Raw genomic sequence first — 53,530 nt, 5'->3', positions numbered from 1 at the left:
ACATGCGAATACCTCCTTCATAGCATTGCACAACTTTTGCAAGTCGTGCAACTCGTCAATAAATAGAGATATCATCGCAGAAATATGGTACCCTGAAAAGGTACCGGTGATTGAGGACTTACATATGTATCTTGGTTACCTTGTTGATGTACCGGATAAAAAGGGGAAAATCACTTTCCGACAAAAGGGGAATGCGAAGTATGTGTATTATGAATACGATCGCGTCTATGATCCGGAACGCAAGTATACGATTGTGAAAAGATCGACGATCGGAAAACTGTCAGAGGAAGATCCGGATAAGATGCGCCCGAATGAGAACTTTCGAAAGTTCTTTCCGGAGGTGGAAGCACCCGGAGAACGCGAGGATGCCGGCCGGAGCAGCGCGCTGAAAGCCGGCACATATATGGTGATCCATCAGGTAGTGAATGATCTGGGGCTGGGCGAAAAACTGGAGGCTGCTTTTGGTGCCAGAAACAGCGGACTGATTCTGGATCTGGCAGCGTACTCTGTCATTACGGAGAATAATGCGGCACAGTACTATCCGGATTATGCGTATAATCATCCACTCTTCACACCAAATATGAGGATCTACAGTGATTCAACGATTTCTGATTTCCTGCGGGATCTCAGTGAAGACCAGCGGCAGAACTTTCTGAATCTTTGGAATGAGGAACGGAATAAGCGTGAACGGGTCTATATCTCCTACGATTCTACAAACAAGAATTGTGAAGCCGGTGACATCAGCATGATTGAGTATGGCGCAGCGAAGATCGATGCCGGCCTGCCGATCTTTAATTATGCGATCGGATACGACGTAAACAATCGTGAGCCACTGATGTATGAAAAATATCCGGGAAGTATCAATGATGTTTCACAGCTGCAATACATGATCGCAAAGGCGAAAGGGTATGGCTATCACAACATTGGTTTCATTTTGGACCGGGGCTACTTCAGCAAGGAAAACCTGAAGTTCATGGATGAGAACGGATTTGCATTTATTATCATGGTGAAAGGCATCAAGAACTTTATTCATGATCAGATCCGTCAGCAGAAAGGCTCCTTCGAGAACGACTGGTGCAATCAGATCGCGGAATTCGGCGTGTATGGGAAGACGGTTCACACTTTTGTGTATGCATCCAAACGTTGGTGCCAGGCACCGTTAAGAAAATAATTAAAATATTACGAAATTATTACAAACAGACAAAGCTTGGCAGAATGGGCAGGAAGGAAGGTCACCACTGCTCTTGACCAAAAACACCATCATCCTCATTGAGAATGAGCTGGTACTCTGTTATAATGACCATGGTTTTAATGACCTCTGGTCTCAGAGTACACGGCTTCTCAAGGGTGGGTGCTCTGGGACCTCTTTCTTTTCGTAGGATAATGACAGTATATCGGTCAATCCAGAGACAAACAAGTAGAGCAGAAATTTGTTATTTTACGAGGTCAGCAACACTTTACTCTCCGCGTGTAGTGAAATGAACATATAAACAATATGGTTAACAACTTTTTATATTAATGCGTAGGTAGTACCATCAGTATGAACCATATAGACAATTATCCCAATTTCAAGAGCATCCTGGAAGGACGCGATCAGATTGTTTATCTTTTTGGTACAGGGATATCTGCGGCCTTAACAGGGGAAAGATACAGCTGGTGGAAGTGGATTAATGACGGAATCGCTTTATTAAAGAGCAATCCTTCGACAGAAACTGCAGGCACGGCACTTGAAAGTCAGCTTAATGCATCTTCATCAGCTGCAAATATGATCGCCGTGGCTGGTGATGTGATCAAAGCGATAAAGTCTGCAGGGCTGTACGACAACTGGATGCATAGCTCTTTCGAGTCAAATTCAATTACCAATAAAGAACTGAGTAAAACTCTTCACCAACTTACCATTCCTAATGACTTGATTGCCACCACGGATTACGATGATTTGCTGGAGCAGTCCACTGGACTAAATTGTCTTACATATGCCGATCCTGCTGAAGCTTTCACCATGTTGGAAGCAGGAAATAATAACAGCGTTCTGCATATCCATGGTGCCTATGACTCTAGTATAGGTCTGGATAACATTATTGCCGGCCAAGAGCAGTATGACGGAATACTCTCTGACAAAGGGGCTCAATTCATTCAGAATATACTCGCAACGAAGAGCATCATTTTTGTTGGCTGCGGTAAGACATCTGAAGATGCGAACATCGCCCAGTTTATGCAATTTGCTAAGAGATGTTTAAAGCTTGATCGTCCATATTTCTTTGTGTGTCGAGATGGAGAAGATCCTGATGGACTTCCGGCGAATACTGCTGTGATTACATACGGCAGTGATTATTCAGATCTTACGCCTTTCCTTAAAGAGATAGCTGATACAAGGCTCACAGCGTTCCTGTTAAATAATCCAATTATCGGGCGAAATGCATATATTAGTGAGCCGTCGTATCATTATGGCCTTGCAGAATATCACTTCATGCAGGAGAATATTCCTTTCTGTGGACGAGAAAATGAACTCAAGGCTTTAAAACAATTCCTCAATAATAAGGAACAAAATCTTTGGTGGATCATCGACGGACAGGCGGGTTCTGGAAAGAGCAGACTTGCCCTTGAGTTACTGAAGGAGTTCAATAATTCAGATTGGTTTGGATTTTTCCTTAATAAGCAAGCGACTTCAGAAGATATTAACAGTTTTCGTCCTTTCAAAAACACGCTGATCATTATTGATTATGTTGCAGGTCGAGAGCAGCAGATTGCAGCTGCTATAATTGGTCTGTATCACGTATTCGACAAGCATAAGGATTTTAAACTTCGAATTCTATTTATTGAGCGGGAAGAAAAGGTTGGACTAGATTCGTGGATAGATGCAGTCGAAGAGGGATTGGACAAATCGGATGCTGCGAAATTCTCTGACAATGAATATATCAGTTCTTCTGGATCAAGAGAGCCTCTGTATCTATTGGATATGGATGATGCATCTGTTGAAAAGCTGATCGGGTGCGTATGCCTTAAACATGGGCTTCCAGGTGATGTGCTGCGAAATAAGGATCTCAGAGATGATTATCATGCAAAATTTGAAATGCTTCATTACAGACCATTGTTTGTGGAGCTGTATGTTGAAGCATGGATTGATAATGATTGCGTAAATCCAAGATACGACACATTCAAAGATCTTCTCAAAGTCGTTCTTAAGCGAGAGCAAGAGCGATGGCTTCAGTTATGTAATAGTGATTTTAACGTTTGTAATGCATGGATAGAACTTGTTGTTCTGGCGTCCTGCATTGGGTCGGTAAATGTTAAGGATTTGGAAGGGGAGTATAGGAGTGACTGGGAGACTATCCAGACATTTATAAAATCACATACATTTCCAGGTGATCAAAGAAAAGAATCTCTGCAAGCCTTAATTGTTTCGATGTGTCAAAGTGTGGATGGCAGCTCAGACACTGATGTTATCACACCGCTATATCCGGACATCTTAAAAGAATTTATGCTGCTGTACTATATGGATAGTACACAGAGAATTGCTTTAGCATATTATTTGTGGGGTAGACATCCGCAAAATTTTTCCATCTTCATCAGAAGAGCAATATCTGATTTCCCATATGATCAAAGATTATTCGAAGTTGTAGATAAATGCGAACAGAGGACAACTGATCCTTATGTCCTGATCACAAGAAGTCAGTTCCTGACAAACAGGGTTCTCAATGTCGGTGCAGGGGACACTCCGGAGAAGATACTGGACTTTGTTGAGAAAGAAGACAAATTCTGGCACGATCTGTCCTGTGATGAAGACGATGAATCAAAGAGAATAGAGCTGGGCTTAGCCAAGTATAATGGTCTGATTCTTGTTGCTGAACAATATGGTGCTTGGAGCAATATTCCTAAGTTCATGTCAGTCGCAAAGGATGCGTTAAATATTACTGGGGATGACGTACTTAAGGCTGTTCAGATAACACGGACAATGGATCTTGTCAGAAATCTCGAAGAGCATGGATTCCATAGGGAAGCTCAGGATCTTGTTGCAGAAATCAATAAGCGAGTACGGGAAGTCGATGACTCGGATTTTGAAGATACGTACGGGAGCGAGATAAAGCTTATACAAATGAATAATGATTTCATGGACTATATGCTTTCTGGGAAGCTCTATGATGGTTATGAGTATCTCAAGAAAATGCGGAAGGTTTTTACCGATGATAAGGTAGAAGCATGCGTGCATTTTTCTCATTCTTGTAGATCCCTTGGAGACTTCGGTTTTAGGCTTGAGAAAAAGAAATATATTGACAGGGCAAGAGATATACTCAAACCAATTTATGAGCGTTATATTTCCAACAGCCATATAGCAGCTAATTATATTTGTATTGAGGTGCAGGAGCTTCAATATGAGTATTTCTTTGATTCATTGAAAGCTAGGAGTGACGACGAATTCGTCTCTAATCTGGACGCGTTAAGCGAAGAGTTGGATCGGCTTGAATACTCTGAAGAAGCCGGAATGGCTTGGACGGCAATTAACACGTTCAGAGTAAATTTTATTAAAAATGATCAGACTGCTTTGGAAAAGCTTGCACATGATGCAGATGCTTATATAAGCGAGCATGAAGACGCTGATGCTGTTCCGCAGGTCTATATTAGTGCGACAAGAGCTTTGCATATTACTGCAGGAGATAAGGTTTCTAAAGAAGAAGTCGATAAGTCCTATAACTACTTGCTTAGATTCTCCGAATCTGAAAATCTTAGGAGTGAATTCTTCCAGCTGCTGGACGAATCTACAGAGACAGGCAATCGGAACCATTATATCAATAAAAGAATCGCTTCAGAGATGACCAATGATTTCTTATACAATCCTATGTATATACCTGAAATGGATGGGATTGATAGTGGTTTTGATAATCTGCTTGATTATGGTACTGTTTCTGAACCTTACAGACGTAATAAAAAGAAGATAGGCCGCAATGATCCATGTCCGTGCGGAAGTGGTAAAAAATTCAAGAAATGTTGTATGGGGAAAGGCATATATGATTGATAATAAGTACAGATAACGCCGAGCCAAGCCTGTGATAAAAATTTCTACAGGAAGGTGTAACGACTGGACACGGAGCATCAAGAATCCTTTAGATGAAGGCACAGTCTGAACTTGCTGGTGACAGCAAAAACCACACAGAAATGATGTGGTCATTACAGGATGAACATTCCGGTGTGGCGGAGCCACGTGACACCGCTACAACCGGAATATGTGCATATAAAAAACTAATCCACGACAGGCCTGATAAAGACTTCGTAGATCAGTTTTTCTATCCCGCTTCCAATACGCATTCAGTCTACCTGATTATCTGATTGTAATGATTTTATTGCTGTCCAATCAATTAGATCGTAAATCGATGCCTCGGTCTTTAATTGCCTATGCAGTTGATGATATTTCTGAATACCATTGATGAGATCTTCCGGATTATGAAAATAATTTTTTACAAATGAAGGCTGTTTCACATTTTTCATTTTCAAAACGATTTTGCAGTATTCACTAGGTTTTTTTAAGTCAGAATGGCTAAAAGATTCAAGCTTATTTTCACTTGCAATAATCAACATTTCAATTTCCGGAGCAGTGATTACATTAATTAAATCCACCTGACACTGATAAGCCTTACTTAGGTTAAATTTTTCGGATCTTGAATCAATAACTCTAAGAATTACTATCTTCTGGCCATAAGCTACTCTTAAATAACGTTTCTCGAAATCTTTTGCTGAAATCCTTGGGATCAATCTTTCTTCAAGCAATTGTTCTCTCTTAAAAATCAGCAACCTGTTATCAAGCAGAATATCCATAATTGCTATTTCCGCGCCGCCCTCACACATACATGCTATCAGACTGTTTTCGGGAATAGATACTTTCATCGATTCAGTCCTCCAGTTCCCTAATAATGCTTTTCTGTAACGCACGAAGTGCCTGGTATTTTGGCGCAGTTCCTTCCAGGAAATTGCTTTGATATATTTCGCTCTTCTTCATATCATTTCGCGATAATAGTTGATTCAGATTATCTATTCGAAGTCCCTTATTATTTCTGGTAATAAATACGGCATCATTTCTGTCGATTTCGTCCAGGAGTTCTGGATAATGTGTTGAAAAGATAATAACAGCACCTTTAGGATTGGTTTTTTTGTCCATAAATAGTCTGAGCAATGCTGCAACTAGTTCGTGATTAAAATGATTTTCAATCTCGTCAACAATTAAGTATCCGCCAGTTTTAAGAACTTTTACTGCATCCGAAAACACCCGGACTCCTTTTACAGTTCCTGATGACAGATAATAGTTCAGCTCGCCTGGATTATGTAAAACTATTTCCGGCCTGTCGTAGAATTTCAGCTTAATAATTGATTTCCCATCAACATTATCTACAGTAATATATTCGATTGTTGGATCTAATAATGTGATTATTTCAGTAGGAATGGAGCCCCTGTTCACCGGTAGAAACAGATTGATGTTTGTGAGGCCTACAAGATTGACAAATATATTTTTCTCCTGAAGCTGCTTATTAACTGCAATCATAATGCTGACATCATCCGGAAGATACTCTGCCGAATTATTACGGATTCTTTGTGGAGCTATGCCTTCAAAATTTAGCAGGTTCGTTTTGTTCACTCTGCTTGTTGTCGCTTTTACCCAAAGCTGTTCTTTGTTTATTTTAACAGAATAGCTTCCGTCATCTCTTCCTGTTCTTACAATTTCACTTCTTAAATGATAAAGTTTTCCTTTTGCATAAAAATCTATATCGAATGTTGCCGGCTGATCGTTTTCTAAAATCTGTGGAACATAGGCGGCATTTAACGGTGTAGCCTCCAGAAGCATTCTTGTAAAAGAAATAACCTGTAATGCTGTTGTCTTTCCGGAAGCGTTAATTCCAATAATAGCTTCCACTGTATTTACATAAATATTGCCGAACAAATGCTGCAATGCATCTAAATGACTATTATGTACTCTCTGAACTGCATAAAACCGAATATCAAATGTTGTGCTGTATAGAGGTAAGCCTTCAACCCTGATTCTTAATATTTTCATTTTGATGCTCCTATAAAACGTAATCTGTGTTTATAAGGTACCAGCTAGATTATTATACACGATAATTTGACACATTACAACATCATTATCGTTTTATTCGTGCATAAATTGCTGATTAACTGACTCAGTTTTGATCGAAATCGTGGCTCCGCTACACCGGAATATTCAATATTTGGACTCAGATAGGAATGATCATTGACATTCATATCTTTTGATTGTAAAATTCATTTAAATGAATGATTAAATTCAAAAAACAGGAATCGGAAAGGAGGAGCCGCTCAAATTTACAGAATCACATTTGAGTGACGGATGCCAATGCCTTACGGAAAGACCATAGAACTGTTTCTTGTAAACGGAACAGCAGACAGTATCATTACGGCTGAGCTTTCAAACTGGAATGGAAAGGCAATCAAGATTCCACGCATAGAGCTGCAGTCATGCACGCGGGAGGACATAACTCAGGCGGGTGTATATTTTCTCTTCTGCAGGGAAGAGGATGATTCGGATTCGGTTTATATTGGAGAATCCGAAAATGTGAAGGAGAGACTTCTTCAGCACATCAGAGATTATCAGGCGGATAAGGAAAAGTATTATTGGACAACGACAGTGATCTTTACAGGCCGCAACCTGAATAAGACGCGGATTCGGTACCTTGAGAACCGTCTGGTTGAGATCGCAAAGTCCTGCAGGAGATACAGGATCCTTACGAAGAACACGTATGCAAATACCGTCATCAAGGAATCTGAACGCGCGGTGATGGAAGAGTTTATTGATGATCTTAAGATCGTCATGAATGCTCTTGGCTACAAGGTTTTGGAACCGCTGATTCAGAAGAGGAGAACAAACTCCCTTGATTCAGACAATCTTCTATATCTTTCCAAAGGTTCGGCAGATGCAGAAGCCATAACAACAACGGAAGGATTTGTTGTTCTGCAGGGGGCCAGAATCAATGAAAATATGAACGCAAAGTCGCTGAACGCAGGAATCGTGCAACAGAGAGAGCGATATCTGACTGACGGAAAAATAAAGGACTGGACCACGACAGAGGATCTTTTGTTCTCCAGTTCATCCGCTGCGGCAGCTTTTATCCTCGGATACAATGTCAGCGGTCCGCAGGCCTGGAAAGACAGTGAAGGAAAAACGCTGAAAGAAATCGAAACAGAGAAGAATGAGTAGGCAAGGGTACAAACATATGACAGTAAGTGAACGAATCTTTGCACGGCTGGAAGAGCTGTCTATGAGCCAGAAGGAGTTTTCGGAAAGAACAGGCATACAGCAGAGTACAATCAGCGAGTGGAAAAAGAAGAAGACCAATCCTTTGTCGGAAAAAATCATGCCGATCTGTAAGGCATTGGGAGTGACTCCGGAATGGCTGCTTTTAGGAGAGGATTCCAGTGAAGCAGGAAAAGCAGATTATTATATGATTCAGAAAAAAACGGAGGCCGGGAGATTGATCGAATCTTATGAAAGGTTAAGCCCGAAATTTCGTGAACGTGTCCTTGGCTATGCAGAGGCGTTTGCGAGCATGGATTCAGCTTCGGATAAGTCTTCTTTGAATCAGGGCAGGAACGGAAAGGAACAGTGATTGCCGAGACCTAAAAGAGAATGGTATCCGGGAGCGGTTTATCATGTCATGAGCCGCGGCAACAGAAGACTGGCTCTTTTTAAGGATCGGGAGGATTACCTGATCTTCCTTGAGGGAGTATGGAAAGCCAGGGAAAAATATCATTTTAAGATCCATTCGCTCTGCCTGATGTCCAATCATTTTCATATGGTGATCGAAACGGGCGATGAGGAATTATGGAAAATCATGCAGAGAATCCTCCACCCTTATTCGATTAATTTCAACAGAAAATATCATTATTCGGGGCATCTGTTTGAAAAACGCTATACAGCCCGTCTGATTGAAGATGAGCGCTATTTTCTGGAGGTCAGCCGTTACATTCACCTGAATCCGGTGAAGGCAAAGATGGTAAGAGAACCGCTGGCTTATGAGTACAGCAGTTACCTCTGGTTCGTAAATGATGAAAAGAGTCTGAAAGGAGAGGGAAAAAATAATAAGTGTATGGACCTGATCCGCGGATTGGTAGAAACGAACCGTGTGCTTGGTTCGTTTGGAAATAATGCCAGGGATCAGTACCGGATGTTTGTCGAGGGGAAGATCTCACATGCGGAACAGGAACTTCTGATTCAGAAGGATATGCAGGAAGACGATCTGTGGCTCCCCTGGTAAAAGAACAAGGCAGAAGACAGATCTATTCGGGGAGTAAAGAAAGAGATGGGGTTATTGAAATATGGCGATTACAGTAAAAAGCATGGCTACATCAGGGGTAGATGGATTTATGGTGGAGATCGAGGCATCCACCATACGGGGTCAGCAGCAGTGTATGTCTATTATTGGTCTGCCAGATCAGGCAATTAAAGAGGCCGGGGAGCGGATCCAGGCGGCGATTGAATCCTGTGGTTACGACTTCCCGAAAGATAAGTCTATTATCAGTCTTGCACCGGGGGATAAGAAGAAACGAGGATCTCATTTTGACCTGGGGATGATCATCGCACTCCTTTTTCAGACAGATCAGATCTCACCGAAGAATCTTTCGGATTATGCTTTTATTGGCGAGCTGTCACTGGATGGAAGGATCCGCCCCTGCAACGGAGTCTTGTCTATGGTGACAGAGGCCAGAAAATGCGGAGTGAAAGCAGTTGTCGTTCCGTCCGAAAACCGGCAGGAGGCTGAGTCAGTATCCGGAATTCAGATCTGCCCGGTTCATACCTTAAAGGATACGATTGACTTTCTCGAAGGGAAAATCGATCTGCCGAAGTTAAGAACAATTGATATGGTTGATCCACAGGAAGAATTCAAATTTTATGGTGATGAATTATCGCTGGAAATGGAAGACCGGGAGAAATCAGGCAGCAGCGATATCGATTTTTCGGATGTGAGAGGTCAGGAAGATCTGATTGAAGCAATTGTATTAGGTGCCGCCGGCGGCCATAATATCCTGATGATTGGAGAACCGGGCTGTGGCAAGACCATGATTGCACAGCGCATTCCGACCATTCTTCCCCGCATGACAGAAAAGGAATCACTGGAAGTTACGAAGATTCACAGCATCGCAGGCCATTTGGATGCCGGAGCCGGATTGATCCAGAAGCGGCCTTTTCGGGCTCCGCACCATAACATCTCCTTAAATGCCCTGATCGGCGGCGGAAGCTATGCACAGCCGGGAGAAATTTCCATGGCACATAATGGTGTCCTCTTTCTGGATGAGCTGCCGGAGTTTTCAAGAAGTACTCTGGAAGCCCTGCGTCAGCCCATGGAAGACAAGAGAGTAACCATATCAAGAGTCAATGGGACAAATTCTTATCCAGCCAATTTCATGTTTGTTGCAGCAATGAATCCCTGTCCCTGCGGTTTTTTCCCATCCAAGAAATGTCACTGCACGGATTATGAGATTATTCATTATCGAGGAAAAATTTCCGGGCCGATAATGGAGCGGATAGATATCCAGAAGTTCGTAGCCCATGTGGATTATTTCGACCTGGATGAAAAGAAGAAGAGCGTCAGCTCCGCCGAACTTAGAGAACGGGTGGAGAAAGCAAGGAAAATCCAGCAGGAAAGATTTAAAAATGATAAGGGAATCAGTTGTAATGCTCAGATGACGACAGCTATGATTCAGAAATATTGCAAACTGGATGAAGAATGTACAAGGATTCTAAAGGATTCCAGCGAGAAATACGGTTACAGTGTAAGAGTTATTCATAAGCTTTTGCGCCTAGCAAGAACATCGGCAGATCTGGACGGTGTAGAGAACATCCGAAGAGAGGACATTATCCGGGTATTGAACTGTCGGGATCTGGATGTCTCAAGCAGCCAGATGTATGCAATTACCTAGGTGCAGCCTATGAAAAATGATTACGAACTCCTCAAGTACCTGGCTCTGACGCGGATGAAGGGTCTGGGCCCGATTACTCAGAATTCATTGGTCTATTGCTGTGGTGGAATCGATCCATGCTTTGAGGCAGATCTTTCGGATCTTTTGTACCTGGACGAAATCAAACTGCCCAAGGGCAGTCGGATAGGAAGACGGCGAATCCAGTCTTTCTTTACACAGAGGGAAGAGAAAAGTATCTGGAAAGAGGCAGAGAAAATCTTGAAACAATCTGAATCCTCCGGCATCCAGGTGATTTGTGCTGAAGACAATGAATTTCCGGAGAGGTTTTCCAATCTAAGGGATCTGCCAGTTGTTCTGTATTTAAAAGGGTACCTTAGAATCAATGATTTTTGTGAATCCGTTGGCATTGTCGGAGCAAGACGGTGTACAGCGGAAGGGAAAAGACGGGCGATTGATCGGGCAATGAAAGCAGTATTGCGGAATGAAGCAGTCATCAGCGGCATGGCGAAGGGGATTGATTCCTATGCCCACACGGCAGCAATTAAAGCGAGCGGATATACGATCGCAGTGCTGGGCAGCGGGGTGGATATCTGTTATCCGAAAGAGCACGAAAGATTGTATGAAGAGATTGCAATACATGGCTGTGTCCTGTCCGAATATCCTCCGGGTACACCGCCCATGGAATACAACTTCCCGAGACGGAATCGTCTGATCGCAGGGCTTTCCGACAGACTTTATGTCATTGATGCCGGACGAAACAGCGGGACATCATCCACTGTGGAATACAGCAGAAAATATGGCAGGGAGATCATTGCAGACTGAAATTCCTTTACATTAACTTTACATGATTTGCTATAATAAAGATTACAATTCAAAGGTTGGTGAATTGTGAACGGTAAACAAATTGAATTAATGTAAGGGATTAAGTGGTATGAAGGGGAAGAGGCATCTCGGCTTTAAGATCACGTCCATGGTTTTATTCGGGCTTGGTCTTCCGTGCCTTGCTGCCGACCCACGTTGGTGTCAGGCACTGTTAAGGAAACGTTCAATATTACGAAAATATTACGCAGGGATCATTAAGGACGAAATTATAAAGGATAATTTCAAGTCCGGAAGGTTACTTTCCAGTCCAACAGACAGTTAATTTTTTATTTCATAATATCCATTATCGAAAGATTATTTTCAGATCATTGTCTTCAAGGATGCTGTCTGAATCATTTATTGCTTTTGAAGTGAGCGGAGCAGAAGACAAGGCGGGCTTGATTTTTTTGCCATTTTGTGTAAACTTAAGTTAAAGAAGTCTGTAAAGAGAAAGGAGGACTGCACTATGGCAACAAGTACATTTGATCGTAAAATCGTAATCAATGACGACGAGTCTGCGGATAATTTAATTAAAATTCTTACTGCCGATGAGCCGAAGAAGCCTTCATCCAGACATCCTTTTTCTTATGAAGATAGGAAAAGGAGTGAAGAACTATTAAGACATTATCTTTCCCACTCAAAACGTTAATTGATGACGAGAACTTTTCCGAAGACAGGGTTTCAGAAATCCTGTCTTCTTTTGTATGCAAGGAGGATGAGGATATCGAAAACTTCCTGCACAATCGCGCCATTGAATTTGAAAAAATATCAAAAGCAAGAACCTATCTTATTGTTGATGCAGATGAGTTGATGGCTGAAGACAGCAAATTTGTGATTTGTGGGTATATTTCACTTGCATTAAAAATCCTGACGATTTCAGAGCATGAGTCAAACAGAATACGGAAGAAGTTGGACGGGTTCAATGCAAAGATGCATGGAATTCCAATTCAAGAATTCCCGGTTTATCTCATCGGACAGCTTGCGAGAGATTCACGGTATACCAATTCCAATCTTTCTGGAAGTGAATTGCTACAGTATGCTATTGATGTAATCGCGAGTGCTGTGAGTGCTGTAGGCGGTAGATATGCAATGATCGAATGCCACAATGAGCCAAAGCTAATCACTTTTTATGAGAACAATGGATTTAAGACTTTGACAAAAGCCCCGGATCAGGATATGCCAATGGTTCAGATGATCAAGGGTGTGTACTGAAATGCTATTTATCTAAGGAAGATCCCTTCTGTGGGGGCCGTTTTTTTTGTCCTTTTCGAATGAGTTTCTTCCTCATATCCACACGTTGGTGACAGGCACCAACGTGGTATACCTAGCGTCAACCGAGAGCACTTGAAAGTTTGATAATTTCAGTTGCTCCTATTTTTTTGAAGGAAATGACAGCCGGAGCCAGGCAAATGCTATTTTTTAGACATGACGAATAAGCTGTCAAGAGTTGAGACAGCTTGAACTATTTGATAGTATCAGTTGTGAAGGTGCGCGGTATTTATAAAACGAATTTGCGATTATTAAAGTGCTTCCGGTCGCGGGCGTCTGCTTTCTTTTTTCGGGGATCGCGTCTGCCGGGTTGAATCTGCGATCGGTTAGCACACGCACCTTCAAATATATTGTCCAATAGGGAAAGGCTGCAGGTACTTGCAAGGAACCTGGCAATAAACATTTTTCTACGTCCTATGATATAGGCCCTGTTTGCCTGGTAGCGGTATCTGTTCTTTTCCTTTTTATGAGATTCAATTTTCTGATCTGCTGCACATTTGACCAAGGCAGACAGATTTGAGAGCAGCAGATTAATATAAAACTCCTGCTCAATTGATGTGCTGGTAGCGCCTGAAAATTCTTCCAATAGGAACTGATTTTTCAGCTCTTCGTACTTTGACTCGATTGGCCAGCGCTTAAAATAGAGTTCCTTGAAATCATCAGATGTCAGGCTTTCATCAAAGATCGTAGTTGCAAGATATTCCGTCTCACCGCCATCGAGGGGAACTGAGATCACGCGGATTGGGATATCCTCAGTTCCCTTTTTCTTGTTTCCGGGCAGCGTAAGGATACAGTCGCCGGTACATTTTTTGGAGATCTTGAGACGTTCCCGGATCCGCATCACGCAGAGATAGCCTTTAGATGAGAAATAGCGGAACATGTCTTCTGAATAGTAACCTCGGTCAAAGATGATCACGGCATCCTGGAAGAGACCGAGAGCCTCAAGTTCGGAACAGTGCTGCATGGCTGCAGCTCGTTCAGAGCCTAGATAACGCTTAAGTAAACCATGAACAATAACGTCATTGCAGACGTCATAAATGGTCGATCCGAGAGCCATGGACCATTTGCGGTTTGGATTCATAAGGGAGAACATCTCTCCATAGTTCTTAAAGTTTGACTTTGAAACTGGTAAGTTGATCCGGGATCCATCGACAGCAAAGATATGGTAGAGTCCTCTCCATTTCTTGCGATGATCGATCGAATTGTAGTAGGTGTCTACAGAGATATCGAATAGTTCTTTGAAAAGAGAGGGAAGGATGCCCTGCCTAGCCTTTGAGACAGCTTGTTTCGTCACCTTGGGAAACTTCAGCTCAGGGAGCTCGAGTTGGATATTGCTCAGGTTGATGCTCATAGACTGCTTAGAAGTATAAAGAAGATAGACAATGATATGAGTCATTGTGAGAAGCCCCTTCCGAATGAATCGATTTTTCACTCGATGAGATTCGAGGAAACTTTCGGAATGGATTAGCTCGGAAATTTTTTGCAGGATTTCCCTGCAGATCGATAGAGAATTCATACAGCACCTCCAAATGATAAAAGATTCGTCCCGTCCCTGCGACGGAACACACTTCTTTAATCAATGGGCCGCTTTCACTACCTCTTTAAACATCAGTAGTGAAAGCGGCTGCACATTTGGAGATGCCTGTCAACTGTTTTATTGTATTTTTGCGGGAATTTTAGACATGAGAAAAGGCCGGAAACCCGCATGGTTACTGGGCTTCCGGCTTAGGTTGACCACGTTGGTGACAGGCACTGTTAATTGCCTTTTCATTTGGACGCATTACCAGTATAATCGTATCAAAGTATGAGATAAGAGATGAGATGGGTTATCTGTTATGCATAAGGAAAGACTCGATTTCAAACAAAAAATCCTGGTTCTATTGGTTTTCCTGGCTATGGGATGTATCGTGGCCTGGCAGGCGCGGACTGCCTATCAGGCGGACATCAGTCAGCTGAAAGAACGGGCCAGGCTGAATGCCAGGATCTATGCGGAGGGACTTCGGATCGATTTTGAAACTGGCAAGAATATTACAGATGCCTTGGACGATACTGTTGTTGCTGCGGATGGTCGGGTGAATAATTTTGACCGGATTGCAGCACATGAGATGGAGGACTACATTTCCAGCATCCAGCTGGCACCGGATGCCAAGGTACAGTATATCTATCCCCTTCAGGGTAATGAAGCTGGAATGATTGACCTTCTGGCGGATGACAAGCGAAGAGATGTGGCACGATACGGTATCCGAAACCGGGAAACTGTCATGCAGGGTCCTTTTGCTTTAAAACAGGGAGGATTTGGAATTGCCATTCGAAATCCGATTTATACATCCGGAGAGGATGGAGAGAGCACCTTCTGGGGATTTGCCATTGCAATTATTAAGGTGCCGGATATTTTCGAGAGGACACTCGATGCCCTGGAGGAAATTGGTTATGATTATAGCCTGACTGCGACGGAATCTCCGCTTTCATCGAAGCGCGTCACAGTAGCCTCTTCCAGGAAGGGACAGGAGGTTCGTCTGTCGCATCCTGCCCAGGCAAGCTTTGAAGCGGGCGGCTGTACCTGGACCCTCAATGTGGAGAAGAAAGATGTCTGGAAGTCCGTAAGAATGCCTATGGTCCTGCTGTTGGGTGTGATCTACCAAATTTTCGCTACGGTCGTCATTTATCTCCTGCTCCGCACGAGACAACAGCATAAGGAGCTGGTTCGAAAGGCAATCACAGATGAGTTGACGGGGCTTCTCAGCCGGCGTGGACTCATGGAGGCGCTGGCGAAGTTTACGGCAAACAATCCGGATGGCCGGATGACGCTTGCTTTTATTGATCTCGATGATTTCAAGCAGATCAATGATCTCTATGGGCATATTATCGGGGATGCGGCACTGAAGAATCTGGCGGTGAATCTTAGGGCGTCTTTTCCGGAGTCATCGATCGTCGCGCGAAGCGGCGGGGATGAGTTCTGCGCTGTGATTTTCGGCAAGAGTCCGAGGGAGTGTGAGGAGCTGATCCGGGCTGCGGTGGAGAGGGATCAGTCTTTTGAATATGAGAACAAGCACTACCGGTTTACGATCTCGGCCGGCTACGCGGATTATCCTGCCCAGGCGGGGGGAAATAAATACCCTTCTTAACTATGCAGATGAAGCGCTTTACGCTGCGAAGATCGCAGGCAAGCATCGCTGTATGCATTTCTTACCGGCTATGGTGGATGTGAAGCGGACGCAGCTTGGGTTCTCTCTCAAGGATGTCGTGAATGGTATGCCGGGAGCTTTTATGATCTACAGTGCGGCAGGAGATGAGGAGATCCTTTTTGCCAATCAGGATCTGATCCGGATGACAGGCTGCAAGGATTTTGAGGAGTTTCTGGATTGGTCGAAGCATAGTTTCCGGGGGTTTGTGCATCCGGAGGATCTGGACCGGGTGGAGGAGTCGATCCAAAGACAGATCGAGGAAAAGGATGGTTCGATGACGGAAGGAAGCTTTCCGGGGGATCAAAAGGTCAAGCTTTGGAACGGTGATCAGAGAGCAGACGGATCGGCATCCGAAGGCAGCTACCGGGAAGATTATGTGGAATACCGTATCATTAAGAAGGATGGAGGCATCCTTCCGGTTGTGGATATCGGAAGGCTGATTGATAGTGAGAATCACGGGGAGGTCTTCTTCGTATTTATCCGGCCGAAGGATGAATTTCAGAAGAACTTTTGAGTGGGCTATATTTCTAAGAGGGAGGCCATCATGTTTCAAAAGAAGTATTTGAATCGTTACCGGAGCTTTCGGAGCAGTTTGGCTTCGCTGCAGAAAGCCAGGCAGAGAGATTTGACGGATGATTTTGTGATCAGTGGAACGGTACAGAAGTTTTGCCTGACTTTTGATATCGCCTGGAAGGTCATGAAGGATGTTATTGTCGGCTATCATAAAGTTGTCAGTTTTGCTAGTGGATCTCCTAGAGAAACATTGCGTATGGCTGGGCAGCTTGGAATGATTTCCGGGGATGTCTGGATGAAAATGCTTCTGGATCGGAATGAGTTGACGCACGACTATGATGGTAGTCTGGCGAGGAATTCAGTCAGAAGAATTATCGACATTTATTTACCGTTGCTGGAGCAGTTTTCTGCAACGGCTTCTGAGTATATGAAGAAGATGGAAGAGGATGACGACTTATAAAACGCGAAGGAAGAGAGTGACCGTCAATGACAAATTCAGAGCTGCAAGAGAAAATTCATGCATATGATCTGAGTCTGAATGAGATTTTGAATCAGGTGGTTCGGATTTGCCTTGCTCATCATGTGGAGCATGTTTATCTCTTCGGGTCGTATGCTGTCAGCACGGCACGTCCGACCAGTGATATCGATATTGTGATCAAGGGCGGGGAGGATATCGAACGGCTGAGGGATGAAATCGACCGGATCCCTACGCTTAAGAGAATTGATTTGTTTCTCTATGACGAGATACGGAATCCTTATCTCCTGGATGATATTCATAGATATGCTATTGAACTGCCGATCAAGGGAAATTAGACACAATAGCATGCATTTATCTCAATTAGTATGGAATTAAGAATAAGCAGTTCAAACATCGATCATGCATGCAGATCAATGGAACTTTCGATGCCTTTGAGATCCCTGTCTGAAGGACTTGTCATTAACTTGATCCCTGCAGAAATGTGGGAAGAGGAATCGGAATGCAAAAAAGCAGTACTTCCGATGCCATGTTCTACACGTTTCACCTTGCGCGCTTTTTCTGTATCTTCAACAGCATCGACGGATTTGTTGTCGGCTGCTTCATTACTTTGATTTTTTGAGAGGGGCTGACTTGGGAGATTGCCTTCCCTTTTTGCCTGACTTTTGGAAGAATCAGAGACCTTTTTCTCCTCGGTATCTTGTTTTTCGGTCAGATCAGAGACCTTTTTCTCCTCGGCATCTTGGCTTTCAGTCGGATCTGTAGTATTCCTTTCTTTCTTGTCCCTTAAGAGCTCTGCTTCCTCGGCCTTCTTCTTCTCTGCTTCCACTTCGAGTTTTTCTTCTTCGGTCGGGAGACGGTCATAGGCTCCGGATGCGACGAAACGGCGGAAGATCTCCTGCCCCTGGTTCACAGAACGGTTTGCTTCCTGGTAGATGGTCAGCTTGTCGGCAATGGAGATATGAGGATTGTTCTCGACACTTTTTACCTTCATCAGTGCAGAATTTTCTCGCTCAATCATGAGCTGCTTGGCTTCGTCCTTCGTTTTCGCCTGGGAAAGTCTCTTCGCAAAGGCTTCGTTTTGGGCCTGCTCGGCCTTCAACTTGGTATAAAGCTGTGGATCCTTATCCTTTAGATATTCGAGCTCATCGTCGTTGAGCGAAGCGCCATAGGCAAGCTTATCGTGGATCTCCTGCAGCCGGGTGTCGGTATTCTTCTGTTCTTCCTGCATTTCGGTAAGCAGTTGATAGTCGGCCTGTTTCTTCCGTGCCATGTTTTTCCCGGCTTCGGTGATGTAGTTGTCTTCATTGTAGCGGACCACCATCTGGCCGGATGCCTTCCGTTGTTTCCATTGCTTGGTCATGGTGAGATTCTTGGTATAAGTTCGAAGATTGCCTATAGAACTAAGCCGACTGAACGGATCGAGATTCGACATAGGGACCGCCTTTCTTTTTGGATTCCTTCTATAGGCTTATCGACAGGATTAAAATCTTCTATAATGAAATAGTGGAAAAAGAATTTAGGATGCTAAGCGGGCGTTGAAGTCGCTGGAGTAGAGGAGTGAGGATTATTATTCCATTTTGGGGTTTGGTTTTATTTGTGTGATTCAAAAAAACGGGTATAATATATTTATCTATCGATTTTGCGCCGTAGAAACTTATAAATTCAAGGGAGGGTTTGTACAGATTTCATCGTGTCACTAGTAATTGGAAGGATTTGATTTTTGTTTGTATGTAGAGGGAGGAAAGAATGTTTTGTAAAAAATGTGGAGCAGAGCTCCAACCGAATATGACTTTTTGTCCGAACTGCGGAACACCTGTCAGTCAGTCCGATGGGGAAACTTCGAAACAGGAGGCAGAGGGCCGGTCTAATGAAGCAATCCCGGCGCAGGAAGAGCTGAACCAGGGTCATGCGACAAACCAGGCGCAGGAACAGGCCAATCAAGATCAGCAGGCAAATCAGAATCAGCAGGCATATCAGAGTCAGCAGGTCAATCAAAATCAGCAGGCATACCAGAACCAGCAGGCAACCCCGGCTCAGCCGAATCAGGTAAGCGTCTATTTCAAAAACTTATTTAATACATGGAAGATATTTATGCAGAATCCTGCAGATATTGGAAAGAAGTTTGTGGAATATAAAGACGTAAAATTGGCGTGTGGATTTATTGTGATTCAGGCAATTCTTTCCGCTCTTTTTGGAATGCTTTTCGAGGGACAAACACTGGCAAAGCTGGCAGGTTTCTTCGGCGAATCCGATGCCTTGAAACCGGTCTATGGAAAAATTTTCTTTGGCACGTTGGCATATAGTATCCTGTTTCAACTGATTCTTGCCGGATGTATTTTCCTGGTCATGATGATCGTGAAGAATCCTCTGGATTTCAAACAGGCGATTGCCCTGGTCTCTCTTCGGAGCATGACCCTTGTGCCGGTGATCCTGTTCTCATTTATTGTCTTACTGATCAATCCGATTGCAGGATGCTTTGTCTTCTTTGCAGGAAGCATCTGGGGCCTGATCTTGATCGCAGTAGATCTGCCGATTGCAGACCAGGGGAAAAATGGTTTGATTTATTTTCTGCTATTTGCAGCGATCTTCTTGACTTTGGCTGTCAAGGTATTTCTCATGGTAAAGACGGGAGCATCCTTCTATCTGCCAGCTTCGGACATTGAAGATCTGAAATCTCTGTTGAGCGGGGATTTCTTCTAATAGTTCATAGGCGGGGGATTTCTTCGAAGCATCTGTGCATGTGTTTCATAGTATTTACTGCAAATGATCACAGTGTCAAAAGCTACTTTTGTCACACATATCATAGATTGGGCATAGGAGTTATATAATTTAAAGGGAGGATTATTATGTTGATTTGCAAGAAATGTGGTGCAGAGAACCCGGAAGATGCGGTTTTCTGCCAGAATTGTGGTGCCAAACTGGGCGAGCCCCAGAACCAAGCCGACCCGGCTCAGAGCCAGCCGAACCCGGCACAGGCCAACCAGGCAAATGGCCAACCGGACCAATCTCAGTCCAACCAGGCCAAGGACCAGCCACTGCCGTTCGGAAACCAGGGCCAGAGCCAGCCTTCTGGAACTGGAGTGAAATTACCGAAGAATAAGAAACCTTATATTATCGGAGGTTGTGTGGCCGCACTTGCCTTCGTCTGTCTTCTTCTCTTTCTTTTTTTACCGAGGACGATCGATCTGAATAAATACGTCAAGGTCAAGACCAAGGGCTACGACGGATATGGAACTGCAAGCGTAGAACTGGATACAGACAAACTGGAGAAAGATTTTGCCGGAAAGATCAAGCTTACTTCCGACGGTAAGAGGGAGATCAAGAAATACCAAGGCCTGATGGATCTTGCGGATCTGTTTGGCAGCAGCTCGAAAATCAAGGGTAATAAGGAAGAAAAACTTGCCTTGGCTCTGGTAGAGGAATATCTCGATAGCGATACCCCTGTCAAACTGAGTAAGACAGAAAATCTTTCCAATGGACAGAGTGTTCGCTGTAAATTCTCAAAGGAACTGGATTCCAAAGAGATCGGAAAGTACTGTCGCGTTCGCCTTAAATTTAAAGACTTCGACTATAAAGTCAGTGGCCTGAAGAAAGTGACGAAAAAGGATCTGAAATTTGATTTATCCTTTCAGGGAATGAATGGGGAAGGTTCTCTCGATTGGGATAGTATGCCAGAAGAGGCTTCCTACTTTGATGTTAGCAGCGAGAATCAGCTTTCGAATGGCGATGAGGTGACTCTGACCTTGAAAAAGGGCATGGAGAGTGACTTTATTCGGAATTATGGCTATCTGCCCAAGCAGAAGAAGTATACTGTTAAGGTGACCGGACTGGAGAGCTATCTTGAGAAGCTGTCGGATCTTAAGGATGATCGGCTGGCAGATCTGCAGAAGCAGGCCCAGGATGAGATCACAGCATTTTATGCAAGATATTCTGATGCCTCGGTTTCCGATGTTAAGTATGCAGGTATGTACCTTCTGATCAATAAAGATCCGGATGACGATTGGGATTCTCATAACCTTCTCTTTGTCGTTTGTTCGGCAACGGTCAATTCTTCGGATGGATCCTTCAACCCGACACCGGTTTATATCCCGGTTTGCTTCAAGGGTGTGACGGATGGAGGTGATGTGCCGAGTGGAGATCTCTACGGAGAAAGCCATATTGACACGGCAGATGGCTGGGGCACCTATATCAACGGCTATACGGATGGCGCTGCCATGTATCGGGAAATTATCTCTGAGAACGTGGACGATTGGAATCATGAAGTGTCGGATGGACTGAAAAGCTTTGGAGAGTAAATTATGTATTGTAGAAAATGTGGTACAAAGCTGTCGGACGGCGCAAAGTTCTGCTGGCATTGTGGAGCGCAAGTAGTCACCATAAATATAGACCAAGCCGGCAACAAGGCAGCTAAGCCGGAACAACCTGGGTCAGAGGAAAAACCGATCGCACCTGAGCTGGTTCATACAGAGGAAACCGAAGCTGTCCAGGCGAGTGAAGTCCAGTCAGAGGAGCAGGTAACTGCTCCCCTGATTCTCGAGACAAAGACGGAAGAGACAGTTCAGACAGAACAGCCGGTGGTTGATTTTAAGCAGAAAGATTCCTCCAATCTCTGGAAGAAACTGTTTGTGATTCTTGTTATCGTCTTGGCGGCGGTTCTGATTCTTGGCTTCTGCTATATCAAGTTCTTCCAGAAGAATTCGAACTCTGCTCCTTCTCAGAAGACAGAAGAGGAGCTGGTAGAGAAGGCTGGAAAAGCCGAAAAGGGGAAATCTGCGAAGTCGGACTCTGGCTCAGAAAAAAAGGAGAAAGATCAGAAAGAAGGGAAAAAACCGGAGCCGGAGCCGAGCCAGCTGCCCGCAACTCAGGCAGGGGACCAGACCCTGGACCAGGCAATGGCAGATCCGAATGGTTTCCTCCTTCCGAACGCTGCAACGACCGCTTTGACAGATGCGGATCTGGAAAAGTTTACACCTCAGCAGCTGACCTATGCCAGAAATGAGATCTATGCAAGGCATGGGGCTATATTTCAGTCGTCGGAACTGAATCAGTATTTTCAGACGAAGTCCTGGTATCAGGGGACCACGCCGGCTGCCAATGTGACATTATCAGGGATGGAATTGCAGAATGCATCCATGATCCTGGACTATCAGAAAACGCATAACAGCACCTATTCACCTAAAAACTGAAGGCTTCACGGCTTTTCGGACCATTGCCGCTTCGATAGCAGTTTTGGTCCGGAGAAGCCGTGAGGCTTTTTTGCTGTCACAGGTACTCGCCTTGAAGAAAAGGGGGCTTCTCCTGCTGTCACAGGTACTCGTCTTGAAGAAAAGGGGGTTTTTCCAGCTGTCACAGGTACTCGCCTTGAAGGAGAGTCAGAGCATTGTTGCAGAAAATGTCATTTGCATAATCTTCGCCAAATTTCTTGGCGACCAGCCGATAGGCGTCCATGACATGCGGCGCCCGTTGCTTTGGATCATGGCAGTCGGTTGCCATGAGATGGATCTGCCGGTCCTTATACATGGTCTTTAAGAATTTCTTGATTTTCCGGCTTTCCGGGTGCAGAGTTGCACCGGTGTTGGATTGAATGTAGACCCCCATCTCCGTAAGTTCATATACCCGGTCGGGCTTTTCAACGAGGCATGCATATCGTTCAAAATGTGCCAAGATCGGATCGAATCCGGCCTGCAAAAGCTCCTGCACCCCGCCCCGGATTCGTGTCCAGTCATCGGACGGGAGGAATTCCACCAGGACAAAGCTGGTTTGATTCATCGGCCGGATGCGGTCTTTATGATTTTCCAGGACATGGCCTGAGTACATAAATTCCGAACCGAGGTAGAGGGACAGATCAGGAAACTCCCGTCCTGCCATTTCCCTAACCGCATGAAAAGCGTTCTCTGTATCTTCCGATGAAATCTGATGCATCCACGGGTCTCTCAAATGCGGCGTAAATACGATTTGCCGGACCCCTTCCTCGATTTCCAGACGAAGAAGTTCTCTTGTCATGTCCATGGACTTGGAACCGTCATCCAAGCCGGGAAGAATGTGACAATGAATATCTATAAAGCCAGACTGCATAATGAACTCACTTTCTAAATTCGGATCCTTTTTTTCTAAATTCTGATCCCTCTTTCGGATACTTTAAATCAGGATTCTCAACAAAGGATACTTAGATTAGAATACTCAAAATCGGATATTTAGATTAGAATATCCACAATCGTATACTTAGATTAGCATACTCAAAAAAGGAAGGAATGTCTACTGGGGTATCGCCAATTATATTTTATAAAATATTTCTTAAATTTCTCCAGATAAATTGACGAATCGTCTCTGAAAGCGCAAACTTAAGGAAGTAAATCATAGTAGGTTACTAGGTTAAGTTATGGAGGCAGGAATGAGTCAGTCTCAAACAATAAATGAAAATCGAAAAGCAGATTGTAATAGTGATTCAAAGGCCAGTATGGATGCTAATCTGAATGTTGACAGCGCTAATCAGGCAAATGGTACAAAATCCCCCATCCGTTTCAATCCCGTGAAACGGATGAATGAAGAGATTCGCCAGGAGTCCCTCTCCGGCGAGCGGGCCCTCTACCGGGGCGAGAACCTGAAAATTTACGATACTGTTTTCCACGACGGCGAGAGCCCTTTGAAGGAGAGCAGGCAGATTGAACTCTACAATTGTGAGTTTCAATGGAAATACCCCCTCTGGTATTCCGAAGATGTGAAGGTCAAGGACTGCGTCTGGCAGGAAATGGGCCGCTCCGGCGTCTGGTACACCAAGCATCTGCTGGTTGAGGACTCCATGATTGGAGCACCAAAGAACTTCCGTCGATGTTTCGACGTGACCCTTCGAAATACCTCGCTGTCAAACGCAGCGGAGACCTTCTGGAATTGCGACGGTGTCCGCCTCGAACATGTCGTGGCGCGCGGCGACTATTTTGGCATGAATTCGAGCCACATCTATGCAGACGGCCTCGAGCTCTACGGAAACTACGCCTTCGACGGCGGCCGCGATATCGAGATCCATCATTCCAAGTTGCTGACCAAGGACTGCTTCTGGAATTGCGAAAACATCACCGTCTACGATTCCTACATTTCCGGCGAGTATCTGGCTTGGAATTCGAGAAATATAACCCTGATCAATTGCACGATCGAGTCCACCCAGGGCCTGGATTATATCGAAGGCTTGAAACTTGTGAACTGCAAACTGGTAAACACAAGCTATGCTTTTGAATACGCTTATGATATGGATTGTGAAGTGACGACCAAGGTGGATTCCATCCTGAACCCGGGTTCCGGTGTCATCCGTGTGAAAGGTCTGGACGAGAAGATCATCGAGCCGGACAATTGCAGGGAAGAGCAGACGAAGGTGATCATCAGCGATTAGAACAGAGACGCGACGATAGCAGGCGACGATAGCAGGCAACGAAAGCAGGCGACGATAGCTGCAGTCGAAAATATCAATCAGGTTGCTGACAATGTTGACGAATCCTTAGAGCAAGGGCGTAACAAGGCATGCAGTTGCAATACCAATCAGACCACCGACGATGACTTGAGGTAGGGTGTGCCCCAGTTCTTCTTTCAGAGGTTTGTCGAAGAGAGGGGTGGAATGTGAAGTGAAATTTTCCTCGTATACCGGGTCATTTTCAGAATCCTGATTTGACAACACATGTTTTTTCGCTGACTTATCATCAGGGATCTGATGGGAGAGCACTTTCGTCTCCTCTTTTTTCGCTGACTTATCATCAGGGATCTGATGGGGGAGCGCTTTCATCTCATCCAACTCCCTCTCACGAAGGCGGTTTAAGATTTTGGCATGTTTTCCCGCCTCCGCCCGAACAGACAAAGCGTCTGCAATCACAACAATGGCAAGGATCAGGGCGATCGCAAACTCGGTCGAGTTGAAACCTTCGACAATGCCACAGGATACGGCCAGGCTTGTTACGGTAGCTGTGTGAGAACTAGGCATACCGCCGGCTCCGGTCAGACGTTGGATTTTAAAATCTCCCTTGACAATTTCTATGACCATCTTGGAACCCTGGGCAAGCAGCCAGGCTATGGCGACGGTCATAAGAACCGGGTTAGATATTATTTTTTCAATCAATGAAGTGGGAGTCATGTTGGCCTCCTGACAGATGAACTATTGTGATGCAGAACACAAAGCTCAGAACACAAGAATCATAACACAAGGATCGTAACACAAGGATCAGAACACAAAGCTCATAACATAAGGATTAGAACAAAAGATCTATTCTGCACTTTGGTCTATATTTAAGAACTACTCTTATTATAACCCATGTGGGTGAGAAAACCCACGGTTTTAACCGTGAGGATGATAGCCAACTTCTTTACTTTTCACGACTTGCATGGCATGTAACGATGTATTAGGCTTAGTGTTAAGAAGATCGGATAAGGTCTTGTATGCAGGAGGTCGATCAAGGAGGCATGCCGGGGAATACACTTTTTGTGGAAATGAAGAATGAATTCTGAGAGAATAATCGATATATGAAATCTTTTTCAAATGATGCGCTTTTTTCGGTAAAATAAAGCAGCTTTGGGATTGAAAATTCGATATATGAAATCTTTTTAAAACGATGCGCTTTTTTCGGTAAAATAAGGCAGTTTTGGGACTGAAAATTCGATATATGAAATCTTTTTAAAATGATGCGTATATTTCCACTAAAAAACACGCATCAATTTCAAAACTTTTTCTATATCGAATTTTTCCCTTACAGAATAGCTTATTTTGGCGCCAAAACACGCATGAAATGAAAAAGATTTCATATATCGAATATTCACCTCAAAAAGGATCTATAGAAGAACTTTTTTAACGCCAAACCACGCATGAGATGAAAAAGATTTCATATATCGAATATTTCGCCTCCAAAAGGTTCTACAGAAGAATTGTAAGGTTCTAAAAAAGCTCTTTTTGGATAATGAACACGCGACAAGGGACACGTATTACTTAACAAATTTCATATATCCAAACAAATTTTATATATCAAATCAGGTAACAACTACCGGGAAAAAGAAAGAAGGTAACTCATGGCTGCAATTGCAAAGGAAATCAGAAACGGACATTTGTTCTGGGATGGCTGCGATACCGTGGAGCTGGCGGAGAAGTTCGGTACACCGGTCTACATTTTATCTGCCAGCGATATCGAGGCACGGTTTCAGGAATTGAAGCGGGATTTTGTGGACAAGTACCCGGGAAACCGCGTGGCCTATGCTTCCAAGGCTTTTTGTGCGACCGGCATGCTGAAGCTGGTTGAAAAGCAGGGCGCATCCATCGACGTCGTCTCCGGCGGCGAGCTTTACACCGCGGAAAAGGCGGGCTTCCCGGCTGAGCGGATCGAGTTCAACGGAAACAACAAGCAACCGGCGGAGATTGATGAAGCCGTGCGTTACGGCGTCGGCCGGATCATCCTCGACGGCTTTCAGGAAGTGCCTCTGATCGAAGAAGCCTGCCGGAAATACAATAAGAAGATGCAGATCATGGTCCGGATCACCCCGGGCGTTGCCGCATCGACCCACGACTATATCGTCACCGGAAAGAAAGATTCCAAGTTCGGCATCCCTCTGGAAGAGGATGTCTTCTTCCCGGTCATCCAGTCCATCCTGGATTCTGACTGGCTGGAGCTCAAGGGTCTGCACATGCACATCGGCTCCCAGCTTTTTGAGAATGACGCTTACATCAAGGCCCTCGACGTACTTATGGACTGGGCCGGAAAGATCAAGGACCGTTTCGGTGCCGTCATCAGCGAAGTGAATTTCGGCGGCGGCTTCGGCGTCACCTATACAAATGAAGAGCGGAAGCCTTATTCCTTCTTCCTTGACCCTCTGATGGACGAGCTGAAGAAGAGAAGCGAAGAGCTCGGCATTCCGCTTCCTGCAGCGGTCATTGAGCCGGGACGTTCGATCGTTGCCGAGGCTGGCATTACCCTCTATAAGGTAGGCCAGATCAAGGATATCCCCGGCCTTCGGAAATATGTTTCCATCGATGGCGGCATGGGCGACAATATCCGGGTTGCCCTTTATCAGGCGAACTATGATGCCGTTCTTGCCAACAAGGCCGATGCCGAGCGAACGGAGAAGGTCACGGTTTGCGGCAAGTACTGCGAGTCAGGCGACATCCTCTTAAAGGATTATTCCTTACCGAAAGCTGAGGCAGGCGACATCCTGGCTATGTTTTCAACCGGTGCCTATGGCTATTCCATGGCAATGAACTATAACTCCAATCCGACACCGGGCGTCCTTCTTGTGAAGAATGGCAGGGCCGAGTGGATGGTCAAGCCACAAACCTACGAAGAAATGACGGCTGCCATGGTTATGCCGGAGATGCTGAAGTAATTGAAGGAATAGATCTATGGAAATGCTGAAGGAATAGATCTATGAAACTGCTGAGGTAATAGATGCATGAAAATGTTGAAGGCATAGATCTATGAACATGCTGAAGTAGCAGATTCCTGGCGATGCCAAAGGAATAGATATTTGGAGAAAACGATATGAAATTCAGTGATATGCCCTACGAACGGGTGGATTTTGACCAGTTGAAGAAGGATTTTCAGAAGCTTGGCGAGGACCTGAACAATGCAAAGTCCGGCGAGGAGGCCTTCCGGGTCCACGAGCGTTTTTACGAGATCACAGACAGGGTCCGCACCATGCGGGAAATCTGTATGATCCGAAACGACGGCGATATGACCGATCCCTATTATGAGAAGGAGCAGGAATTCTCCGACGAGCACGAGCCCATCTTCGAGAAACTGATCGTCGATTATCAGAAGAAGCTTTTGACGTCCAAATTCAGACCCTATCTCGAAGAGAAGATCGGGCCGGTGGCTTTTAAGAATATCGAAATTGCCCAGAAGACTGTGGATGACAAAATCTTAGGCTTAATGGCAGAGGAGAAAAAGCTCGAGGCTGTCTACAACAAGCTTCTGGCAACCGCAAAGATCGACTGGAAGGGCGAGACTCTGAATCTTTCTCTGATGACGCCTTATCTTCATTCAGCAGACCGCAATGTCCGGAAGGAAGCCTGGGACAAGTATTCGGATTTCCTGGCTTCTCATGTCGAGGAGTTTGATGATATCTATGACAAATTAGTCAAGAACCGGACGGCCCAGGGCCAGGCCATGGGACATGAGAACTATCTGCCTCTCGGCGATGCCCGGATGAATCGGAACTGCTACAGCCGGTCGGATATGCAGGAATTCCGAAAGCAGGTCAAGAGGGACATGGTTCCCTTCGCAGAGAAGCAGCATGAAAAGCGGAGAAAGCGGCTGGGACTTTCACATCTTACTTATATCGATGAGGGTGTATATTTCACAAATGGGAACCCGGCGCCCATCGGAAGTCCCATGGAGATTCTCGAAAAGGGCCGGAAAATGTACAGCGAGCTGTCACCGGAAACCAGAGACTTCATGAACTTCATGTGCGACAACGAGCTTTTCGATGTTGAAGGCCGGAAGACCAAGAAGACGGGCGGCTACATGACCGACATTCCTGATTACAAATCGCCCTTCATTTTCGCCAATTTCAATGGAACGAGCGGGGATGTGGACGTCATTACCCATGAGTGCGGCCATGCCTTCCAGGGCTATCTCGCCTACGAGGACCCCATCCGCGAGCACCGGGATATCACCATGGAAACCGCTGAGACGCATTCCATGTCCATGGAGTTTTTCACCGAGCCATGGATGGAACTCTTCTTCGGAGACCGGGCCAATGACTATCGGGAAATGCATTTTGAAGATGCTGTGATCTTCATTCCTTACGGAACCATGGTCGATGAATTCCAGGAAATCTGTTACCAGGATACAGGCCTGTCGCCCAAGGAACGCCGGGCCGTTTGGCGGGATCTGGAGCGCCAGTACAAGCCCCATCTGGATTATAGAGGAAATGCCTATTTCGAGGAGGGCGGCTTCTGGCAGAAGCAGCATCATATCTATGACTGCCCGCTTTATTATATTGATTACTGTATTGCCGGCACCGATGCCCTCCAGTACAAGAACTGGATGGACCGGGATTTCAAGGGCGCCTGGGAGAGCTATCTCAAGCTTTGCCGCCTGTCTGCATCGCAATTTTTCACCGATCTTTTGAAGGAGGTTGGTCTTGAGAATCCTTTTGAAGACGGCGTTCTGAGGGATGTCGTAAAGGAGCTGGAGAAAAAGCTGTGACAGGGCTTGGCCAATCAAGCTTTGCCGGGAAATTCGGCAATATGATATGAATGGAACAATTCGATACAAAGACAGAAAGTGAAAAATATATATGAACTATGACTTCGACAAAATCGTAGACCGGCGTGGCACGGACTGCATTAAATGGGATATTACCAAGCCCGGAGAACTGCCCATGTGGGTCGCCGACATGGATTTCGAGGCGGCACCGCCGATTCGCGAGGCCATGAAAAGGAAGATTGAGCAAGGCATTTTCGGCTATAGCTTCCTGCCGGATCGCTGGTACCGGGCCTATATCGATTGGTGGAGAGACCGGCATGGATTTACCATGGAAAAGGATTGGTTGATATTTTCGACCGGGGTCGTGCCGACCATGTCCAGTGTTGTCCGAAAGCTGACGACACCGGGGGAAAAGGTCGTTTTCCTGACGCCGGTTTACAATATTTTCTACAATTCTGTCCTGAATAGCGGCCGTGTGGTCAACGAGTCAGAATTGATCCGCCGCGAGGACGGGACTTATGACATCGACTGGGAGGATCTTGCGCGCCGTCTTTCGGATCCGCAGACAACCATGATGTTCCTCTGTAATCCGCAGAATCCGGTCGGACGCATCTGGACCCGGGAAGAGCTGGCGCGAATCGGCGATTTGGCAAAGGAAAACCATGTCATCGTCGTTTCGGACGAGATCCATTGTGATCTGACAGATCCGGGAACGGCCTATATTCCCTTCGCAGCGGCTTCGCCCGTCTGCAGGGACATCAGTATCACCTGCCTGGCCCCGACCAAGTGCTTTAATATCGCGGGTCTTCAGACGTCGGCAATCTCGGTGCCGGATCCTTTTCTCCGGCATAAGGTAGACCGTGGCCTCAATACCGACGAGTGCGGCGAACCGAATGCCTTCGCAGTCGATGTGGCGGTTTCGGCCTTTAACGAGTGCGGAGACTGGCTGGATCAGCTGCGGGCCTATGTTGCCGGGAATAAGGCTTACGTCAGGGATTTTATCGAGAAGGAGATCCCGGAGCTCTCGGTTGCCAGCGGCCCGGCGACCTATCTCCTCTGGATCGACGGCAGAAAACTTAAGACCGTGGGGTTCGGAAAGAAACTGTTTGGAGCGACGAATTTTGTTGGGAATTCTTCGAAGGCTTCGGATGGATCTAATGACGAAACGGACCATAATTATGGAAGCAAAACACCCCTGGCTTCTTATATCCGGAAAAAGACCGGCCTCTTCCTGTCGAATGGCGAGCAATACGGCAAGGGAGGCGAATTTTACCTCCGAATCAATCTGGCCTGCCCGCGGAGTATCGTTGTAGAAGGCATGAAGCGGCTGAAAACTGCTGTGGAAGCTTGGAAGGCGGAAGCGTAAGACGGTAAGGCGAGGGGTTACTTTTTATAACCCATGTGGGCGAGAAAACCTGTAGGTTTAACCGTGAGGATGATAGCCTCTTCTTTACATATAGAAAATACCGTAGGGAATACGGGAATTTACGCTTGTGGACCTTGTATAAGACGAGCCGACAAGGTAACTTGTCAGGAACGCAGTAGTGGTTGAAGCAGGAAGCTCCGACTTCAAATACGAAGTATTGGTCGGAGAGTTCATCGCAGCAAGTGACAGTCATGACAATAGACACAGACATCAAAAGAGGATCTTGGATGATAAAGAGAAATGTTCTGGAGGAATACCGGATCGACCCGGCAAAGGTGACAAAAGAAGGGCAGACAGACAAGCCTCTGGCCGAGAAATATCAGGACTTACAGGATGACATCCGCTCCCTTGGCCGGGTGGCAGTCGCCTTCTCCGGCGGCGTGGACTCGACTCTTTTATTAAAGGTAGCCCACGACCAGCTTGGTGATCGGGCAATCGCTGTAACCGCTAAATCGAAGTCTTTTCCGGAACGAGAACTCAGAGAGTCCGATGATTTCTGCCGGGAAGAGGGCATCCGTCATTTTTATACCGATTCGGAAGAATTGGATCTTCCGGGTTTTCGCCAGAATCCGACCAATCGCTGCTATCTCTGCAAGAAGGAACTTTTTACGGAAATCGGTAAGCTGGCCCAAAAAGAGGCCGATGGGGAGAAGGTCTACATTTTGGAAGGATCCAATATGGATGACAATGGCGATTTCAGGCCGGGCCTGAAGGCGGTCGAGGAGCTTGGGGTCTTAAGCCCTTTGCGGCGGGCCGGTCTGAACAAGGCGGAGATCCGGGAACTGTCGAAGATGCTGGGCTTGAAAACTTACCGGAAGCAGAGCTTTGCTTGCCTGTCGTCGCGTTTTGTCTATGGAGAGACGATTTCTGACCAGAAGCTTCGTATGGTGGATCTGGCGGAGCAATTTCTTCTGGATCTGGGCTTCGACCAGCTGCGCGTCCGGATTCATGGGGATTCGGATTTTATTGCGCGGATCGAGGTGCCGATCGATGCGATTCCGCGGCTGGCGAGCCCGGAAATCCGGCGGAAGGTGAACCTGCATTTGCATAGCTTGGGCTTTACCTATGTGACGATGGATCTGGCGGGTTACCAGACAGGAAGTATGAATGCCGGGCTGCGTTGAGTGATGTTTTCATAGATTGGGAGTTATTAATGTGACGATGGATCTGGTAGGTTACCAGACCGGAAGTATGAATGCCGGGCTACGTTGAGTTGCGACGAGGGGGGCAAATGTATGTCGACTTCGAAGGGAGCTGTAAAAGCAATTCTTCAGAAAAATAAGAAATCCTTCCTCTCGGGTGAAGAAATCGGGGACCGCCTGGGCTTGTCCAGAAATGCGATCTGGAAGGCGGTTCGGTCTCTTCGGGCAGAGGGATATTTGATCGATGCCGAGACAAGAAAGGGTTATTGTCTGCAGGCGGAACCGGATCTTCTTGAGGGAGAGCAAATCAAAACTTGCCTGTGGAACTTGTCTGCCCCGGTAAGGAATGCGGCGTCTTTGTACCAATTTTCAGCTTTAGCTAGTCTTCCTGCTTTTCATCTTCATGTCTTTCAAGAATTAGATTCCACAAATCAGGAAGGGAAGCGTCTGGCTATTGCCGGCGCAGAAAGCGGGACGGTCATCTTGGCGGATCGGCAGACTGCCGGCAGAGGCAGAATGACGAATGCGTTTGCAAGCCCTGCGGGTGGTCTATATTTCTCACTTCTACTTAGGCCATATACGGAAGGAATGAGTGTTCAGGCAAAGGAGGGGACTCTGGCGGCAGGGGATGTGCAGGAAGAGAATGCAGGAACTCTGGCGGCAGGGGATGCGCAGGAAGAGAATGCAGGAAATCTTGCGGCAGAAGATTTAGAAGAAGATTCCGGAAAGCAAGCAGTCTACCTGGCAATTTCTGATCCAAAGGAAATTATGACTCGCTCGCTTGCAGCTACCTGTGCCGGCGTTCTTCGTGTGACAGGGAAGAAACTGACCTGGCAGAGGAACGATCTCTATCTGGATAGCAAAAAAGTCGGCGGAATTCTTACGGAGTCGGGATATGAGTTTGAGTCCGGTCTACTGCAATGGGTAGTGATCGGGATTGGGCTGAATGTGAAGACGAATCTTTTGGAACTGCCGGAGGAAACGAGAGAGCGGGCGGGCAGCCTTTTTCCGGCAGAATATGACCTGCCGGTCAAGAATGAGCTTGCTGCGGGGATCTTGCTGGAACTTGCCGGGCGGCTGATGGATAAGAAAGTTTGAAGGAAGCTGGTCGGGTTGCTGAGGGGCAAGAGGGTCTGAGGGAAGCTGATCGGGTTGCTGACGGACAAGAGGGTCTGAAACAGGTCTTGGAATTCGATATACAGAAACTTTTGGATTTCATGCGTGATTTTGTTGGCATTTAGGCAGGAAACAGGCCTGGAAATTCGATATATGAAATCTTTTTAATTTCATGCGTGTTTTTGCTGGCATTTAGGCAGGAAACAGGCCTGGAAATTCGATATACAGAAACTTTTTGATTTCATGCATGTTTTTTGGGCGTTTTTATAGCATGAATTTGAAAAGATTTCATATATCGAATATTGCTGGCAGAAAAGGGTTGTTTTCGGGCAAGAAACACGCATGATTTTGAAAAGATTTCATATATCGAATATTGTGGGCAGAGATGTTAATCCGCAAGAAGGTAAATATCGTGAGACAAGAGTTTCTTGAAAAATAGGATAGTCAACCAGAGATAAGAGGGTGTGGATATCGTCATAGCACTTGATTTTCAAGACATGATTGCTTTTAAGATATTCCAATTTCAAAGGACCAAAGGCCATAGCACTGATTCTTTCCTAAGTTCGCAGGCAGTAACAAACTTCGTGAATTTATTAACGAATATGCAAAAAACAAAACTACTCTTGCAATTCCATTTCCTATATGACTGTGTATAATAGAATTAGTCAGGCTAATATGTAGAATATTTGTAATCATAAATGCGTGTCAATTGTCACGCATATCAGAAGTTCCGGCAAGTCACAAGATTTGCAAGCCGCGGTTCCGGCAAGTCACAAGATTTGCAAGCCGCAGATCCGGCAGCCACAAGATTTGCAAGCTGCAGTTCCGGCAATCCACAAGATTTGTAAGCCGCAGTTCCTGCAATCAACAAGATTTGCAAGCCGCGTTCCTGCAAGTCAGTCACACAGAAAGTATGATATCAGGGGGTAATTATGGTAAAAGAAGTAAATCCGAAGTTGCATGTCAATGAGCGTGATTTCCCGACGGAGGACTATCATTGCGATGATCCGGAGAAAAAGAAGCTTGTTACAAAGCTGGCTCAGCTGATCACGGACTCGATCCCGCGGAAGCTGCCGGGCGGGATGAAGGAAAACCACATGGATTTCTGGATTCTGGATCGTCTTCTGACCAAGGATGAAGTGAAATTCATGCTGAGTTTTGAGGAGCGCCGGGTTGGCCGGACCACCAAGTGGCTGGCAGAGAAGAACGGTATGTCTGTGGAAGAGACCCAGAAGGTCATCGACCATCTCCTCTGGATCGGTATCCTTGAGCAGAACCGGGACAATGCAGACCAACATATTCAATACATGATCCCCAAATGGGTTGTCGGCTCCGGAGAGTATATGGTCGAGCATCCGACTCTTTGCGATGAGCATCCGGAGGTCGCCACCATGTTCAACCTGGCTCCTCAGGAACCGGTTGCTATGGCTGGAAAGCTTGTTCCCCAGGGCGGTGCCGGTATCGGCATGCATGTTATCCCGGTAGAAAGTGCCATTGATGCAAGCTCTCAGTCTGTGGATGTCGAGCACCTTTCTCATTGGCTTAATAAATATGACAAGTTCTGTAAGATGGTCTGCGCCTGCCGGAAAGCGCAAAGGATCCGTGGCGAGGGCGTTGGCGATATCGAAGGGAAAATGTGCATCGGCGTCGGCGACATTGCCGAGTTTCTGGTAGAAAGCGGAAAGGACGCCGAATATATTACAAGAGAAGAAGCCCTGGAGATCATTGAACGAGGTGAAAGAAAGGGCCACGTTCATCAGATCACAAACCTTGACGGACCTAACCGGATCGTTGGTATCTGCAATTGCTCCCCGGGAAGCTGCTACGGACTGCGGACCTCCCAGCTATTCAATACGCCGAACATGTCCCGGAGCGCTTATCGGGCGCATGTCGATGCAGAAAAGTGTGTTGCCTGCGGTAAGTGTGTAGAGGTCTGCCCGGCCGGAGCAGCCAAGCTTGGGCAGAAACTCTGCCATAAGGACGGCTCCAAGGTCATGTATCCCGTGCATGAGCTGCCGGATGACCATGTCTGGGGCGAGGACAAGTGGGATCGGAATTACCGGGATAACAACCAAATTCAGTGCTATGATTCCGGAACATCTCCCTGTAAATCCGCCTGCCCGGCTCATATTGCCGTGCAAGGCTATGTCCGCATGGCTGCCGAAGGCCGTTATGAGGAAGCTGTCCGTCTGATCCGTCAGGACAATCCATTTCCTGCAGTCTGTGGCGCCGTCTGCAACAAGCGCTGCGAGGACCGCTGCACCCGCGGCACCATCGACCGCCCGGTGGCAATCGATGAGATCAAGAAATTCCTGGCTCAGTATGAGAGAAAGAATCCGGATCTCTTCCTGGAACCTTCGGAGAATGGCGAAGGCAATCAGTGGACCAAGTATCCGATCGCAGTGATCGGCGCCGGTCCGGCAGGCCTTACCGCCGCATGGTTCTTACGGAAGGAAGGCTATCCGGTGACGATTTTTGAAAAGGAAGACCGTCCGGGCGGTATGCTCTTAAACGGAATTCCGAACTTCCGCCTTGAAAAGGATGTTCTGGCTTCGGAAATCGAGCTGGTTCAGAAGATGGGCGCCGAGATCAAGTGCGGTGTCGAAGTCGGTAAGGATGTAACCATTGAGAAACTCCGCGAAGAGGGATATAAGGCCTTCTTTATTGCAATCGGCCTGCAGGGCGGTCGACTGGCCGGGGTTCCTGGCGAAGATGCCAGCGGAGTAGAGTCTGGTGTACATTTCTTAAAACGTGTAAACCTGGCAACCGGCAGTGGTCTGTCGACCGACAAGACTGCGGATCCGGTTCAACTGGACGGCGATGTTGTTGTTGTCGGCGGCGGAAATGTCGCAGCCGATGTGGCAAGAACGGCGCTTCGCTGCAGCAGAGGCCATGTCACCATGCTTTGCCTGGAGGGCCGGGACGAGATGCCGGCCGCGAAGGACGAAGTGGAGGAGATCCTGGCGGAAGGAATCGAGCTTATGAATGGCTGGGGCCCGGCTGAGATCCGAAAGGGTCCGGACGGAAGCGTAACTTCGATCGTATTCAAGAAGTGCACCAGCGTCAAGGACGAGAGCGGCCGTTTCAATCCGCAGTATGACGAATCCGAAAAGAAGGAGATCCCCTGCAGCCACGTTCTCATGGCGATCGGCCAGTCCGCCGAGTGGGGTGATCTGTTGGAAGGCACGAAGGTCAAGCTCCGTCGGAACGGAACGGCAGAGGCAGATCCGGTGACATTGCAAACGGCAGAACCGGACATTTTCGTCGGCGGTGACATCAACCACGGTGCTCGTTTTGCTATCGATGCGATTGCGGACGGCCGTGAGGGCATGGTTTCCATCAACCGTTTCGTACATCCGGGCCAGTCCCTGACCATCGGGCGGAACCTTCGGAATTTCATCGAGCTCGACCGCGACGATATCCGGATCGAAAGCTATGACAACGCCAGCCGCCAGACCCCGGGCATGCGTCTGCCTCGCGAGTTCGGAAATGTAGACCAGTCCGGTCTGAGCCGTGATGAGCTGATCCAGGCGGCAGCGAAGTCGTTTGAGGATCTCCGCCTGCCACTTTCGGAAGAGCAGGTGAAAACCGAGGCCAATCGTTGCTTAAAGTGCGGCGCAACCACAGTCGACTTCAATAAGTGTATTGGCTGCGGACTCTGCACCACCCGCTGTGAATTTGATGCCATCCATCTGACACGTGACCTGCCACATTGCTCTGACATGTATAAGGCAGAACAGATGATGGACGCCGTCAAGGCCTATATGCCTAAGCGGACCATGGCAATCATAAAGACAAAACTGAGAGGACATTCGGAGTATCCGAGTGAGCAATGATCCTTAGGGAATCATAAAGACAAAGCTGAGAAGACATTCGGAGTATCCGAGTGAGCAATGATCCTTAGGAAATCATTAGAAAGTAGAACATATGAGTGATCGTGCATTTGAAATCCTTGAGACCAAGGAGAGAGTAATTGAAGACAATGATAAGGTGGCAGCCCTTGTCAGAAAGAAACTGTCGGACAAGGGCGTTTTCCTGGTGAACCTCATGGCTTCTCCGGGTGCCGGAAAGACAACGACACTGGTTCGGACCATTCAGGCTTTGAAGGATCGTTATCGGATCGGTGTCATGGAGGCGGATGTGGACAGTGATGTCGATGCCAAGGCCGTTTCCGATGCCGGAGCCAAGGCTATTCAGCTTCATACCGGAGGCTCCTGCCACATGGATGCCGATATGACGGAACGGGGCTTAGAGGGACTGGGCCTCGATGATCTGGATCTTGTGATCCTGGAAAATGTCGGCAATTTGGTCTGCCCGGCGGAGTTTGATGTCGGAGCCAACAAGAGAGTAGTGATCCTGTCCGTGCCTGAGGGTGATGACAAGCCTTTGAAATATCCTCTGATGTTTACGGTTGGCGATGTGCTTCTCATCAATAAATACGATACCCGGGAGATCTTCGATTTTGATCTGGATCGGTTGAAGAAGAATGTCAGAGAACTGAATCCCGAGATGGAAGTCCTGCCGCTTTCTGCGAAGACCGGCGATGGTTTTGACGCCTGGATCGCCTGGCTGACCGCTGCCATCGAAGAGACCAGGAAGTAATTAATTTTGACGCCTGGATCGCCTGGCTGACCGCTGCCATCGAAGAGACCAGGAAGTAATTAATTTTGACGCCTGGATTGCCTGGCTGACTGCTGCCATCGAAGAGGTCAGGAAGTAATTAAGAAAGCAGTAGATTAAAATTTCAGTCGGATAAGAATCGGAATAAGGTCAGAGCTTGTTACATAGGAGAAAACTGTGACCGTGCCAAGAGTGCCGCAGATAGTGAATAAGGTCAGAGCTTGTTATATAGGAGAAAGACATGAAAGTAATTGAATTGAACGCATCCGTTACGGAGTCCAATGACCGCGACGCGGACGCCCTTCGTTTGGAAATGAAGAAGCAGGGCACACTGCTGATCAACCTGATGTCCTCGCCCGGATCCGGAAAGACAACCCTTCTTTCCAAGACCGTGACGGATCTCAAGGAAGAAATGAAGATCGGCGTCATGGAAGCGGATATCGCTTCTGATGTGGATGCATTGAAAATCGAGTCCTATGGCGCGGTTTCTATTCAAGCCCATACCGATGGGATGTGTCACATGGATGCCGGCATGACAGAGCGGGCTCTGAATGCCATGGGAAGGAAAGGCCTGGACCTCATTTTCCTGGAGAATGTTGGAAATCTGATCTGTCCGGCAGAGTTTGATACCGGTGCCGGTCGGAAGGTGATGATCCTGTCTGTTCCGGAAGGAGACGACAAGCCGCTGAAATATCCGCTGATGTTCCAGGAATCCGATGCACTTGTCATCACAAAGATTGACGCACTTCCCTACTTCGACTTCGATATGGAGAAATGTAAGGAGCGTGTACTGCAATTAAATCCGAAGATCAAGATCTTCCCGGTTTCCGCAAAGACCGGAGAGGGTATGGATGCCTTCGAAGAGTATCTTCGGAACGAAGTTTCGGATTGGAAGAAGTGACGCTCTGTCTGTCGGGTTGGGCAGGAAATCATGAACGGGATCCTGACATTCCGGTGAATTTCGAATAGACCTTGTGCTTTGTCTGAATGTAAGAGGGACAAAAGTATGCATGAAATGGGAATCGTGTTTCATTTGGCAGATACGCTGGATGAGGCCGCAGAGAAAAACCATATCACAAAATACGGTTCAGTAACCCTGGCTGTTGGGGAGGTATCCGGGATCATGACGGATTATTTCACCGACTGCTGGGATTACTTTAAGGGAAGACATCCTTTGCTAAAGGATTCTACATTAAAGTTGGAAACCATTAAAGCAATCACATTCTGCAGTAACTGCGAGAAAAACTACGAGACTGTAAAGTATGGGAAGATCTGTCCATACTGTGGCTCCGGCGAAACCTGGCTCATCACCGGAAATGAATGTGTGATCAAGGAAGTAGAAGCCGAGACCAGTGACGGAGAGGAAGGTGTCGTCGAGCAGGAGGCGGATGACCTCATTTAAAGCATTCAGATGAATCAATTAGAGACCAAATATCGTAATACAGACTACTTTCCTAATATCCGATAGTGTCAGATCGGAAATAGTGCTGATATAAGGCAAAATATCGTAATCATAGTACTTATTTTAAAATCCGATAGTGAATCATTGAATTCACTATCGGATTTTTTGCACTTGCTTCCTATTACGATAATAGACCCAAAATCAGGCGATTTTACAGCTTCTCACTATCGGATTTTTTGCACTTGCTTTCTAATACGATAAGAGACCCCCAATCAGGCAATTTACAACTTCTCGCTATCATATTTTCCAAAATCACTTTCTCTTAAGATAAATAGACAACTGAGCGGCTATCGAATAGATTTCGAATGGATTCCCCCTGCTGATCCATCTTAACAAAATCTTTATATCACAAGAGGAACATTAACACCTTCTTTATAAAAAATATCGGATAATCTTCTTGAAAGATGGATAACAAAGTCATCGAAAGACAGCAAAGTCTATTGACGATGGCGGTACATAGAGAAGATATATTATGAGAAAATTTGTGATGAAACTGGAGCACCTGAAGTCCGTACAGGTGATCATTCTTGGATTTTTATTGGTGATTATAGCGGGGACCCTGCTTCTTATGCTGCCATTTGCCAGCAGGGGAGCAGGATCGGCAAGCTTCTCGGACTCTCTTTTTACGGCAACATCTGCAGTATGTGTGACAGGACTTGTGGTAAGGGACACAGCGACTTTCTGGACACCCTTCGGTCAGGTGGTAATCTTAGCACTGATCCAGATCGGCGGATTGGGCGTTGTTACGGTAGCCATAGCACTGGCTATCGTTTCCGGAAAGAAGATCGGTCTGATCCAACGGAATATTATGCAAGAGTCGATCTCGGCTCCGCAGATCAGCGGGATCGTGAAGTTCACACGCTTTATTCTCATGACGACTTTTACTTGTGAATCCATCGGCGCACTGGCCATGATGCCGGTCTTTATTCCACGTTTTGGCCTGGCAAAGGGAATCTGGTATTCCTTTTTCCATTCCATATCCGCATTCTGTAACGCCGGTTTTGACTTGATGGGCGGGAGCGGGAAGTTCTCTTCCCTGACGGCTTTTGCGGGAAATCCCCTGATCAATATTACGATCATGGCCCTCATTATCATCGGAGGGATCGGCTTTCTGACCTGGATGGATATTGCAATCAACGGATTCCATCTGAAACGCTACTGCATGCAGAGTAAGGTCGTTCTGACGGTGACCGCGATTTTGATCGCGATTCCTGCCATTTACTTCTACTTTGGCGAATTTACCAGAGGACCGAAGGGAATGCGCATCTGGCTTTCCCTCTTTCAGTCGGTGACACCGAGAACGGCAGGCTTTAATACGGCGGACCTTGCGAAAATGAGTGAGATCGGCATCTTCCTTCTCATCATCCTGATGTTGATCGGCGGTTCACCGGCATCAACGGCCGGAGGAATGAAGACCACGACGATCGCGGTGCTTTTCTCCTCAGCAGGCGCAGTTTTCCGCCAGAAGAAAGACGCAGATCTCTTCCAGAGGAGAATTCCTCTGTCGACGATTCAGAATGCCGGCGCGATTCTTCTGCTTTATACTTCGCTCTCTGCTCTGGGTGGCATGATCATAAGCCGTGTGGAGGGTCTGCCTTTATTGACCTGCTTCTTCGAAACCGCATCGGCCATTGGAACCGTTGGATTGACCATGGGAATTACACCGGGGCTGACGCTTCTTTCCAGGGGCATCCTGGTCCTGCTTATGTACATCGGACGCGTCGGAGGTCTGACCCTGATCTTTGCGGCAGTCTCTGATAAGGGTATGAATAGTGGAAGGCTGCCGGAGGGCCGGATCACCGTCGGCTGATGAAATATAGCCCGAAGCCGGAAGGAAGCATTGGAGAAAAAATATAGCCCGAAGCCAGAAGGAAGCATTGGAGCTAAAAAATAAGTCCTAGCCCAGTCGGAAGCACCGGGTTCATTGGTGTAAAAAAGCCCTGGCCCAGTCGAAAGCACCGGGTTCATAGGAGTCATTCAGGAGGTAACAAAATGAAATCGATTTTACTTATTGGCCTTGGCCGTTTTGGAAAAAATGTTGCAATGAAATTAAGAGAGCTGAATCATGAAGTGATGGCAGTTGACCGAAATGAAAAGCGGGTCAATGAGATCATGCCTTATGTGACGAATGCCAGGATCGGGGACAGTACGGATGAGGAATTCCTGAAGTCCTTAGGAATCCGGAATTACGATCTATGTTTTATCGCCATCGGCGACTGCTTCCAGGATTCTTTGGAAACGACCTCTCTGGTCAAGGAACTGGGCGGAAAAGTCGTTGTATCAAGAGCAGCAAGTGAAGTCCAGGCAAAATTCCTGAAGCGGAACGGGGCGGATGAAGTCGTTTTTCCGGAGCAGCAGATCGCCAGATGGGCAGCCATCCGCTACAGCTCCGACCATGTTTTCGATTACTTTGCCATTGATGATGACTGCGCCATCTTTGAAGTGTCTGTTCCGGATTCCTGGGATGGGAAGACGGTTGGAGAACTGGACCTCCGTAAGAAGTTCCAGATCAACGTTCTGGCCATTAAGCAAAATGAAAAGATCGATATGAATATCATGCCCGAGACGGTTTTTGAAGCGGGGGAAACTCTTTTGGTTCTCGGATTAAATAAAGACGTGCAGAAGTGCTTTAAAATCTGAGGGAAAGCAGTCAATGCTTATCATAGAAGGAGGAAGCGTTATGAAGGTCTTCATGTTAATAACGTTTTTGGTAATCCTTGTGATGGTGGACCTCACCGGCGATCATATTTGGTCTTTATTTGACGGCAGAATCAAAAGAGACTACCATAAAAAACACAATAAATGGCATTTGCCCGGGAAACACGGGACCATGTGATCTGGTATGGGAGAATCTTAAGGGATCGATCATGCCGGCTGGCAGGCTCCGAGCTCGTGAGATCGTGGGAGAAAGCAGAGGATCGTTATGAAGGATGAATTTTTCAGAAATATCTTGACCGGGAGACGAAAGAACCCTTCTATGGATTCGGTCATTCCACCGGTGAATGATAAGATGACGGTTCGAAAGCGGCTGGGTGACATCCTCTTTCTCCTTTCCATGCTTGGTCTGTGTTCTGCCATCTGCTGGGGCCTGAAAATGATCAACAGCGTGGAGTCGAATATCGTCGTGCTCTACATTTTCTTCGTCTTCCTGATCTCGGTCTGGACGGCAAGGCTGGTCTACAGCATCCTGGCAGCGGTACTCAGCGTCGTGATCTATAATTACCTTTTCACGGCGCCGGAATTCACCTTGCATGCCTATGACAGCCGTTACACGGTTTCCTTTGCGATCATGTTTCTGATTGCCCTCCTGACCGGAGTTTTGGCAGCAAGGCTTCGGAAAGAGGCACGCGATTCCTCACGCATGGTCTTTCGAATCGGGGTCCTCTACGATACGAACAAGCTTTTGGAGAAATGTAAAAGCCAGGAAGAGATCAAGGATATCACGGCCAAGCAGCTGGTCCGCCTGCTCCATCGGAATTTGATCCTCTATCGGGACAAGGAAAGTTTAAAGAGTGGCCCTGCAATTTTTCTGTCGAATGAAGAGGAGGGACTCGATTTTTCTCCGGAAATGGAGACCAAGGCGGCAGAATCTGCTTTCCAAATGGCTGAAAAGACCGGGCGGGGAACGGATACTTTCCCGGATTCGGTCTGCGTTTATATGGCAATTCGCCTGAATCAGGCGGTTTTCGGTGTCGTTGGAATCGATGTTCGGGACAATGAACTGGATACTTATGAAGAGAGCATGGTCATCGCCATTCTCGGTGAAGCCGGAATTGCTTTGGAGAACAAGAGGAACGAGCAGGAGAAGGAGCAGGCTATGTTGATGGCCAAAAATGAACAGTTCCGGGCCAACCTGCTTCGTTCCATTTCACATGATTTACGGACGCCTTTGACTTCGATTTCCGGAACGGCGAGTCTTTTGCTCTCGGATGCGGACCGGATGGATGATTTCTCCAGAAAGAATCTCTATACCAACATCTATGATGATTCTATGTGGCTGGAGGGACTGGTGGAAAATCTTTTGTCCATTACCCGGCTGAAGGACGGCCAGACCAGGATCCATACTTCTGTGGAATTCGTAAATGAAGTCATGGAGGAGGCAGGAAGGCATTGCAGCAGGAAACTTTCGGAACATAAGTTTTCCATAGAAGAACCATCGGAGGTCCTTCTTGGAAAAATGGATGCACATTTGATCATTCAGGTTCTGGTCAATCTCGTGAATAATGCGGTCAAGTATACGCCAGCGGGATCATCGATCAGGATCACAGCGGAGAAGATTCCTGCCCGGCATATACCAACATTGCCGACCAATACCAATGTAGATCAATCAACTTTGAATCCATCGGCTGGGATGATTCAGATTTCTGTCATTGATGATGGACCGGGCTTGTCTGAGTCGGATCGACCGCATATTTTTGAAATGTTCTATACCGGGAAGAAAACGGTGGCAGACAGCAGTCGAAGTCTTGGTCTGGGTTTGGCCTTGTGCCAGGTCATTGTCCAGGCGCACGGCGGCAGGATTTGGTATGAAGACAATGCCCCGCATGGCAGTATCTTCCGCTTTACCATCCCGGCAGAGGAGGTTCGGGCGGATGTTTGAGGTAGGAAGTTTTGGCTGTCGGATGGCGCAGGGTGGATGCCTAAGATATGAAGTTTTTGCTGTCGGACGTCGCCGGGCAGATGCCTGGAGTAGGAAGTTTTGGCTGTCGGATGGCGTCGGGCAGATGCCTGAGGTATGAAGTTTTGGATGTTGGACAGCGTCGGGCAGATGCCTGGGGTATGAAGCAAGAGGAAAGAACCGACTGATCAGAAGGAGGCCTGGAAGAAATGCCGAAAGCAACGATTCTGGTGGTAGAAGATGATGCATCGGTGCAGAATCTGATCACCACAGCTTTGAAAATGTATGGCTATGACACGCTTACGGCCGGAAACGGACAGAACGCAGTTATGCAGGCGGCAAGCCACAGTCCCGATGTGATTTTTCTGGATTTGGGACTTCCGGACATGGATGGTGTGGAAGTAATCCGGAAGGTGCGGAGCTGGTCTGAACTTCCCATCATTGTGATCAGTGCAAGAAGCGAGGAAGCGGATAAAATTGAAGCGCTTGATGCTGGCGCGGATGATTATCTGACAAAGCCTTTTTCTGTGGAGGAACTTCTGGCCAGGCTCCGTGTGTCCCTGCGGCGGCTTCCTTTCTTGAGACAGGCGGCAAAGGAGTCACCGGTATTCACGAACGGAAGTCTTGTCATTGATTATGCGGCGGAGACCGTAACTTTGGATGGAAAAGAGCTTCATCTGACACCGATCGAATACAAGCTTATTACCTTGCTTTCTCATAATGAAGGCAAGGTTTTGACCTATTCTTATATTACGAAGGCAATCTGGGGTGAGTCCGCGGAGAGCGAGATGGCATCTCTTCGTGTTTTCATGGCAAATCTTCGAAAAAAGCTGGAAGACAAGGAAGGATCGCAGCACTTTATCCAGACCCATATCGGCATCGGTTATCGGATGCTGAAGGTGGAGGGATAAAGATCGCCGATCTCAGATGGAAAGCGTTCGATGCCACAGGACTTGATCCTTACTGTGACGGATCCTACGCTTACGCAAGAAAGCCATTGCAACGAGCCATTTTGTCTTGGCTCATGCTGGTGACTGATGCCACCGCTTACACAAAGCAAGTAAGCCAGTCGGCTTTTCGGAAAAGAGCATCAGGACCTGCTAGGCTTACGCAAAATAGGCAGAACCTGGGCCAGGACAATACTTAGGAACATGAGGCTGCCACCGAAGATTTCCCTACCTGTCATGGCCTGCCCCAGAATGATCCAGCCGGAAATTGCTGAGATCACAGATTCCAGGCACATGAGAAGGGATGCAAGCGCAGGGTTTAAATTTCTCTGTCCAATGATCTGCAAGGTGTAGGCGATGCCACTGGAAAAAACGCCGACGTAGAGGAGTGAGGGCCCTGCCGCCAGAATGCCGGAGAGCGTCGGGTGCTCGAAGATCAGCATCAGAATGCCCGATTCGATGGCGACAACGAAGAACATCAGACAGGAAAGCACAACGCCCCGGCAGCGCATGGACCAATAGTCGATGGTCAGGATCTGAATCGCGAAGAGAAAGGCGCAGATCAGGACCTGAATGTCGCCCGGCGTGAAACCGACGCCCGATTTCCCTGCCAGGCAGAGAAAATAGAGACCGGTCAGAGAGAGAATGGCGCAGAACCAGATGTAAGGGCGAACTTTCCTCCCCAGGAAGAGACCGAGGATGGGCACTAGAATGACATAGAGTGCGGTCAGGAAGCCGGCCTTGGCTACGGTGGTGTTTCCGATGCCGAATTGCTGGAAAATAGTTGCTGCAGCAAGGGCGGTTCCTGAGATCAGGCCACCCTTCAGCTCTGCCTTGGTGACCGGGCCGATTTTGTAAGACAGAGATGACTCTGAGTTTTCTGACCTTTTGGAAGATAGAGATGACTCTGAGTTTCTTGAGCTTTTGGAAGACTGGGTGCGATCCTCGGGTAGGGCGGAGACTTTAGCATCCTTTCGGTGGCTGATCTTCTCGACTATGATAGCCACCGGGATCAGGAAGATCGCGCCGATAAAACTTCGAATAGAAGAAAAAGTCAGTCCACCTACATACTCGGCGCCGATTGACTGAGCTACAAATGCCGTTCCCCAAATCAGGGAGGCACAGAATAAAATAAGGGATCCCTTGAGCTGACTGGCGGGTGCTTTCTTTGCAGGTGTTTCTGTCTTTCTGAGGGCTTCGCCGTTGGTGTCAAAACTGAGTTCCTTCCCTGCAGGCCTTTCAGATAAGTTTTCAGATGGTATCATTTCTTTTGACATGGCTATCTTTCTTTTGATGCTTTCTAGCTCTGTTGCAATCAGATAATGTCAGATGTAAAAATCCATTAACAACAACCATATGTGATCGCTACGGATTGCTCCATTGCTAGGTAGTTCTTGCAATTCTCGTTAAATTATAGCAGAGTTTGAATGTCGAAATGGGGTGTTTTTTATAGTTTCAGCTTGTTAGCGTCTTGATGTTTGAGTATCTCAATGCTGAAATTATTGTCCGGGATATACAATCAGCGATTTTGAGAAAATCAGCATAAATATAATTGAGAAATTTGCAGAAAACAGGCAAAACAAAAATCACGATTTTGCGGGAAACAAGTTCATAGGCATGGAATACCTGTTCTAAGCCTGGAATATTCGATATACAGATTCTTTTTAAAATGATGCGTGTTTATGACCTTCAGATGCCTGATTTCAGGGCGAAATATTCGATATACAAATTCTTTTTGAAATGATGCGTGTTTTTTAGGCATTTTCATAGCATGAAATCAAAAAGATTTTGTATATCGAATATTGGAGCCTTAAATGACTGCTTTGTACTCGCATAAAGCGCATGATTTTAAAAAGATTTCATATATCGAATTTGAATGACCAGAAGGATCGTCTTGCGCTCATTTCAAAGCGCATGATTTTAAAAAGATTTTATATATCGAATTTGAATGTCCAGAAGGATCGTCTTGCGATCATTTCAAAGCGCATGATTTTAAAAAGATTTCATATATCGAATTTGAATGTCCAGAAGGATCGTCTTGCGCTCATTTCAAAGCGCATGATTTTGAAAAGATTTCGTATATCGAATTTTGGCATTTATTCCTAGGTCATCATATCATGCCAGGCCGGACTTTGTGTAGAAAGCTTTTCATCATTCGTATCGACAATTGGGATAATAAGCAAAAATTTACATCCCCCCTGGTAAAACAAAGGGGATGTAATGAAAAAATATTTATGCTTTAATAAATAGTAATGCTTTCCTTCATCTGGATTCAATCAAGAGGTATCTCTGAATCTTCTCTTCAACAGTTTCAAGGTCTAAAGGTCGTTCCGCGGTTTCGTAAGTGCAAATCAGGTTATCATCCGGCAATATGGTATTTTGTAGATATAACTCCATTTTTTCATGGTATTGCTGTCGATAACGTGCATCATCGATTTTTCCCCAGTGCTCCCAATAAATGATTTTATGGTCATAAGGCCGAAGAATTGTGAAATCCGGATGAATCTTCTGCTGCCCAAAACATAATTCTTGTTCGTAACGATAAGGAATTTGATGCGTAAGCAATAGTTGTGCGATTAACAGCTCGGATTTTGATCTCACAATTTCTCCATTGGAAGTTCGATGTGGCTTGGAAATCGGATAGGAGTTTCCCTCAAAGTGAGCTTCTTCCCATTTTACCTCATTCTTTTGGCCCTGATGCAACAATGCAAGCTGCCTGGATGAGGCTAAATGCTGAGAAAATACTGCAAGATGATTGTGACGCGGATGACGAAGCAGGCATGAAAGGCCATATTTTTCTGAAGCAATATCCTTGAGTTCGGCCTCCGCCTGACCCTTCTGCAGTAATGCAAGAGCCAGATCTTTTTCTTTTCTTGGCAGATATCTGGTTTTACCTTCTTTGATATACCAACGCTCGATGGGTGAAGCCTTACTGTTACTTGCCCAAATCAATTTCCCAGGCGGAGAAGAACGCACAAGCTCTTGCAACTCCTTCTCACGTTTTTCAAGTGTTGCAATTCTGAATTCTGCGGCCTCATAGATTGTCATAGACTCCTCCCCATAATTTTGCGCGAGATGCGTATCCCAGGTATCTCTTGCTGCTCGCCTGTAATGCCACGTTGCATACCGCTTTTCTTCTTTTCTTCATAAAAAAGAAGACTTGCTGCTTGCCTGAAATGCCACGTTGCATGTCCTGCTTTGAAAAAGATCTGATCAAATAGTATGGACTGGCATGTGGCTTACGTTGACACCCTTTTTGTCCTGCCACAATTATATATATGGACTCTATTTTACATGGAAATATAGACCGAGAGTATTAATAGTTTCTGAAAAGAAAATTAGCTAATCATAAACAAAGAGAAAATCTTTGCTAGTATATTAACAAATCATAAACTGAGAGGAATCTTTTGCTGTATTCCCAATAGGAAATATGATTTTATTAAAAGTAATTCTCTTGGATCATTGTCCGAGTGTTTTCAATTCCTGAGCCATCTCAATATCGTCTGCCGTAACACGCATATTTGCCTCAATTGGAGTTTCGCCGGGTTTCTCTACGCGGATATCGATGACGGTTCCTTCTGGAAGCCCGCTAAAGAGAACATTTTGGAGAAATGCTGCCATCTTAGGATGATTGCCCTCAAATTTTTTCTTTAACTGCATAATTTTAAAAATGGATGTTGGATTCACTGCCATGGATCTCCTTCTTTCTTTTCTTCGTTTATCTTATTTCATTTTCCATTAATAGCTCATTTTTCACAAAGCGGATATCAAATTGCAGGCTGGTAGTCAGGACTGTATTTCTAAAATGATCTACTACATTCCTAAGCCCTTAGCTTCGATTTCCCGGATCGTTGTATAAACCCGCGCCAATGGAAGACCAACAACATTATAATCATCGCCGGAAATTCGATCAATGAACTTTCCAAAACTCCCCTGGATGCCATAAGCACCGGCCTTGTCCATAGGTTCCGAACCATCGGCATAAGAGCGGATTTCCTCATCCGACATAGGAATGACATGAACATCTGTCTTCTCATGAAAGGTGATGAATTTCAGACTTGTCTGGCGATCTGCTTTTTCGTCAAATTTCAGACTTGTCAGGCGATCTGTTTCTTCGTCAAATTTCAGACTTGTCCGGCGATCTTGTTTTTCGTCAAATTCTAGCATACCGCTGCTGGATTGAGGAATGCCTTCTTTCGCCAACGGAAGCTGTCCATTTGTCATCTGATTTCTCAATTGATCTTTGTGATCTTTGCCTCCGGGGATGACAAGTGTTACGCCTGTGAATACCTGGTGATATCTTCCTTGCAGCATTTGGATCATCTGAAATGCTTCATCGTGCAAATGAGGTTTGCCGAGGATCTTTCCATCGCAGGCGACTACTGTATCTGCGCCAAGGACCAAGGCCTGACTTGGATGGAAAACCGGGACAGGGTCTATATTTGTCTCGCTAAGGCCTGAAGTCATGTCTGAAAGAGATGACTCTATCATATATTCTTCCAGATTTTCTGCCACGTCCATTGCCTTCTGCTGCGAGAGTTCTTCAACGACAAGTGCGGGGTCTGACTCGGTGATCTGTTCTTCGATTCGGCTTTTGATGACGATGGGACGGATCCCAATCTGCTGAAGAAGTTCCAGCCGGCGCGGAGAGCCGGAGGCGAGAATAAGCTGATGATTCATACTAAATAACGACCTTTCCATGAATACGATCCAAATAAATAAACACAGGCGTTGGAAGTCTGTCCCTCTATTGGAAGCCTGTCCCCCTATTGCACGCAAATGAACACAGGCATTGCAAGCCTGCCCCCCTATTGCAAGCGATTCTTGATTAATTCTCTTCGATATTCGCTGGGCGACATATGATATTCTTCGCGGAAGACCCGGTTCATGGTACGCTGGCTGTCAAAACCGGCATTCATGCAGGCTTCGGTGATGGATTGATTGCTCAGCCGAAGGAGATGGACGAAGTCACGGAGCCGGGTCTGGTTCAGATAGTGGTTGAAGTTCATATGGAAAGTCGAGGAGAAGAGCCGGGACAGGGCATAGGGACTGACATAGAGATCCTTTGCCATGGAGGTCAGGGTCACTTCGCTTGTATGATTCCGGGCGATATATTCTACGGTCCGATAGATCAGGTCGTCGCTTCCCATGGAATCCTTTTGAACCAGATAGAACATCGGAAGAATTCTTCCCAGAATGATCTGGAGATAGGAATCCATCAGGACATCATGGTAGACCTGACGGTCATCGAGATTCTCCAGGCAGAGCAGGGCCTGAATGATGTCCTCTGTGATTCTGTTCTTGGGAATGACCGGATTTCTGGCAGAGTAACGCTCCAGGGTATCCCGGAAAGGGGCACAGTGATCGACCGTTGAATGAATAAAAAGAGCATGTCCTTCCTCTCCGGACATATTCTGATAATGATGGATGACCTGGGGGAAAATGAGGGCCAGATCGCCGGCTTCCATATGGAAAAGCTCGGTGCCGCTGCCAATCTCCATGCTTCCGCTGCGAAGATAGACCAATTCCATTGGTTCGTGCAGATGCGGGGGCACGTGCTCAACAGATCTTACATAAACTTCAAAATCCGGTTTATTCTGATAAATCGCATACATGGATCGGAAACGCTCCCTTTCTATTCTGAACCTGTCATCCGTTATGATCTGGCCGTATCTCTTGTTTGCCCTCCAGACCTTTCGGATGTCCAGTCGTATCTGTTATTTGCCTTCCAGATCTTTCGGATGCCCGGCCCTATCCTATCTGGCCGGTTGCCTTCCAGATCATAACTGATGCCCAGTTTTTGTCGCACCATATTGGCAATTTCAATTCAATGTAAAGCAAAAATAGCACATGCAATTAAAAAATGCAAGATTTGGCCAGTAAACTTCTACTTCTGGCAAGCAGACCGTCTATTCACGGGGTATTATATAGACAGTTTCAGGGAACGTTCCCGAAAGAGTTGGGATCCCTGAAACATAGTTGTAAAAACCGGTAGCGGATCACTCCCCCTACCATTAAATACAGGACATAAAATCTCATCCCCCCTTTCAGAGATTTGGACTTGTCGTTTGCAAAATGAAGTCCGATGTCCACCGTACCGGTTTTTATCTCATATATCCCCTCATATATAGGTGGCGATGTGAATTGTCACCAATTCCCTTTCACAAGCAGAGAACCCCTTCTCTGCTTGTTTTTTTATTTTGTTAATTCTTTCCATAGAACTTCGACTACCGTTTCGAGGGCGGTGCGCATTCCTTCTCTCTCTGCTATCACTTGTCTCTCGACAGGATCTAAGTACCGTTTCGAGGGCGGTGCGACTTTCTTCTCTGCTTGTTTTTTTATTTTGTTGATTATTTCCATAGGAACTCCCCGCGTCAGGTGATAGAATCAGAAAAAAAGAAAGGATTATTTCATGTCATCTATTTATTTCATCAGACATGGCCAGACAGATATGAATGTGCATCATATGCTGCAGGGCCGTACCAATACCCACCTGAATGAGACCGGCCGCAATATGGCAAGAAATGCCGGTAAGTTTTTACGAGAGGCAAATATAAAGCCGGACTGTATCCTGGTTTCTCCCCTCGATCGTGTCAAAGAAACCGTAGAAATAGCAAGCGGAATCGACCGGTCTAAATTTATCGAGGAGCCGCTTCTGATTGAGTTCTGCTTTGGACCTTATGAAGGCATCGAGGCGAGGAAAATGGCGCCCAACTTTCATCATGATTTCTTCGAAACGCCGGAGAAATGCGTGATGCCGGAAGGAGCGGAGACCTATGAGGAGATCCTGGGCAGGGCGAGAGCAATTCTTATGAAATTGGCAAAGGAGTTTCCGGATGAGGATCCGCGGACCGTTCTTTGCGGAACTCATGGCGGCATCCTGCATGCGATCCTGACGGTGGCTCAGGGAAAGGAACTCCATAATTTCTGGGATGTGGAAGTAAAGAACTGTGCAGTTTTCAAGCTGACCCATCGGCCTGGAACTACTGATTTCAGCCGGCCTCAAGAATACTGGGACATGAAAAATATCTTCCGGGGATTCGGAGACTCTTTTTCCAAACAAGAAGAATAATAAGGATAAAAAACCGTAAAGCAGCAAAGCCGTGCGTAAACCTAAGAAAAAATGAAAAAAAATACAATTTTTACTTGCACTCTATGAATAATTATGATATTATCCCTTACATCGGATGGTTAAATATTCATCCGACCGGGAAAAAGAAAAGAGAAACAGCATTTATTCTATGAAAGGATCAGGATTCGGCCGGGCAGTCATTTGCCGGGAAGAGAAGAAGGATCCGTATGGAAAAAAAGAAAACGATCAGCCGTTGGATGGGAGGTTTGCATGATGAAGAAAATGAAGAAATTTTTTGGATTAGCGATGGCGATGACTTTGACTTTTGGCATTTTGACCGCCTGCGGTTCGAAATCGGGAAGCAAGGATACCTTGGTAATGGCAACCAATGCGACCTTCCCTCCTTATGAGTCGGTCTCCAATGACAAGATTGTCGGTATCGACGTTGACATTGCAAATGCTATTGCAAAGAAGATGGGTAAGAAGCTGGAGATCAAGGATGTCTCTTTCGACTCCATTATTGCCGGTGTTCAGAATGGCAAGTATGATTTCGGTATGGCAGGAATCACTGTTACACCGGATCGTAAGAAGAATGTTGATTTCACAGATTCTTATACCAAGGCAGTTCAGTCTGTTATCGTAAAAGAAGATTCACCGATTCAGAAGGTTGATGATATCACAAAGAAGAATAAGATCGGCGTTCAGCAGGGTACAACCGGTGATACTTATGCAAGCGACGATTTCGGTGAGGATGCCGTAATCAAGTACAATGACGGCCCGACCGCTGTACAGGCTCTGCTTTCCGGCAAGGTGGACTGTGTCATCATCGATAACCAGCCAGCCAAAGCTTATGTCGCTGCCAACAAGGGGCTGAAGATCTTAGACAGCGCTTATGCAGATGAGAATTATGCAATCTGTGTGAAGAAGGGCAGCAAACTGAAGGGCCAGATCAATGATGCTCTGAAGGAACTGAAGGATGACGGCACCATCGATTCCATCATCAAGAAATACATCAAAGAGTGATGGATCGGAAAATATAGACCAGATTCTTATGGATTTGGTCTATATTTCGAATGAAATTGCAATGTCAGGGCAGGTCGTAAGGATCTGTCCTGAATTCCGCGTTAAAGGAAGATCCAATAAAGAGGAAATGAAATTCCAATAAAGAGGAAATGAAATGAGCGTAAAAGAACAGTTCATACAGGCCTTCGTGAAAGACAACCGTTACCAGCTGCTCCTGAGTGGCTTTGGCGCCACAATTCTTATCACGCTTTGTGCGGCTGTGATCGGTGTGGTTTTAGGTTTTGTCTGCGGCATGATCCGGGCTACCTATGATAAGAATCAGGAAAGCATGAAGAGGAGAGGCGGCGTGAGCTACTATCTCCTGTCTGTTATCAATTTTATCGCCAAGATTTATATCACGGTGATCCGAGGTACGCCGACGGTCATCCAGCTTATGATCTCTTACTTCCTGATTTTCGCCATGGCGCAGAATGGTGTGCCGATTGCAATCTTCGCATTCGGTCTGAATTCCGGCGCTTATGTCTCCGAAATTGTCCGGGGCGGAGTCATGTCGGTTGACGAAGGTCAGTTTGAAGCCGGACGTTCCCTTGGGTTCAGCTATGTTCAGACCCTTCGCTACATTATCATTCCCCAGGTTACCAAGTCGGTTTTCCCGGCTCTGATGAACGAATTTATCACCCTGTTCAAGGA

Annotated in this window: 46 protein-coding genes and 2 pseudogenes (1 of these 48 running past the window's edge); 36 read left to right on the top strand and 12 right to left on the bottom strand. The window is 46.2% G+C overall.

The annotated features are described in order from the left end of the window. The first annotated feature begins 106 nt into the window (after positions 1 to 106). The 3 genes and pseudogenes from ACKX2L_RS09185 to ACKX2L_RS09175 all read left to right on the top strand — a co-directional run. Positions 107 to 1,171 carry an IS1634 family transposase gene (locus ACKX2L_RS09185; protein ID WP_497553131.1) on the top strand — a complete coding sequence of 355 codons (1,065 nt, stop codon included), beginning with the start codon at positions 107 to 109 and terminating at the stop codon, positions 1,169 to 1,171. A 369-nt stretch (positions 1,172 to 1,540) separates the two neighbouring features. Further along, positions 1,541 to 2,251: pseudogene (locus ACKX2L_RS09180) on the top strand (SIR2 family protein); the annotation flags it as partial. Positions 2,252 to 4,915: 2,664 nt separating this feature from the next. Beyond that, positions 4,916 to 5,011: pseudogene (locus tag ACKX2L_RS09175) on the top strand (SEC-C metal-binding domain-containing protein); the annotation flags it as partial. 290 nt (positions 5,012 to 5,301) lie between these two features. Here the strand turns inward: ACKX2L_RS09175 and ACKX2L_RS09170 are convergent. Both ACKX2L_RS09170 and ACKX2L_RS09165 read right to left on the bottom strand, forming a co-directional pair. Beyond that, on the bottom strand, positions 5,302 to 5,877 hold the full coding sequence (locus ACKX2L_RS09170; RefSeq protein WP_497553130.1) for a hypothetical protein: 576 nt from the start codon (positions 5,875 to 5,877) through the stop codon (positions 5,302 to 5,304). Between the two features lie 4 nt (positions 5,878 to 5,881). Beyond that, positions 5,882 to 7,039, bottom strand: a complete 1,158-nt coding sequence (locus ACKX2L_RS09165; protein WP_497553129.1) for an AAA family ATPase — start codon at positions 7,037 to 7,039, stop codon at positions 5,882 to 5,884. A 315-nt stretch (positions 7,040 to 7,354) separates the two neighbouring features. Here ACKX2L_RS09165 and ACKX2L_RS09160 point away from each other — a divergent pair, with 315 nt between their 5' ends. From ACKX2L_RS09160 to ACKX2L_RS09130, 7 genes are all read left to right on the top strand, one after another. Further along, positions 7,355 to 8,215, top strand: a complete 861-nt coding sequence (locus tag ACKX2L_RS09160) for a GIY-YIG nuclease family protein (RefSeq protein WP_497553128.1) — start codon at positions 7,355 to 7,357, stop codon at positions 8,213 to 8,215. Positions 8,216 to 8,231: 16 nt separating this feature from the next. After that, positions 8,232 to 8,624, top strand: coding sequence for a helix-turn-helix domain-containing protein (locus ACKX2L_RS09155; RefSeq protein ID WP_497553127.1), 393 nt, complete (start codon positions 8,232 to 8,234; stop codon positions 8,622 to 8,624). Further along, the gene (locus ACKX2L_RS09150; protein ID WP_497553126.1) at positions 8,625 to 9,272 is read left to right on the top strand and encodes a transposase; all 648 of its coding nucleotides are present in this window, start codon (positions 8,625 to 8,627) and stop codon (positions 9,270 to 9,272) included. Positions 9,273 to 9,333: 61 nt separating this feature from the next. Continuing rightward, the gene (locus ACKX2L_RS09145) at positions 9,334 to 10,935 is read left to right on the top strand and encodes a YifB family Mg chelatase-like AAA ATPase (protein ID WP_497553125.1); all 1,602 of its coding nucleotides are present in this window, start codon (positions 9,334 to 9,336) and stop codon (positions 10,933 to 10,935) included. Between the two features lie 9 nt (positions 10,936 to 10,944). Then, a complete protein-coding gene (locus ACKX2L_RS09140; protein WP_497553124.1) occupies positions 10,945 to 11,757 on the top strand; it encodes a DNA-processing protein DprA in 813 nt (270 codons plus the stop codon). Positions 11,758 to 12,262: 505 nt separating this feature from the next. Continuing rightward, the gene (locus ACKX2L_RS09135; protein ID WP_497553123.1) at positions 12,263 to 12,445 is read left to right on the top strand and encodes a hypothetical protein; all 183 of its coding nucleotides are present in this window, start codon (positions 12,263 to 12,265) and stop codon (positions 12,443 to 12,445) included. Between the two features lie 161 nt (positions 12,446 to 12,606). Next, entirely contained in the window at positions 12,607 to 13,008 is a 402-nt protein-coding gene (locus ACKX2L_RS09130) for a hypothetical protein (protein WP_497553122.1), read from the top strand. 286 nt (positions 13,009 to 13,294) lie between these two features. Here the strand turns inward: ACKX2L_RS09130 and ACKX2L_RS09125 are convergent, their stop codons facing one another. Beyond that, positions 13,295 to 14,581: an IS4 family transposase gene (locus ACKX2L_RS09125; protein WP_497553121.1), complete on the bottom strand. Its 1,287-nt coding sequence runs from the start codon at positions 14,579 to 14,581 to the stop codon at positions 13,295 to 13,297. A gap of 319 nt (positions 14,582 to 14,900) precedes the next feature. Here ACKX2L_RS09125 and ACKX2L_RS09120 point away from each other — a divergent pair, with 319 nt between their 5' ends. Genes ACKX2L_RS09120 through ACKX2L_RS09105 form a run of 4 tightly spaced genes read left to right on the top strand, consistent with a single transcriptional unit; the run spans position 14,901 to position 17,576 of the window. Beyond that, positions 14,901 to 16,190 carry a sensor domain-containing diguanylate cyclase gene (locus ACKX2L_RS09120; protein WP_497553120.1) on the top strand — a complete coding sequence of 430 codons (1,290 nt, stop codon included), beginning with the start codon at positions 14,901 to 14,903 and terminating at the stop codon, positions 16,188 to 16,190. A 52-nt stretch (positions 16,191 to 16,242) separates the two neighbouring features. Continuing rightward, positions 16,243 to 16,764 carry a PAS domain-containing protein gene (locus ACKX2L_RS09115; protein WP_497553119.1) on the top strand — a complete coding sequence of 174 codons (522 nt, stop codon included), beginning with the start codon at positions 16,243 to 16,245 and terminating at the stop codon, positions 16,762 to 16,764. Between the two features lie 30 nt (positions 16,765 to 16,794). Further along, a complete protein-coding gene (locus tag ACKX2L_RS09110) occupies positions 16,795 to 17,223 on the top strand; it encodes an HI0074 family nucleotidyltransferase substrate-binding subunit (protein WP_497551614.1) in 429 nt (142 codons plus the stop codon). A gap of 26 nt (positions 17,224 to 17,249) precedes the next feature. Further along, on the top strand, positions 17,250 to 17,576 hold the full coding sequence (locus ACKX2L_RS09105) for a nucleotidyltransferase family protein (RefSeq protein WP_497551613.1): 327 nt from the start codon (positions 17,250 to 17,252) through the stop codon (positions 17,574 to 17,576). A gap of 62 nt (positions 17,577 to 17,638) precedes the next feature. Here the strand turns inward: ACKX2L_RS09105 and ACKX2L_RS09100 are convergent, their stop codons facing one another. Continuing rightward, entirely contained in the window at positions 17,639 to 18,673 is a 1,035-nt protein-coding gene (locus ACKX2L_RS09100; RefSeq protein WP_497551612.1) for a hypothetical protein, read from the bottom strand. Between the two features lie 314 nt (positions 18,674 to 18,987). Here ACKX2L_RS09100 and ACKX2L_RS09095 point away from each other — a divergent pair, with 314 nt between their 5' ends. From ACKX2L_RS09095 to ACKX2L_RS09085, 3 genes are all read left to right on the top strand, one after another. Then, on the top strand, positions 18,988 to 19,941 hold the full coding sequence (locus ACKX2L_RS09095; RefSeq protein WP_497551611.1) for a zinc-ribbon domain-containing protein: 954 nt from the start codon (positions 18,988 to 18,990) through the stop codon (positions 19,939 to 19,941). A 146-nt stretch (positions 19,942 to 20,087) separates the two neighbouring features. Then, positions 20,088 to 21,536, top strand: coding sequence for a zinc ribbon domain-containing protein (locus tag ACKX2L_RS09090; RefSeq protein ID WP_497551610.1), 1,449 nt, complete (start codon positions 20,088 to 20,090; stop codon positions 21,534 to 21,536). Between the two features lie 3 nt (positions 21,537 to 21,539). Beyond that, positions 21,540 to 22,427, top strand: a complete 888-nt coding sequence (locus ACKX2L_RS09085; protein WP_497551609.1) for a YARHG domain-containing protein — start codon at positions 21,540 to 21,542, stop codon at positions 22,425 to 22,427. Positions 22,428 to 22,587: 160 nt separating this feature from the next. On the opposite strand, the gene ACKX2L_RS09080 is transcribed toward ACKX2L_RS09085, so the two are convergent. Further along, entirely contained in the window at positions 22,588 to 23,316 is a 729-nt protein-coding gene (locus ACKX2L_RS09080; RefSeq protein WP_497551608.1) for a CpsB/CapC family capsule biosynthesis tyrosine phosphatase, read from the bottom strand. 463 nt (positions 23,317 to 23,779) lie between these two features. Here ACKX2L_RS09080 and ACKX2L_RS09075 point away from each other — a divergent pair, with 463 nt between their 5' ends. Next, entirely contained in the window at positions 23,780 to 24,625 is an 846-nt protein-coding gene (locus tag ACKX2L_RS09075; RefSeq protein WP_497553133.1) for a DUF3737 family protein, read from the top strand. Between the two features lie 105 nt (positions 24,626 to 24,730). Here the strand turns inward: ACKX2L_RS09075 and ACKX2L_RS09070 are convergent, their stop codons facing one another. After that, complete coding sequence (locus ACKX2L_RS09070) at positions 24,731 to 25,357, bottom strand: divergent PAP2 family protein (protein ID WP_497551607.1); 627 nt, start codon at positions 25,355 to 25,357, stop codon at positions 24,731 to 24,733. Between the two features lie 926 nt (positions 25,358 to 26,283). Here ACKX2L_RS09070 and lysA point away from each other — a divergent pair. From lysA to ACKX2L_RS09000, 14 genes are all read left to right on the top strand, one after another. Next, positions 26,284 to 27,588 (top strand): diaminopimelate decarboxylase, encoded by a 1,305-nt coding sequence (gene lysA / locus ACKX2L_RS09065; RefSeq protein WP_497553118.1) that lies wholly within the window; start codon positions 26,284 to 26,286, stop codon positions 27,586 to 27,588. A gap of 155 nt (positions 27,589 to 27,743) precedes the next feature. Continuing rightward, on the top strand, positions 27,744 to 29,414 hold the full coding sequence (locus ACKX2L_RS09060; protein WP_497553117.1) for a M3 family oligoendopeptidase: 1,671 nt from the start codon (positions 27,744 to 27,746) through the stop codon (positions 29,412 to 29,414). Between the two features lie 91 nt (positions 29,415 to 29,505). Beyond that, positions 29,506 to 30,780 (top strand): MalY/PatB family protein, encoded by a 1,275-nt coding sequence (locus ACKX2L_RS09055; RefSeq protein WP_497553116.1) that lies wholly within the window; start codon positions 29,506 to 29,508, stop codon positions 30,778 to 30,780. Positions 30,781 to 31,067: 287 nt separating this feature from the next. Further along, positions 31,068 to 31,964: an ATP-dependent sacrificial sulfur transferase LarE gene (gene larE / locus ACKX2L_RS09050; RefSeq protein WP_497553115.1), complete on the top strand. Its 897-nt coding sequence runs from the start codon at positions 31,068 to 31,070 to the stop codon at positions 31,962 to 31,964. A gap of 111 nt (positions 31,965 to 32,075) precedes the next feature. Continuing rightward, complete coding sequence (locus ACKX2L_RS09045; RefSeq protein WP_497553114.1) at positions 32,076 to 33,080, top strand: HTH domain-containing protein; 1,005 nt, start codon at positions 32,076 to 32,078, stop codon at positions 33,078 to 33,080. 950 nt (positions 33,081 to 34,030) lie between these two features. Beyond that, entirely contained in the window at positions 34,031 to 36,934 is a 2,904-nt protein-coding gene (locus ACKX2L_RS09040; RefSeq protein ID WP_497553113.1) for an FAD-dependent oxidoreductase, read from the top strand. A gap of 91 nt (positions 36,935 to 37,025) precedes the next feature. Next, positions 37,026 to 37,700 (top strand): hydrogenase nickel incorporation protein HypB, encoded by a 675-nt coding sequence (gene hypB, locus ACKX2L_RS09035; RefSeq protein ID WP_497553112.1) that lies wholly within the window; start codon positions 37,026 to 37,028, stop codon positions 37,698 to 37,700. 259 nt (positions 37,701 to 37,959) lie between these two features. After that, positions 37,960 to 38,619 carry a hydrogenase nickel incorporation protein HypB gene (gene hypB / locus ACKX2L_RS09030; protein ID WP_497553111.1) on the top strand — a complete coding sequence of 220 codons (660 nt, stop codon included), beginning with the start codon at positions 37,960 to 37,962 and terminating at the stop codon, positions 38,617 to 38,619. A gap of 105 nt (positions 38,620 to 38,724) precedes the next feature. Then, positions 38,725 to 39,120: a hydrogenase maturation nickel metallochaperone HypA gene (locus ACKX2L_RS09025; protein WP_497551598.1), complete on the top strand. Its 396-nt coding sequence runs from the start codon at positions 38,725 to 38,727 to the stop codon at positions 39,118 to 39,120. 532 nt (positions 39,121 to 39,652) lie between these two features. Further along, positions 39,653 to 40,990, top strand: coding sequence for a TrkH family potassium uptake protein (locus ACKX2L_RS09020; protein ID WP_497551597.1), 1,338 nt, complete (start codon positions 39,653 to 39,655; stop codon positions 40,988 to 40,990). Positions 40,991 to 41,172: 182 nt separating this feature from the next. Next, the gene (locus ACKX2L_RS09015) at positions 41,173 to 41,820 is read left to right on the top strand and encodes a potassium channel family protein (protein ID WP_497551596.1); all 648 of its coding nucleotides are present in this window, start codon (positions 41,173 to 41,175) and stop codon (positions 41,818 to 41,820) included. A 283-nt stretch (positions 41,821 to 42,103) separates the two neighbouring features. Beyond that, a complete protein-coding gene (locus tag ACKX2L_RS09010) occupies positions 42,104 to 43,780 on the top strand; it encodes an ATP-binding protein (protein WP_497551595.1) in 1,677 nt (558 codons plus the stop codon). Next, positions 43,773 to 43,919, top strand: a complete 147-nt coding sequence (locus tag ACKX2L_RS09005; protein ID WP_497551594.1) for a hypothetical protein — start codon at positions 43,773 to 43,775, stop codon at positions 43,917 to 43,919. The genes ACKX2L_RS09010 and ACKX2L_RS09005 overlap by 8 nt, the downstream gene beginning before the upstream one ends. Before the next feature lie 88 nt (positions 43,920 to 44,007). After that, positions 44,008 to 44,709 (top strand): response regulator, encoded by a 702-nt coding sequence (locus ACKX2L_RS09000; protein ID WP_497551593.1) that lies wholly within the window; start codon positions 44,008 to 44,010, stop codon positions 44,707 to 44,709. A gap of 179 nt (positions 44,710 to 44,888) precedes the next feature. Here the strand turns inward: ACKX2L_RS09000 and ACKX2L_RS08995 are convergent, their stop codons facing one another. From ACKX2L_RS08995 to ACKX2L_RS08970, 6 genes are all read right to left on the bottom strand, one after another. Next, complete coding sequence (locus tag ACKX2L_RS08995; RefSeq protein ID WP_497551592.1) at positions 44,889 to 46,022, bottom strand: DMT family transporter; 1,134 nt, start codon at positions 46,020 to 46,022, stop codon at positions 44,889 to 44,891. A 985-nt stretch (positions 46,023 to 47,007) separates the two neighbouring features. Further along, a complete protein-coding gene (locus tag ACKX2L_RS08990; RefSeq protein ID WP_497551591.1) occupies positions 47,008 to 47,793 on the bottom strand; it encodes a hypothetical protein in 786 nt (261 codons plus the stop codon). 411 nt (positions 47,794 to 48,204) lie between these two features. Further along, positions 48,205 to 48,438 (bottom strand): hypothetical protein, encoded by a 234-nt coding sequence (locus tag ACKX2L_RS08985; protein ID WP_497551590.1) that lies wholly within the window; start codon positions 48,436 to 48,438, stop codon positions 48,205 to 48,207. 120 nt (positions 48,439 to 48,558) lie between these two features. Then, positions 48,559 to 49,425, bottom strand: coding sequence for a Maf family protein (locus ACKX2L_RS08980; protein ID WP_497551589.1), 867 nt, complete (start codon positions 49,423 to 49,425; stop codon positions 48,559 to 48,561). 128 nt (positions 49,426 to 49,553) lie between these two features. Further along, the gene (locus ACKX2L_RS08975; protein ID WP_497551588.1) at positions 49,554 to 50,360 is read right to left on the bottom strand and encodes a helix-turn-helix transcriptional regulator; all 807 of its coding nucleotides are present in this window, start codon (positions 50,358 to 50,360) and stop codon (positions 49,554 to 49,556) included. A 580-nt stretch (positions 50,361 to 50,940) separates the two neighbouring features. Beyond that, the gene (locus ACKX2L_RS08970) at positions 50,941 to 51,105 is read right to left on the bottom strand and encodes a hypothetical protein (RefSeq protein WP_497551587.1); all 165 of its coding nucleotides are present in this window, start codon (positions 51,103 to 51,105) and stop codon (positions 50,941 to 50,943) included. Positions 51,106 to 51,157: 52 nt separating this feature from the next. Between ACKX2L_RS08970 and ACKX2L_RS08965 the strand changes: the two genes are divergently transcribed. The 4 genes from ACKX2L_RS08965 to ACKX2L_RS08950 form a co-directional block, all read left to right on the top strand. After that, positions 51,158 to 51,817 carry a histidine phosphatase family protein gene (locus tag ACKX2L_RS08965; RefSeq protein ID WP_497551586.1) on the top strand — a complete coding sequence of 220 codons (660 nt, stop codon included), beginning with the start codon at positions 51,158 to 51,160 and terminating at the stop codon, positions 51,815 to 51,817. 227 nt (positions 51,818 to 52,044) lie between these two features. Beyond that, positions 52,045 to 52,227, top strand: coding sequence for a hypothetical protein (locus tag ACKX2L_RS08960; RefSeq protein WP_497551585.1), 183 nt, complete (start codon positions 52,045 to 52,047; stop codon positions 52,225 to 52,227). Further along, entirely contained in the window at positions 52,196 to 52,840 is a 645-nt protein-coding gene (locus ACKX2L_RS08955; RefSeq protein ID WP_497551584.1) for a transporter substrate-binding domain-containing protein, read from the top strand. The genes ACKX2L_RS08960 and ACKX2L_RS08955 overlap by 32 nt, the downstream gene beginning before the upstream one ends. A 154-nt stretch (positions 52,841 to 52,994) precedes the next feature. Then, positions 52,995 to 53,530 carry the 5' portion of an amino acid ABC transporter permease gene (locus tag ACKX2L_RS08950; protein ID WP_497551583.1) on the top strand. The gene runs 184 nt beyond the window's last position, so only the first 536 of its 720 coding nucleotides appear in the window; its start codon is at positions 52,995 to 52,997; its stop codon lies beyond the right edge, outside the window.

Source organism: Porcibacter vitabionis, assembly GCF_046263795.1.
In the GTDB taxonomy this organism is placed as follows: domain Bacteria; phylum Bacillota; class Clostridia; order Lachnospirales; family Lachnospiraceae; genus Lachnocurva.
This window is presented reverse-complemented; position numbering and strand designations above follow the sequence as displayed.

Coding starts and splice junctions, on each gene's coding strand:
- ACKX2L_RS09075 (WP_497553133.1), top strand. CDS start 23,780: ATGAATGAAGAGATTCGCCAGGAGTCCCTCTCCGGCGAGCGGGCCCTC.
- ACKX2L_RS09005 (WP_497551594.1), top strand. CDS start 43,773: ATGTTTGAGGTAGGAAGTTTTGGCTGTCGGATGGCGCAGGGTGGATGC.
- ACKX2L_RS09140 (WP_497553124.1), top strand. CDS start 10,945: ATGAAAAATGATTACGAACTCCTCAAGTACCTGGCTCTGACGCGGATG.
- ACKX2L_RS08985 (WP_497551590.1), bottom strand. CDS start 48,438: ATGGCAGTGAATCCAACATCCATTTTTAAAATTATGCAGTTAAAGAAA.
- ACKX2L_RS09120 (WP_497553120.1), top strand. CDS start 14,901: ATGCATAAGGAAAGACTCGATTTCAAACAAAAAATCCTGGTTCTATTG.
- ACKX2L_RS09110 (WP_497551614.1), top strand. CDS start 16,795: ATGTTTCAAAAGAAGTATTTGAATCGTTACCGGAGCTTTCGGAGCAGT.
- ACKX2L_RS09090 (WP_497551610.1), top strand. CDS start 20,088: ATGTTGATTTGCAAGAAATGTGGTGCAGAGAACCCGGAAGATGCGGTT.
- ACKX2L_RS09165 (WP_497553129.1), bottom strand. CDS start 7,039: ATGAAAATATTAAGAATCAGGGTTGAAGGCTTACCTCTATACAGCACA.
- ACKX2L_RS09085 (WP_497551609.1), top strand. CDS start 21,540: ATGTATTGTAGAAAATGTGGTACAAAGCTGTCGGACGGCGCAAAGTTC.
- ACKX2L_RS09070 (WP_497551607.1), bottom strand. CDS start 25,357: ATGACTCCCACTTCATTGATTGAAAAAATAATATCTAACCCGGTTCTT.
- ACKX2L_RS09155 (WP_497553127.1), top strand. CDS start 8,232: ATGACAGTAAGTGAACGAATCTTTGCACGGCTGGAAGAGCTGTCTATG.
- ACKX2L_RS09060 (WP_497553117.1), top strand. CDS start 27,744: ATGAAATTCAGTGATATGCCCTACGAACGGGTGGATTTTGACCAGTTG.
- ACKX2L_RS09160 (WP_497553128.1), top strand. CDS start 7,355: ATGCCTTACGGAAAGACCATAGAACTGTTTCTTGTAAACGGAACAGCA.
- ACKX2L_RS09095 (WP_497551611.1), top strand. CDS start 18,988: ATGTTTTGTAAAAAATGTGGAGCAGAGCTCCAACCGAATATGACTTTT.
- ACKX2L_RS09130 (WP_497553122.1), top strand. CDS start 12,607: ATGGCTGAAGACAGCAAATTTGTGATTTGTGGGTATATTTCACTTGCA.
- ACKX2L_RS08965 (WP_497551586.1), top strand. CDS start 51,158: ATGTCATCTATTTATTTCATCAGACATGGCCAGACAGATATGAATGTG.
- hypB (WP_497553112.1), top strand. CDS start 37,026: ATGAGTGATCGTGCATTTGAAATCCTTGAGACCAAGGAGAGAGTAATT.
- ACKX2L_RS09100 (WP_497551612.1), bottom strand. CDS start 18,673: ATGTCGAATCTCGATCCGTTCAGTCGGCTTAGTTCTATAGGCAATCTT.
- ACKX2L_RS09125 (WP_497553121.1), bottom strand. CDS start 14,581: ATGAATTCTCTATCGATCTGCAGGGAAATCCTGCAAAAAATTTCCGAG.
- ACKX2L_RS09040 (WP_497553113.1), top strand. CDS start 34,031: ATGGTAAAAGAAGTAAATCCGAAGTTGCATGTCAATGAGCGTGATTTC.
- larE (WP_497553115.1), top strand. CDS start 31,068: ATGATAAAGAGAAATGTTCTGGAGGAATACCGGATCGACCCGGCAAAG.
- hypB (WP_497553111.1), top strand. CDS start 37,960: ATGAAAGTAATTGAATTGAACGCATCCGTTACGGAGTCCAATGACCGC.
- ACKX2L_RS09025 (WP_497551598.1), top strand. CDS start 38,725: ATGCATGAAATGGGAATCGTGTTTCATTTGGCAGATACGCTGGATGAG.
- ACKX2L_RS09020 (WP_497551597.1), top strand. CDS start 39,653: ATGAGAAAATTTGTGATGAAACTGGAGCACCTGAAGTCCGTACAGGTG.
- lysA (WP_497553118.1), top strand. CDS start 26,284: ATGGCTGCAATTGCAAAGGAAATCAGAAACGGACATTTGTTCTGGGAT.
- ACKX2L_RS09135 (WP_497553123.1), top strand. CDS start 12,263: ATGGCAACAAGTACATTTGATCGTAAAATCGTAATCAATGACGACGAG.
- ACKX2L_RS08955 (WP_497551584.1), top strand. CDS start 52,196: ATGGCAACCAATGCGACCTTCCCTCCTTATGAGTCGGTCTCCAATGAC.
- ACKX2L_RS09170 (WP_497553130.1), bottom strand. CDS start 5,877: ATGAAAGTATCTATTCCCGAAAACAGTCTGATAGCATGTATGTGTGAG.
- ACKX2L_RS08990 (WP_497551591.1), bottom strand. CDS start 47,793: ATGACAATCTATGAGGCCGCAGAATTCAGAATTGCAACACTTGAAAAA.
- ACKX2L_RS09010 (WP_497551595.1), top strand. CDS start 42,104: ATGAAGGATGAATTTTTCAGAAATATCTTGACCGGGAGACGAAAGAAC.
- ACKX2L_RS08980 (WP_497551589.1), bottom strand. CDS start 49,425: ATGAATCATCAGCTTATTCTCGCCTCCGGCTCTCCGCGCCGGCTGGAA.
- ACKX2L_RS09000 (WP_497551593.1), top strand. CDS start 44,008: ATGCCGAAAGCAACGATTCTGGTGGTAGAAGATGATGCATCGGTGCAG.
- ACKX2L_RS08975 (WP_497551588.1), bottom strand. CDS start 50,360: ATGTATGCGATTTATCAGAATAAACCGGATTTTGAAGTTTATGTAAGA.
- ACKX2L_RS09080 (WP_497551608.1), bottom strand. CDS start 23,316: ATGCAGTCTGGCTTTATAGATATTCATTGTCACATTCTTCCCGGCTTG.
- ACKX2L_RS09105 (WP_497551613.1), top strand. CDS start 17,250: ATGACAAATTCAGAGCTGCAAGAGAAAATTCATGCATATGATCTGAGT.
- ACKX2L_RS08960 (WP_497551585.1), top strand. CDS start 52,045: ATGGAAAAAAAGAAAACGATCAGCCGTTGGATGGGAGGTTTGCATGAT.
- ACKX2L_RS09015 (WP_497551596.1), top strand. CDS start 41,173: ATGAAATCGATTTTACTTATTGGCCTTGGCCGTTTTGGAAAAAATGTT.
- ACKX2L_RS09145 (WP_497553125.1), top strand. CDS start 9,334: ATGGCGATTACAGTAAAAAGCATGGCTACATCAGGGGTAGATGGATTT.
- ACKX2L_RS09045 (WP_497553114.1), top strand. CDS start 32,076: ATGTCGACTTCGAAGGGAGCTGTAAAAGCAATTCTTCAGAAAAATAAG.
- ACKX2L_RS09115 (WP_497553119.1), top strand. CDS start 16,243: ATGCATTTCTTACCGGCTATGGTGGATGTGAAGCGGACGCAGCTTGGG.
- ACKX2L_RS09055 (WP_497553116.1), top strand. CDS start 29,506: ATGAACTATGACTTCGACAAAATCGTAGACCGGCGTGGCACGGACTGC.
- ACKX2L_RS08970 (WP_497551587.1), bottom strand. CDS start 51,105: ATGGAAATAATCAACAAAATAAAAAAACAAGCAGAGAAGAAAGTCGCA.
- ACKX2L_RS08995 (WP_497551592.1), bottom strand. CDS start 46,022: ATGTCAAAAGAAATGATACCATCTGAAAACTTATCTGAAAGGCCTGCA.